Source organism: Kosakonia sp. CCTCC M2018092, from assembly GCF_003864115.1.
Classification (GTDB): domain Bacteria; phylum Pseudomonadota; class Gammaproteobacteria; order Enterobacterales; family Enterobacteriaceae; genus Kosakonia; species Kosakonia cowanii.
Map to the genome: position 1 here is coordinate 1721298 of NZ_CP034225.1, position 57671 is coordinate 1778968.

The following is a 57671-nucleotide window of genomic DNA, read 5'->3' on the forward strand; positions in this document are numbered from 1 at the left end:
TGCCGGAGTGCCGCGATGACACCCGCAACGCGGTGATCGAGCATCAGGCGGATATGGGCATCGCCTTTGATGGCGACTTCGACCGCTGCTTCCTGTTCGACGACAAGGGCCAGTTTATTGAGGGCTACTACATCGTTGGCCTGCTGGCAGAAGCGTTCCTCGAAAAACACCCGGGCGCGAAAATCATTCACGATCCGCGCCTCTCCTGGAACACCGTTGATGTGGTCGGTCGCGCAGGCGGCACGCCGGTGATGTCGAAAACCGGCCACGCTTTTATTAAAGAGCGTATGCGCGAAGAGGACGCCATTTACGGCGGCGAGATGAGCGCGCACCACTACTTCCGCGATTTCGCCTACTGCGACAGCGGCATGATCCCGTGGCTGCTGGTCACGGAATTGCTGTGTCTGAAAGGCAAAACGCTGGCCGAACTGGTGGGCGATCGCATGGTGGCCTTCCCGGCGAGCGGCGAGATCAACAGCAAGCTGGCCGATCCGGTTAGCGCCATCAAACGCGTTGAAGATCGCTACGCGCCGGACGCGCTGGAGGTGGATTACACCGACGGCATCAGCATCGCCTTTGCCGACTGGCGCTTTAACCTGCGCTCCTCCAACACCGAGCCGGTGGTGCGTCTGAATGTCGAATCCCGACACGACGTAGCGTTGATGGAGGCGCGAACGCAGGAAATTCTGGCGCTGTTGAATCAGTAACTCTTAGTCGTTCTCCTCCCCACGAGGGGAGGAGGGCAAACAGGCAGGTACAACGATGACAAATCTAAAAAAGCGCGACCGGGCCAAAACGAATGCATCGTTAATCTCTATCGTGCAGCGATTCTCAGACATCACCATTATGTTCGCTGGGTTGTGGTTGGTGTGCAAAGTCAATGCGTTGCCATTTTTCTACATGCATCTGCTGATGGCGCTGACCACGCTGGTTGTATTCCAGATGATCGGCGGCATGACCGATTTTTACCGCTCCTGGCGCGGCGTCAGAATGATGACCGAACTGACGCTGCTGTTGCAGAACTGGACGCTAAGTATCATCTTCAGCGCCGGTTTGATGTCGTTCAACACAGACTTTGATAACACCTTCTCGCTCTATTTCACCTGGTATCTGTTAACCAGCCTCGGCCTGATGTTTAGCCGGGCGGTTATCCGCTTCGGTGCCGGCTGGCTGCGTAATCTCGGGTATAACACCCGTCGCGTCGCCGTGGCGGGGGATATGCCGATGGGGCAGGCGCTGCTCGACGGTTTCCGCAATGAGCCGTGGCTCGGCTTCGATGTGGTCGGGGTCTATTACGATCCGAAACCGGGCGGTATTGATACCGGCTGGGCGGGCAACCTCGAACAACTGGTTGAAGATGCCCGCAGCGGCAAGATCCATAACGTCTATATCGCAATGTCGATGAATGACGCCGTCTGCATCAAAAAACTGGTGCGCGATCTCGCGGATACCACCTGTTCGGTGATCCTGATCCCGGATGTCTTCACCTTCAATATCCTGCATTCGCGCATTGAAGAGGTGAATGGCGTTCCGATTGTGCCGCTGTATGACACGCCGCTCTCAGGTGTAAACCGCATCCTGAAACGTCTGGAAGATATTGTGCTCTCGTCGCTGATTCTGCTGCTGATTTCGCCAGTGCTGCTGGCTATCTCCGTGGCGGTGAAGATGAGTTCGCCAGGGCCAATCATTTTCCGCCAGACGCGCTACGGCATGGATGGTAAGCCGATCAAAGTGTGGAAGTTCCGCTCAATGAAGGTGATGGAGAACGACAAAGTGGTGACCCAGGCGACGCAGAACGATCCGCGCGTCACCAAAGTGGGCAGCTTCCTGCGCCGCACTTCTCTTGATGAGCTGCCGCAGTTTATCAACGTGCTCACCGGCGGGATGTCAATTGTTGGCCCGCGTCCTCACGCCGTTGCGCATAACGAGCAGTATCGTGCGCTTATTGAGGGCTACATGCTGCGTCATAAAGTGAAACCGGGCATTACCGGCTGGGCGCAGATTAACGGCTGGCGCGGCGAGACCGACACGCTGGAAAAAATGGAAAAACGCATTGAGTTCGATCTGGAGTACATCCGCGAATGGAGCCTGTGGTTCGATATCAAGATCGTTTTTCTGACCATCTTTAAAGGCTTTGTCAACAAAGCGGCGTATTAAGGAAAGGTCATGAGCCTGAGAGAAAAAACCATCAGCGGAGCAAAGTGGTCAGCAATGGCCACTCTGACCATTATCGGTCTGGGGCTGGTGCAGATGACGGTGCTGGCGCGCATTATTGATAATCACCAGTTCGGTCTGCTGACCGTCTCGCTGGTGATTATCGCGCTGGCGGATACGTTGTCAGATTTTGGTATTGCTAACTCGATTATTCAGCGCAAAGAGATCAGCCACCTTGAGCTGACCACGCTTTACTGGCTTAACGTCGGGCTGGGGATTGTGGTCTGCATCGCGGTCTTCTCCTTGAGCAACATGATTGCTGACGTGCTGAACAACCCGGATCTGGCACCACTGATCAAGACTCTGTCGGTGGCGTTTGTGGTGATCCCGCACGGGCAGCAGTTCCGTGCGCTGATGCAAAAAGAGCTGGAGTTCAACAAGATTGGCGCGATTGAAACCCTGTCGGTGATGGCGGGCTTCAGCTTTACGGTGATCAGCGCCTTTTTCTGGCCGCTGGCGATGACCGCGATCCTCGGTTATCTGGTCAACAGCGCCGTGCGTACGCTGCTGTTCGGCTACTTTGGCCGCAAGATCTACCGCCCCGGTCTGCACTTCTCCCTTGCCTCCGTCAGCTCCAACCTGCGTTTTGGCGCATGGCTGACCGCAGACAGCATCATCAACTACGTGAACACCAACCTCTCCACGCTGGTGCTGGCGCGTATCCTCGGTGCGAGCGTCGCCGGGGGCTACAACCTCGCCTATAACGTGGCGGTAGTGCCGCCGATGAAGCTGAACCCGATCATTACCCGCGTGCTCTTCCCGGCGTTCGCCAAGATCCAGGATGACACCGAGAAGCTGCGCCTGAACTTCTACAAGCTGCTGTCGGTGGTGGGGATCATCAACTTCCCGATCCTGCTCGGGCTGATGGTGGTATCGAATAACTTTGTGCCGCTGGTATTTGGCGAGAAGTGGAACAGCATCATTCCGATCCTGCAACTGCTGTGCATCGTTGGCCTGCTGCGCGCGGTCGGTAACCCGATCGGCTCACTGCTGATGGCGAAAGCACGTGTCGATATCAGCTTTAAATTCAACGTCTTTAAAACGTTTCTCTTTATTCCGGCGATCATTATTGGCGGTCATATGGCCGGTGCGCTGGGCGTTACGCTTGGCTTCCTGCTGGTGCAGATTATCAACACCATTCTGAGCTACTTCGTGATGATCAAACCGGTGCTCGGTTCGAGCTACCGCCAGTACATCCTCAGCCTGTGGCTGCCGTTCTACCTGTCGCTGCCGACGCTGGTGGTCAGTTATGGCCTCGGCCTGGCGCTGAACGGCCATCTGCCGCTTGCCGCCATGCTGGCGATTCAGGTTGCTGCGGGTGCCATCGCCTTCGCCATTATGCTGATTTTGTCGCGTAACGCGCTGGTGGTGGAGATGAAGCGTCAGTTTTGCCGCAACGAGAAATTGAAAACACTGCTTCGCGCAGGATAAGAAACCTTATTGAACCCCTTTATGAGGTCGTTATGAAATTATTGATCCTTGGCAATCACACATGCGGCAACCGTGGTGACAGCGCAATTTTACGTGGATTGTTGGACGCTATTGCCCGCCTGAATCCTGAGGCGGAAGTGGATGTGATGAGCCGCTATCCGGTCAGCTCCTCCTGGTTACTCAATCGCCCGGTGATGGGCGACCCGCTCTACAGCCAGATGAAAGCGCACAACAACGCCGCTGGCCTGATGGGGCGCGTGAAGAAAGTGCTGCGCCGTCGCTACCAGCACCAGGTGCTGCTCTCCCGCGTGACCGATACCGGCAAGCTGCGCAATATCGCCATCGCTCAGGGGTTTACCGATTTTGTGCGCCGTCTGGCGGATTACGATGCGATTATCCAGGTCGGCGGCTCCTTCTTTGTCGATCTCTACGGTGTGCCGCAGTTTGAACATGCGCTCTGCACCTTTATGGCGAAAAAGCCGCTGTTTATGATTGGTCACAGCGTCGGGCCGTTCCAGAACGACGACTTCAACAAGCTGGCGAACTACGTGTTCGGCCATTGCGATGCGCTGATCCTGCGCGAGCATGTCAGCCTCAATCTGATGAAGCAGAGCGGCATCACCACCGATAAAGTGGAGCAGGGCGTCGATACCGCCTGGCTGGTGGACCACCATCAGGAGGATTTCACCGCCAGCTATGCCGTGCAGCACTGGCTGGACCTGGCGGCAAAAGAGAAGACTGTTGCCATTACCCTGCGTGAACTGGCACCGTTTGATAAACGTCTGGGCACCACCCAGCAGGCGTATGAAAAGGCCTTTGCTGATGTGGTCAACCGCGTGATTGACGCAGGCTATCAGGTGATTGCGCTCTCTACTTGCACCGGTATCGACAGCTATAACAAAGATGACCGCATGGTGGCGCTTAACCTGCGCCAGCATATTCAGGATCCCTCCCGCTACCACGTGGTGATGGATGAGCTGAACGATCTGGAGATGGGCAAAATTCTCGCCGCGTGCGATTTAACCATCGGTACGCGCCTGCACTCGGCAATCATCTCGATGAACTTCGGCACGCCTGCGATTGCCATTAACTACGAACACAAGTCGGCCGGTATTATGCAGCAGCTCGGCATGCCGGAGATGGCGGTGGATATTCGCCACCTGCTCGACGGTTCGCTGGCGTCAATGGCGGCAGATACGCTGGGCCAGCTGCCGGCGATCAACGCGCGGCTGGCAACGGCAGTCGCGGCCGAGCGCGAGCAGGGCATCAAGATGGTGCAATCGGTGCTCGAGCGCGTGCAGGGGGTGAAATGAAAGTCGGCTTCTTTTTGCTGAAATTTCCTCTCTCGTCCGAAACGTTTGTCCTCAACCAGATTGTTGCCTTTATCAATATGGGATTTGAGGTTGAGATCGTCGCCCTGCACAAGGGCGATATGAACAATACTCACGCCGCATACACTGAATATAAGCTGGCGGAGAAGACGCACTGGCTGCTGGCGGAGCCGGAAGGGAAACTGGCGAAGCTGGGCTATCGCGGGCAGGCCATCGCCCGCGGCATGTTTAAGCCGTCGACCTGGAAAGCGCTCAACCTCTCCCGTTACGGTGATGAAGCGCGCAACCTGATCCTGCCAGCGATTTGCGGCCTCGCGCCGCAAACTTTCACCGCCGATGTTTTTATCGCCCACTTTGGCCCGGCGGGGGTCACCGCGGCGAAACTGCGCGAACTTGGCGTGCTCAAGGGCAAGATCGCCACCGTTTTCCACGGAATCGATATCTCGCACCGCGATGTGCTTACGCACTACACCCCGGAGTATCAGCAACTCTTTCAGCGTGGCGATTTGATGTTGCCGATAAGCGATCTCTGGGCCGGGCGACTGCTCACCATGGGCTGTCCGCAGAATAAGATTGCCGTCTCGCGTATGGGCGTCGATATGACGCGCTTTAGCCTGCGTGAAGTGAAATCGCCTGGCCGTCCGCTGCAAATTATCTCTGTTGCGCGTTTAACGGAGAAAAAAGGGCTGCACGTTGCCATTGAAGCCTGCCGCTTATTGAAAGCGCGCGGTGTGGCGTTCAAATACCGCATCCTTGGCATCGGCCCCTGGGAGCGCCGTTTGCGCACCCTGATCGAGCAGTTCCAGCTTGAGGATGTGATTGAGATGCCCGGCTTTAAGCCGAGCCATGAAGTAAAAGCGCTGCTTGATGAGGCGGATGTCTTTCTACTCCCCTCGATTACCGGTACCGATGGCGATATGGAAGGTATCCCGGTCGCGCTGATGGAGGCGATGGCGGTTGGGATCCCCGTGGTCTCGACCGTTCACAGCGGTATTCCGGAACTGATCGACGCCGGACGATCCGGCTGGCTGGTGCCGGAAAACGACGCCGAAGCGCTGGCTGAACGTCTGGCCTCCTTTGGTCAGATGGCGAGCGAGGAGCTTACGCCGGTGGTGACCCGCGCCCGGGAGAAAGTTGAAACGGACTTTAATCAAACGATTATCAACCAGCAACTGGCCAGTCTGCTGCAAACGCTTTGATGAGAGGCTTTATGACTGCGAAACGACGCTCAACCGCGCTGACGCGCCGATCCTTCCTGACCGCCAGCTCCGCGCTGGCGGCGCTTCCCCTGCTGCATATGCCTGCCGCGCGCGCCCTTGGGCGCAGTGACACGGTAAAGTTAAGCGATTACAACCACAATGACTGGCCGGCTGCGCTCAATAAGGCCTTTGCCGACGCGCAGACGGTGGAGGTGCCTGCCGGGCTGGTGTGCGAAAACATCAATACCGGTATTTTCATTCCCGCCGGGAAAACGCTGCTGGTGCGTGGGGCGTTAAAAGGCAGCGGACGCGGGCGTCTTGTCCTACAGGATGGCAGTAAGGTTATCGGCGAGCAGGGCGGCAGCCTCTATAACGTTATGCTGGATGTACGCGGCTCAGACTGCACCATTAAAGGTGTCAGCATGAGCGGTTATGGCCCGGTAATGCAGATCTATATTGGCGGTAAAGAGAAGCGCGTGATGCGCAATCTGGTGATTGATAACATTAACATCAGCAAAGCCAACTACGGCATTTTACGCCAGGGCTTCCATAACCAGCTGGATGGCGCGCGCATTACCCATAGCCGCTTTAGCGATCTGCAGGGCGATGCCATCGAGTGGAACGTGGCAATCAATGACCGCAATATCCTGATCTCCGACCATGTGATCGACAATATTAACTGCACCAATGGCAAAATTAACTGGGGGATTGGCATCGGGTTAGCGGGCAGCACCTATGACAATAACTACCCGGAAGATCAGTCGGTGAAAAACTTTGTCGTGGCAAATATCACCGGCAGTAATTGCCGCCAGCTGGTGCATGTGGAAAACGGTAAACATTTTGTTATTCGCAATATCAAAGCGAAAAACATTACGCCGGACTTCAGTAAAAAAGCGGGGATTGATAACGCCACGGTGGCTATTTATGGCTGTGATAATTTCGTTATCGATAATGTCACCATGGAAAATAGTGCCGGCATGCTGATTGGTTACGGCGTGATCAAAGGCGATTATTTATCCATCCCGCAAAATTTCAAACTTAACGATATTCAGCAGGATAACAGCAGCAGTAAATATAAGCTGCGCGGTATCCAGGTCTCCTCCGGTAACGCGACCTCGTTTGTCGCCATTACCAACATCAAGATGCAGCAAGCTACTCTTGAGCTACACAATAAGCCGCAGCACCTCTTCCTGCGCAATATCCACATTACGCAGGATGCGTCCGTAGGCCCGGCGCTGAAGCTCAATTTCGACCTGCGCAAAGATGTGCGCGGCCGTTTTATGGCGAAAAATGAGACCCTGCTGTCGATGGCGAATATTCACGCAGTAAATGAGAACGGTCAAAGCTCCGTTGATATCGATCGTGTCGATCAGCACACCGTAAATGTCGAAAATTTAAACTTCCGCTTACCCGCTAAACGGTCATAAGCCTCTTTTGAGGCTTTTGCGAGGAATCCTGGAGATTAAACCGGGGCGTTAGGATTACATCTGTTGTCATGAGGGAGCATCACTCGTCGCCATTTTCATACCTGTTTGCCATGAACGCACTGGCGAAAACAGGTCAAGGGTTTATAATTCATCAATAATTTATAGGTGGAAGAAATAATGGTTAATTTAAAGGCAGTTATTCCGGTAGCCGGACTTGGGATGCATATGCTTCCCGCTACAAAAGCGATTCCAAAAGAGATGCTGCCGATTGTCGACAAGCCGATGATTCAATACATTGTCGACGAGATTGTCGCCGCGGGGATCAAAGAGATTGTTCTGGTCACCCACTCGTCAAAAAACGCGGTAGAAAACCACTTCGACACCTCCTACGAGCTTGAAGCGCTGCTTGAACAGCGCGTTAAGCGCCAGCTGCTGGCGGAAGTGCAGTCCATCTGCCCGCCGGGCGTTACTATCATGAACGTGCGTCAGGCGCAGCCGCTGGGCCTGGGTCACTCCATCCTTTGCGCGCGCCCGATTGTGGGTGACAATCCGTTTATCGTCGTCCTGCCAGATATCGTGCTGGACACGGCAACCGCCGATCCGCTGCGTTATAACCTCGCCGCGATGGTCGCACGCTTTGGCGAAACAGGCCGCAGCCAGGTGCTGGCAAAACGCATGAAGGGCGATCTCTCCGAGTACTCTGTTATTCAGACCAAAGAGCCGCTGGACAGCGAAGGCAAAGTGAGCCGCATCGTGCAGTTTATCGAGAAGCCGGATCAGCCGCAGACGCTGGACTCCGATCTGATGGCGGTAGGGCGCTATGTCCTTTCTGCTGATATCTGGGCAGAGCTGGAAAACACCGAGCCGGGTGCCTGGGGACGTATTCAGCTGACTGATGCTATCGCCCGTCTGGCGGAGAAACAGTCCGTTGATGCCATGCTGATGACCGGCGATAGCTACGATTGCGGTAAGAAGATGGGGTACATGCAGGCGTTTGTGAACTATGGCCTGCGCAACCTGAAAGAAGGTCAGAAATTCCGCGATAGTATTCAGAAATTGCTGGCACAATAATCAAATAAATTAATCCGGTGCTTTATACCTGATTGACGAGGCAGTTAAGGATGATACTGAGAGAGTTTACTCTCAGGTTATTCTTACTGCCTTTTTTGTTTTTATCTGAAAATAAACAATTAAAAAAGGTAGTTATGTGGATTTTTTAAGCTTTTAGTCTATAGATTTTCCCTTGTTTCTATGGCTGTTTCAGCGGAGAATAGCCGCTTAGCATTTTGTGCCCAGCGCAGCGGGAATGACGCGTGTGTAGGGCCTGGCAATAATTAATGTTGACTGTCCCACACAGCGTTCGGGTAGCTGAAAGCCTGGGGCGGTAGCGTGCCTTTTATTTGCTCACGCTTCTTCCATTACCCGCCGATCGCGTTCTAAACATTGCAAAGCAAGTACGGATAATTCTCGTGAAAATACTGGTCACCGGTGGTGCAGGCTTTATTGGCTCTGCAGTTGTGCGTCATATAGTTAATAACACTCAGGATAATGTGGTTAATGTTGATAAATTAACCTATGCCGGAAATCTGCAATCATTAGCAGAAGTTGATAAGAGCGCCCGTTATGCGTTTGAGCATGCAGACATCTGTGATGGCGCGGCGATGGCGCGTATTTTCGCTGAACATCAACCTGATGCAGTGATGCACCTGGCCGCAGAGAGCCATGTAGACCGTTCCATTACCGGCCCGGCAGCCTTTATCGAAACCAATATTATGGGTACTTACGTTCTGCTCGAAGCAGCTCGTCAATATTGGACGCAACTGGATGAGACGCGCAAAGCCGCTTTTCGTTTCCATCACATCTCGACTGATGAAGTGTATGGCGACCTGCCGCATCCGGATGAAGTTGCCGCTGGCGAAGCGCTGCCGCTTTTCACCGAAACCACCGCCTACGCACCGAGCAGCCCTTACTCTGCTTCCAAAGCCTCTAGCGACCATCTGGTGCGCGCATGGCGCAGGACCTATGGCTTCCCTACCATTGTGACGAACTGCTCTAACAATTACGGTCCATTCCACTTCCCTGAAAAACTGATTCCGCTGGTGATCCTCAACGCGCTTGAAGGTAAGCCGCTGCCAATTTATGGCAAAGGCGACCAGATCCGTGACTGGCTTTATGTGGAGGATCATGCCCGTGCGCTCTATACGGTAGTGACCGAGGGTCTTGCGGGTGAAACCTATAACATCGGTGGCCATAACGAAAAACAGAACCTTGATGTGGTACACACCATTTGCAATCTGCTTGATGAAATCGTGCCGAAAGCCAGCTCCTATCGCGATCAGATTACCTATGTGAATGACCGTCCGGGCCACGATCGCCGCTATGCGATTGACGCAGACAAAATTAGCCGCGAACTCGGCTGGAAACCACAAGAAACGTTTGAAAGCGGCATTCGCAAAACCGTTGAGTGGTATTTAGCCAATACCGCATGGGTTGAAAATGTGAAGAGCGGTGCTTACCAATCCTGGATCGAGCAAAACTACGGGGAACGCAGCCAATGAATATTCTGCTGTTTGGCAAAAACGGACAAGTTGGCTGGGAACTTCAACGCGCATTAGCGCCGTTGGGGAGTATTGTTGCCGTTGATTTCAACTCTACTGACTACTGTGGCGATTTCAGTAACCCAGAAGGCGTGGCAGAAACGGTTCGCCGCGTTCGCCCCGACGTCATTGTCAATGCGGCTGCGCATACTGCGGTTGATAAAGCGGAATCGGAGCGCGATTTTGCCGAGCTGCTGAATGCAACCAGCGTTGAAGCGATTGCGCGCGAAGCGGCTGCGATCGATGCCTGGCTGGTACATTATTCAACAGACTATGTTTTTCCGGGTAGCGGCGAAACGCCGTGGCGCGAAACCGATGAGCCTTCGCCGCTCAATGTCTATGGCGAAACCAAGCTGGCTGGTGAGAAAGCTGTTCAGCAACACTGCCCGAAGCATCTGATTTTCCGTACCAGCTGGGTCTTTGCGGCGAAGGGGAATAACTTCGCCAAAACGATGCTCAAACTGGCGAAAGAGCGCGAAACGCTCTCCATTATTGGCGACCAGTTTGGCGCGCCGACCGGGGCAGAGCTGCTGGCAGACTGTACGGCCCATGCAATTCGTACCGCGTTGGTTAAACCAGACGTCGCTGGGCTCTACCATCTTGTTGCCTCCGGCACGACCAGCTGGCATGCGTTTGCCCAACTGGTGTTTGCCGAGGCGCGCGCTGCTGGCATTTCGCTTGCGGTGAAAAATGTAAATGCAATCGGGACAGAAGCGTATCCGACTCCAGCAAAACGTCCTTATAATTCACGACTTAACACTGAAAAATTTACCCGTGAATTTGAACTGGTGCTTCCACACTGGGAGACAGGCGTAAAACGCATGCTGGCGGAGTTGTTTGCGGCGGGCCCGGTTTAACTAATTTGAAATGCCTCTGGGGAGGCGTTTTTAGCGTGAGAAAATGCAATGAAAACACGTAAAGGAATAATCCTTGCTGGCGGCTCTGGTACGCGTCTCTATCCGGTAACCATGGCCGTGAGTAAGCAGTTGCTGCCTATATTCGATAAGCCGATGATCTACTATCCGTTATCGACACTGATGCTGGCCGGTATTCGCGATATTTTGATCATCAGTACGCCGCAAGATACGCCGCGTTTTGAACAACTCCTTGGTGACGGCAGCCAGTGGGGGCTTAATCTGCACTATAAAGTACAGCCAAGCCCGGATGGACTTGCGCAGGCCTTCATCATTGGAGAGGAGTTTATCGGGGATGACGATTGTGCGCTGATCCTCGGCGATAATATTTTCTATGGCCACGATTTGCCTAAACTGATGGAAGACGCCGTCGAGCAGGAGGGTGGAGCTACCGTATTTGCCTACCATGTGACCGATGCTGAGCGCTATGGCGTAGTGGAATTTGATAAAACCGGCACGGCTATCAGTCTCGAAGAGAAGCCATTAAAACCGAAAAGCAATTATGCTGTCACAGGCCTCTACTTTTACGACAACAGCGTCGTAGAGATGGCAAAAAGCCTCAAACCTTCTGAGCGCGGTGAACTGGAAATTACGGATATCAACCGTCTTTATATGGATCAGGGTCGTCTGTCCGTTGCAATTATGGGGCGTGGCTACGCCTGGCTGGATACCGGTACTCACCAAAGCTTGATAGAGGCGAGTAACTTTATTGCGACGATTGAAGAGCGTCAGGGGCTTAAAGTTTCCTGTCCGGAAGAGATTGCTTACCGCAAAGGGTTTATCAGTAGAGAGCAATTACAGAAGCTATCCGAACCGCTCCTCAAAAATAACTACGGAAAGTATTTACAGAAAATTATAAACGAATAAGAACGTAGCGCGTTTATACGTCTTTGGGCTGTGAGTAATATCGCATTTGATATTTATAAAATAGGTCTTATGCACAGCTTATATTGAAATTCTGATTATAGTCAGCAATACGATTTGAAATAAGGTAAATCATGAATAAAGTCGCACTCATTACTGGTATTACTGGGCAAGATGGTTCCTATCTGGCCGAACTGTTGCTTGAGAAAGGGTATATTGTCCATGGTATCAAGCGTCGGTCATCATCTTTTAATACTGAACGCGTCGATCACATTTATCAAGAGCCTCACACCACTAACGCTAATTTTCATTTGCATTACGGCGATTTAACCGATACCTCAAACCTCACGCGTATTATTTCTGAAGTTCAACCCGATGAGATTTATAACTTAGGCGCAATGAGCCATGTTGCCGTCTCTTTCGAATCGCCGGAATATACTGCTGACGTAGATGCTATCGGTACACTGCGTATATTAGAAGCGATTCGTTTTTTAAAACTAGAGAAAAAAACACGATTCTACCAGGCTTCAACTTCAGAACTGTATGGTCTGGTTCAGGAGATTCCGCAAAAAGAAACAACGCCGTTTTATCCGCGCTCACCGTATGCGGTAGCGAAACTGTATGCTTACTGGATCACCGTAAACTATCGTGAGTCATACGGGATCTATGCGTGTAACGGCATTTTATTCAACCACGAATCCCCGCGCCGTGGTGAAACCTTCGTAACACGTAAAATTACCCGGGCGTTGGCAAATATCTCATTAGGGCTGGAAAAGTGCCTCTATCTGGGAAATATGGACTCTCTTCGTGACTGGGGCCATGCAAAAGATTACGTGAAAATGCAGTGGCTGATGCTGCAGCAGGAGCAACCTGACGACTACGTGATTGCTACCGGGATTCAATATTCCGTACGCGAGTTTGTACGCCTGGCTGCGCTCGAACTGGGCATCAAGCTTCGTTTCGAAGGAACCGGTGTTGACGAAATCGCTATCGTCGAAGAGATTACCGGGGATAAAGTTACCGGTGTGCAGGTGGGTGATGTGATTGTCTCTGTTGACCCGCGTTACTTCCGTCCTGCAGAAGTTGAAACACTGCTGGGCGATGCGACTAAAGCGTGTGAAAAATTGGGCTGGAAAGCCGAGACGTCGCTGCAAGAACTGGTTTCTGAGATGGTATTAAGCGATTACGACGCTGCGAAACGACACGCTCTGCTCAAGAGCAATGGCTACGCTGTTAGTCTTTCGCAGGAATGAATGCCATGAATAAAACTCGTGTTTTTGTCGCAGGGCATAAAGGAATGGTGGGCTCGGCCATCGTTCGACAACTGGCCCAAAGAAACGATGTGGAGTTGCTTTTAAGAGATAGAAGCCAACTGGACTTGCTCGATCCGCAGGCGGTCAATCAGTTTATTCAACAAGAGAAGCCCGATCAGATTTACCTCGCCGCCGCGAAAGTGGGTGGGATTATTGCGAATAACACCTATCCGGCCGAGTTTATCTATCAAAACCTGATGATCGAAGCGAATATCATCCATGCTGCCCACAGTCTTGGCGTTCAGAAACTGTTATTCCTCGGATCGTCATGCATCTACCCAAAAATGGCTTCTCAGCCCATTAAGGAAGATGAGTTATTGCGTGGAACATTAGAAGCCACGAATGAACCCTACGCAATTGCAAAAATTGCAGGCATTAAACTTTGCGAGTCGTATAACAGACAGTATGGTCGTGATTATCGCTCTGTAATGCCGACCAACCTGTACGGGCCGAATGATAACTTTCACTCTGAAAATTCACACGTCATCCCTGGTTTGATGAAGCGTTTTCATCAGGCAAAAATGGACAACGCACCTGAGGTCGTGGTGTGGGGAAGTGGCAAGGTGATGCGTGAATTTCTGCATGTTGATGATATGGCCGCTGCCAGTATTCACGTCATGGAGCTGGATCGCAGCGTATGGCAGGCGAATACGGAAGAGATGTTATCGCATATCAACGTCGGCACCGGCGTTGACTGCACCATCCGCGAGCTGGCAGAAACGATCGCAAAAACCACGGGGTACGAAGGTCGAATTGAGTTTGACGCATCGAAACCTGATGGCACGCCGAGAAAACTGTTGAGCGTGGAGCGTTTAGCAAAACTGGGCTGGAACTATCGTATTGATCTGCAGAGTGGCTTGCAGGACACCTACGCCTGGTTCCTGGATAATCAGAAAACGCTACGAGATTAACGATGTATTTGCCGGACGACGATTTTAAAAAAATTATACAAGCGAGCCCATTAATCTCTATCGATCTGCTGGTCAGAAATGAGCATGACGAATATCTTTTCGGTGAAAGGCTGAACGAGCCTGCGAAAAATTATTGGTTTGTTCCCGGTGGCCGCATTCTGAAAGATGAGACAATCGCGCAAGCTCTGAATCGCATCAGTGCCAATGAACTGAACGTTCATTTCCAACTGGAACAAGCTCAGTTTCATGGCGTGTGGCAGCATTTTTATCAAAACAATTTTTTTAATGATGAATTCTCAACTCATTATGTCGTCCTGGCATATATTTTTAATGTCGAAAAAAAATCAATTCATCCACCCCGGACGCAACATCAGCGTTTTAAGTGGTTACGAAAAGAAGAAATTTTAATGGATTCAACAATCCATAAATACTCGACATCATATTTTGCAGATAATGATGTCAAAAAATAAATTGGGTAATGCATATGTCAAACATACAAGAAGCATTCACGCTTTTCCCTGTGATTATGGCTGGCGGTACGGGTAGCCGGTTGTGGCCTTTATCAAGGGAGTTGTACCCAAAGCAATTTTTGTCGTTAACCGGTCAAGCATCTATGCTACAAACCACCTTAAAACGACTCGATGGCATGTATTGTCAAAACCCGGTTGTAATATGTAATGAGCTGCATCGTTTCGTTGTTGCAGAGCAACTGCGCAATATCGACATGCTGTCCAATAATATTATTCTCGAACCGGAAGGGAGAAATACCGCTCCCGCAATTGCACTGGCGGCGCTCACAACAATTAAAGAAAACCCTGATCAGGATCCTTTGCTTTTAATCCTCGCCGCGGATCACGTAATCGAAAACGAAGTTGAGTTCAGAAATAATGTTCTCTCCGCAATAGAGTTGGCAAAGCAGGGGGATTTAGTCACCTTTGGCATTGTCCCGACACATGCAGAGACAGGCTATGGCTATATTAAAAGAGGCCAGGCCTTAGGCCATAGTGCGCCCGATGACGTTGTAGCCGGTTATGCGGTTGAAGCTTTTGTTGAAAAACCCGACCTGGAAACGGCCGAAAAATTCCTCGCTTCGCAAGAGTATTACTGGAATAGCGGGATGTTCCTGTTTCGGGCGAAACGATATGTTGAAGAGTTGAAAAAATACCGTCCGGACATTCTTGAAGCGTGTGAGCGGGCACTAAACTCATCGACCCATGATTTAGATTTCGTCAGGATCAACTCAGATGAGTTCCTGAAATGCCCAGCCGAATCGATTGACTATGCGGTGATGGAAAAAACAGCTGAAGCTGTCGTCGTACCGCTGTCAGTGGGCTGGAGCGATGTCGGTTCGTGGTCGTCACTCTGGGATATTTCCTCTAAAACCAAAGACGGTAACGTATTGCAGGGCGATATTATCGTCAGCAACGCACAGAATAGTTATATCAATGCTGAATCTGCTTTGGTGGCAGCGGTAGGGATAGATAATCTGGTTGTTATACAGACGAAAGATGCCATTCTGATTGCGAATAAAGATGACGTCCAGGACGTTAAGAAAATCGTCACCAAATTAAAGCTCGAAGGCAGACGAGAGTACTATAGCCATCGTGAAGTTTTTCGTCCCTGGGGTAAATATGAAGAAATCGGTCAGGGTAACCGTTACAAAGTTAAACGTATTACGGTTAAACCAGACGAGGGGCTATCGTTAAGATTACATCATCACCGTTCAGAGCACTGGATAGTTGTCTCGGGTACAGCACGTATCACATTGTCAGGTAAAAGCAGATTACTCGTAACCAATGAATCTATTTATATTCCAGCTGGTGCAGATTATAGCCTCGAGAACCCCGGAATTATCCCATTGGAACTTATTGAAGTGAGCTCCGGTGACTATCTCGAAGAAGACGATATTGTTCGTTTGACTAGTCGCTATCAAAATCAATAATAAAATTATTTGATGATATTAAGAGCATGGAAGAATGACACAGTTATCTTGCTTTAAAACATATGACATACGCGGCCGCATTGATAGCGAAATTACGACAGTAATAGCCTGGAAAATCGGAAAAGCTTTTGGCTTGCATGCAAAAGCGCGGTCTGTTGTTGTTGGCGGCGACTGCCGTCTGACCAGTGAATCATTCAAAATGGCGTTAGCGAATGGGCTGCGGGACGCTGGCGTTGACGTTATTGATATCGGTATGGTAGGTACCGAAGAGATCTATTTCGCGACCTCATATCTGAAGCTCGATGGCGGCATTGAGGTCACCGCCAGCCATAATCCTATCGACTATAATGGGATGAAAATCGTCGGCCGGGATTCCAAACCAATCAGCTGCGAAAGCGGTCTTAATGAAATTAAGTTGCTTGCTGAAACGCTGGAAATTGACGAATCAAAAACTGAATTCCAGGGACAGTATAAAAAAATATCCCTGAAGCAGGAGTATATTGACCATATCCTCTCCTTTATAGACCTTAGTAATCTCAGACCTTTAAAACTAGTTATTAACTCTGGTAACGGATCGGCTGGGCCGGTCATAGATTGCCTGGAGAAACGATTCCAGGAAAAATCTATTCCGATAACCATTATCAAAGTTCATAACGACCCGGATGGCACTTTTCCACACGGCATCCCCAACCCGCTACTTCCTGAATGTCGGCAGGATACCCGTGATGCAGTAGTTGAGCATGGTGCCGATCTCGGTATTGCGTTTGACGGTGATTTTGACCGCTGCTTCTTCTTTGATAGCAATGGTCGTTTTATCGAAGGCTATTATATTGTCGGCCTTCTCGCAGCATCCTTCTTGCAGAAAGAGCCCGGCGCGAAAATTATTCACGATCCGCGTCTACTGTTTAACACGATAGATATTGTTAAAAAGGCGGGCGGTACACCTGTGCTATCCAAAACCGGGCATGCTTTCATTAAAGATCGTATGCGTGCCGAAAATGCAATTTATGGCGGCGAAATGAGTGCACACCACTATTTTCGCGATTTTTTCTACTGCGACAGCGGTATGATCCCATGGCTGCTGGTAATTGAAATGTTAAGCATTGAGAAGACTGGATTAAGCCAGTTAATCGATGCATCTATCGCAGCGTGGCCTGCTTCCGGTGAAATCAACCGCAATATCGAAGATGCACAACTCTGTATAAAAGATCTCTGTGATCACTATGCCGCTTCTGCGCAGCATGTGGATTACACGGATGGTGTCAGCATGGAGTTCGCGCAATGGCGGTTCAATGTTCGCATATCAAACACTGAAAGCCTTGTGCGTCTCAATGTTGAGTCGCGCGGTGATCAGACGTTAATGCAACAAAAGACAGCAGAGCTTCTGAATTTCCTCGAACGCTATGTAGCGTAAAAGCAACTACCCTTGCAGGCGGCACGTCACCATGAGATGACATGCCGCTTAGCGCATCAATCAATGAGATGTTTCAGCATTAATCTTTTAGACGATAAGTAAACAAATATGAATATCATCGATACAGCCATAAATGACGTTAAACTGATTGAACCGAATGTTTTTGGTGATTCTCGTGGTTTTTTCATGGAAACATGGAATGAGAAAAAGTTCGAGCAAGCAATAGGTAAAACGCAGTTCGTTCAGGATAATCACTCCAAATCATGTAAAGGTACGCTGCGAGGGTTGCATTATCAGCTTGCCAATACGCAGGGTAAACTTGTGCGTGTTGTTGCTGGTACTGTTTATGATGTCGTTGTTGATTTGCGAAAGCACTCAAGCACTTTTGGCAAGTGGGCTGGGTTCTACCTGTCCGATGAAAACAAAAGACAATTATGGGTTCCTGAAGGCCTGGCGCACGGTTTTTATGTAACCAGCGAGACGGCAGAGTTTGTTTATAAATGCACAGACTTCTACAATCCGACTGCAGAACAGACTTTGTTATGGAGTGATCCCCAGCTTGCAATTGAGTGGCCATTAGAAGGTGAGCCGCTTCTTTCTGATAAGGACAAGCAGGGATTATTATTTATCGATGCTCCTAAATTTGATTACTAAGTAAACCGAAATTGAATATCTTAAAGAATAGTTTCTGGAATGTTGGCGGCTTTATCATTCCATCGCTGATTGCTATACCGGCGATGGGAATGATGGCTCGTCTATTAGGCGTTGAGCTGTTTGGTCTTTTTACGATCTTCTTTACGATTTTCGGCTTCGCGAGCATTCTCGATGCCGGATTGAGCCGAACAGTTATTCGTGAGGTATCGTTATATCGGGAGGATAAACATCAGCTGGATGTCATTCTTTCAACATCGCTGGTTATTATACTTGCCATCAGCGCATTAGGCGCACTTCTGGTTACGTTAAATGCAACCAAAATAGCAGGGGTATTTAATGTTTCTGCACAACATTTTTCGGATGTCGTACTCTCGCTGAGAATTATTAGTATCTCATTCCCGTTTCTATTATTTTCGCAGATATACACCGGCTATCTGGAAGGTCTGGAAAACTTTAAATCTATCAACCTGCAGAAAACGATCACAGGCTCGATCCTTGCAATTTTCCCTGTGGCTCTTATTGCCTATGATGCTTCACTCACCTCAGGTGTACTTGGCCTGACGCTGGCTCGCATCATCTCTTTCGCGATAAACCATTACTGCGTTCGTCGTTACGTCAAAATAAACTTCTTCTTTTTTGATAAAGCGGTTTGCAAGCGTCTGTTATCACATGGTGGTTGGGTTTCCGTTAGTAATATTATTAGCCCGCTTATTCTCTATTGTGACCGATTTATACTCTCCAATATGTTGGGCGCTAAAAACGTGGCGTTTTATACCGCACCTTCGGAAATAGTAAATAGGATCTCAATATTCCCTAATGCCATATCACGAGTGCTCTTCCCGTTATTTAGCTACTCATTAAACAAGGGGGAGGGCAAAAAACAGCTTCGTCATGGCTATCTTCTAGTTGGCGGAAGCGCATTTTTAATTATTCTGCCATTTCTGATATTTCCTGGCTTCATCCTGGATACGTGGGTCGGTAAAGAGTATGGAGCGCATTCTGTTGCCATTTTGCTCGTCCTGTTGCTCGGCATGTTTGTGAACTCCGTTGCACAAGTGACGTTCGCTGAAATTCAGGCGAAAGGATACTTTAAAGCGACGGCCATCATTCATGTTATAGAGCTCGTACCCTATTTTTGCTTCCTCTATTTCGCCATCAAGCATTATGGGTTGATTGGAGTGGCGTGGGCTTCGACGTTCAGAGTTATCGTGGATTTCGCACTGTTACTTATTTTTAGGTGGTTTATACAGAATGGAAAAAAATAAAATGATTCCGCTTTTGATTACTTCTTGTGTCGTGTCAAATGCGCCACTTACGGTCTTAAGTGACAGTAATGAAAGACTGCAATCCACTATCAATGCGCTGTTAACGCTGTCTGAGCGTTGCCGGGAAGTCCCCATCGTGATTTGCGATGGTAGCGGTTATGATTTTGCGGGTGAAAGAGAATTACTTGAAAGCAAATTCCAGAACATAGAATTTCTCAATTTTCATAATGATAGTGAAGCGGTTAAACGTTTTGGCAAAGGTTATGGCGAAGGTCAAATCGTTAATTTTGCGCTTGCTAATAGTGAAATCTTAAAAAAGTATGATGCTTTTGCAAAATGCACGTCCAAGTTATGGCCATCCAATTATCTTGAGTGTATAAAGGCATTTTCAGGCCGCTCTGCCTTTCTCACCGCACCATTCTTTTCACCAGATAAAGTTGATACAAGATTTTATATCATCCGCAAAGATTTTTATCTGGAAAAATTTTCCAACATTCATACCAAAGTTGACGATCTCAATGGACGTCATTTAGAACATGTCTTTTTTGAGGTAATCGACAATATGCCTTACAGACAGGTTATTGGGCGTGAGGTGCCAGAGATGTACGGTCATTCTGGTTCTGTAGGTATCCACTTCAAACCGTCCAAAATTAAAAACTTCATTAAAAAAATGAAAGTCATGTTTGCTGTTATTTTAAACCTTAAAGTATAGCGCGCAGATGCGCCGTACTGCATTTTGATGCTTTTGCTATTGATGATTCCGTCAGCGCAGTTTCGCAAAAAAGCGCTGACGGAATCAGCCTTCTGGGATTTTTAAACCTATGCGCAACATTTTTTAATTGTTCTGGAGAGGGCTACTGGCGTCCTATATGTATATTATAATTTTAATTTACTTGTTTTTTTGTTCACTTGTAAATAATAAAAACCTCACGACGTTTAATGTCCTTGTGACATTCATTATTATGAGTGGATGGTATTTTCCAGCATATGACTGGATCAACTACCATGATTTCTATTCTCGTATAGATAACGTCGGTTTGTTTAATAATACCTTTGAGCCTGGTTTTACTGCGTTGATGAAAATCAGCGCGTGGATGGGCTTTGAATACCATTCTGTTTATATACTCAGTAACGTTATAATCTATTTCTTTGTTTATCACTATTGCATTAAGTTCCGATACTCTGGATTCGTCTTCTTCTTCATTTTTGCGTTGTTTGGCTTCGTGCTTTTTGCCGAGCAGATCAGACAAGGTATTGCTTTAGCCATTCTTTTATTCGCTTCCAGAAGAAGGAAATTTATCCTATATGCACTCATTGCTTGCCTGTTCCACTACTCTGCTGTTTTCGCAATTGGTTTAGACTTTATAATCAATAGCAAAGAGAAAAACCGTAAGAAAATGGTATTTGTATTCTCGGGAGGTGCGTTAGCAATCCTGGGGCTTCTGGTATTCGGCATGAACTCTGCTATGGTTGCTTTTATAAGCAATAAAATTTCCAATCATTTGAATGTTAATATCCTGGCATCGTCATTTATGCTCGGTCTCGTGCTTTACTTTATTTTCCCACTGTTCTGCTTATATAAGAAAAAAGAAAATATTGTTAATAAAAAATGGCAATACTTTTGTTTTGGTGTCATCTTGTTAGGTGTGCCTTTCCCGGTATTTAACCGTTTCACTTATTACTGTTATCCCTATCTCATTCCCGACATCGAAAACATGTTTTCGAAGTATATCTCTCGTGGGATTTTGATTTTGACGATCGTCTTTGTTATTGGACTCAGAATAGTCATCTCGCCGATCTACTTACCGCTTATGAGTGATTACCGCTTCTATTTACCTGGGGTAACTGAGTCGCCTGATTATAATTCGATCAGAAAAGGGCGTTGCGAGATTTTAAGAAGCAATGGAATAAACGATTTCTGCTAGCGCATTATTAGTAATTATACAAATTTGAAGAAGGAATAATGATGATCGTTAGATTATCAGGTGGTTTAGGAAATCAACTCTTCCAGTTCGCTGCAGCGAAAGCGCTTGAAATTAAATTTGGTGGGAATGTCATCATTGATGACAGCTATTATGATAATCAGCCTGGTAAAGATACCTTCAGGAAGCTGGAGATCTTTCAGTTTAACGTTCAGTACGCCAGGAAGAGCAACAGTAAAGAGAAAAAGAATACGCGTAACAAAGTGTTGGCGCTCAAGCTTTTCGCTCGCATCCCGGGAGTTAATAGCCCATCCGTTCTTCGTAAAATCAAACGTTTAATCCATGTCTATAATGAAGACTCCTTCATTTACCATGAGAAGGCACGCGAGAACGATTACGTCATTGGCTATTTCCAAAATTATAGTTTTCTGAAAGAGAGTATTGATTCCATTCAGCAGCAATTTACGCTTGCCCCGGAAGTGGATGCTGAAATGCGAAGTCTCAGCTCTTATCAGGTCATAAACCAGCATGTGAATACCATCGCCGTACATATTCGCCGTGGCGATTATGTGACAAATGCAAATGCCAGCGCATTTCATGGGTTATGTGATGTTGAGTACTATAAAAAATCAATTGAATTGATAACTGCCAGAACCACGGATCCGAAATTTGTCTTTTTTTCCGATGATATTAGCTGGGTTAAAGAGACCTTTTCATGGGTTCCAGATGCTTCTTTCGTTGAGAACGCTGGCTCTACATCCTCTGCGGTTGATATGTATCTGATGTCGCTCTGTAAGCATAATATCATTGCGAACAGCACTTACAGTTGGTGGGGAGCAGTGCTCAATACCAATCCTGAAAAGATCGTCATATGTCCTGAACGATGGACTTTGAACGATAGTATTGGCCAGCTGTACGTTGATGGCTGGATTAAGCTGTAATAACCGTATCCATATCTGAATATTGAAGTAATTGAAAATTATGAACGAGAAATTTGGAGTTAGTGGATTATTAGCTCTTAACAATGTTGATAATTATACCCGGGCAGCTATTGATAGTATTTTAAATCAGTCGCGTCCTGTGGATGAATTGGTCATCGTTGTTAATGGACGCCAGCGCGAATCCATCATAAAAACTTTATCAGAGTGGTATAGTAATTTAGCTAACGTTAAGTTGGTTAATTGCGGTTTAGAACAGCTTTCTTTTGCGTTGAATCTGGGACTAACACACTGTAATTATAAATATGTGGCGAGAATGGATGCGGACGACATTTCTCATCACAACAGAATTGAGGTTCAACTTAATTACATCGAATCCCACAATCTGGATATGGTTGGTTGCGCCATTAATAAAATAGATACTGCAGATAAAATTATCGCTACGGTGCACTATCCTGCTGGAAATAAAATCAAGAAAAAGCTTCCATTTACTAATCCATTTTGCCATCCCTCAGTGATGTACAAGAAAGAAACGATTATCAAAGCGCGCGGCTACAATGCAGGCTTCAAATCAGAAGATTATGATTTATGGTTAAGGCTATCACGGATGTCAGCCAGCTGGGACAACGTGAGCGATGTGTTATTTAGTTATCGTGTTCATGACAGCACGGCACAGCGAAAGTCGTTAGCCTATGCAGAGCTGGCAGGATTAATGTTTCGTGAGATGCTGATAAATAAAAGCTTCGTTTTTTTTATGGCTTCTTTGGTTGCCTTCATGAAGTTTTTTATTCGCGGTAAAAATTAGTCTATTGCTTACACTTTTTCTTTCTTTGTACAAAACGCATGTGAGATATTGTCATTTGCACATAGCTAATTGTCGGGAATAGTGAATTTTCAGGTTCGCAACTTACTTTTCAGTGGTCATAAATTAGTCTTAGGATTTGCACATGCGGATATTGTTTATAGGAAACCAGAGTGGAACTATCGTTCTTTTCCGGAAAAGATTGATAGAAAAATTTGTATCACAAAATTGTGTAGTTCATACCCTGACCATGGATAATGATGCGGAGAATTTCAAGCAGATTATCAACATGGGTGCACACCCAGCGAGGTATGAGTTCTCGCGCTCAGGTACAAATCCTTTATCTGACCTGTACAACACCGTTAAGCTTTCAAAAATAGTAAAAGAAATTAAGCCTGATGTTGTTTTCTGTTTTTTCCCAAAACCGGTGATCTTTGGTGCTCTGGCCGCACGTCTCGCTGGCATTACAAAAATAGATGTTCTGCTTGAAGGACTAGGGTACTGCTACACCGCGCATGCCACTCCGGAAAGTACTAAGAAGAAAATCCTGCGCGCTGTACAAACAACCCTGTACCGTCTGGTTCTTCCGCTGTGTAGAAAAGTGATGTTTTTAAACCCGGATGATCATCGCGATCTGTTGCTTGAGAATAATATTTCCGTGAAATCGACTGAGATTGTCGGTGGCATCGGGGTTGATCTTAATGAATACAGTTATTCACCTGCTCCTGTCGACCCGATACATTTCACGATGGTTTCCCGGCTTTTGGTCGAGAAGGGCGTCCGTGAATTTGTTCATGCTGCCGCGAAAGTTAAGCTGCGCTATCCGCAAGTGAAGTTTAGTATCGCCGGCACCTTTGATGACAACCCGGGTGGCATTACCAGTGCAGAATTTGAAGAGTGGGTAAAAAGCGGCAACGTCGAATTTTTGGGCCAAATTTCTGACATCAAATCCCATCTCATCAACAGTAGCGTATTTGTATTGCCGTCATACCGCGAAGGCGTGCCCAGAAGTACACAGGAGGCGATGGCCGTAGGCAGACCTGTCATTACTACGAATGTGCCGGGATGCCGCGAGACGGTGATTGATGGGCAGAATGGTTTCCTGATACCGCCCTGGAATGAAGAGGCACTTGCTGAGAAGATGATTGCTTTTATAGAGCAACCAGACCTTGTCTTGAGTATGGGCCGAGCCAGTCGTGATATTGCGCTGGAAAAATTTGACCAGGAACAGGCATGCGATCGGCTGGTGTCTATTCTTTTATCCTGAGATAAGCAAACTCAGCGTCACTGCATTTATAAGGAATAAGTATGTCAATATTAGTCACCGGCGGGGCGGGGTATATTGGTTCTCATACCGTATTGTCTCTTTTAGAGCAGAATTATGAAGTCGTGGTCCTCGACAATCATAGCAATTCTTCTTATGAATCACTTTGCCGCGTCAAGTCGTTAACGGGCCGCGATATCACTTATTATGAAGGCGATGTTGCAAATCGCACTTTGTTACAGAAAATTTTCACTGAAAATACGATAAAACAGATCATTCATTTTGCTGGCCTCAAATCAGTTTCTGAGTCCGTACAATTCCCGCTCAAATATTATGATAATAACGTTACGGCAAGCATTGTCTTACTTCAGGAGATGATGGCTCATAACGTTCATGAGCTGATATTTAGCTCTTCAGCAACTGTCTATGGTAATCCTGAAACTGTACCGCTTAAAGAGAGCTCAAAGATTGGCGGAACGACGAATCCTTACGGCACATCGAAATTGATGGTTGAGCAAATTCTCAACGATACAGCAAAATCATATCCGCAGTTAGATATTACTATCCTGCGGTACTTTAATCCGGCAGGTGCTCACCCGTCAGGCTTGATTGGGGAAGATCCTAATGGTATTCCCTGCAATCTCGTGCCTTATATTAGCCAGGTTGCGGTCGGCAAACTCCCTGTGCTGTCGATTTACGGGCATGATTATCCTACCCATGACGGTACCGGTGTCAGGGACTATATCCATGTGATGGATTTGGCGGAAGGTCATATCGCCGCTTTGCAGAATAAAGCGCCAGGCAGTAATTGCAGAACTTACAATTTAGGCACCGGCAAGGGCTATTCGGTACTCGATTTGATCGCAGCTTTCGAGCGGCAGAGCCATAAAACTATTCCGCATCGCTTCGTCGATCGCCGGCCTGGAGACGTGGCTGAATGCTGGGCAAATCCCTCCTTAGCTCAGCAAGAACTCAACTGGTCAGCGAGTCGCGACTTAGATGAAATGATGCGTGATTCCTGGAACTGGCAACAAAAAAATCCTTGTGGCTATGCGTCCTGAAACGAATCTGGAATAATTATCTTTTCATGCTTGAAGTCTTTTGAGCTGGCTGTTTTGTTTAACACATCCAGATATCCTGAGTTAACATTAAAGCTACATTGACTGCGTAACGTTCGCAGTATCCACACCTGACAGGAGTATGTAATGTCCAAGCAACAGATCGGCGTTGTTGGTATGGCCGTGATGGGGCGCAACCTGGCGCTGAACATTGAAAGCCGTGGCTATACCGTTTCTATCTTCAACCGCTCGCGCGAAAAAACCGAAGAAGTTGTTGCCGAGAACCCAGGCAAAAAGCTGGTTCCTTACTACACCGTACAAGAATTTGTCGAATCTCTGGAAACCCCGCGCCGCATTCTGCTGATGGTGAAAGCCGGCGCGGGTACTGATGCCGCGATTGATTCCCTGAAGCCTTACCTGGATAAAGGCGACATCATCATTGATGGTGGTAATACGTTCTTCCACGACACCATCCGCCGTAACCGTGAACTCTCTGCGGAAGGCTTCAACTTTATCGGCACCGGCGTTTCCGGCGGTGAAGAGGGCGCGCTGAAAGGACCTTCTATCATGCCTGGCGGCCAGAAAGAGGCTTACGAACTGGTTGCGCCGATCCTGACCAAGATTGCTGCGGTAGCTGAAGATGGCGAGCCGTGCGTCACCTATATCGGCCCTGATGGTGCCGGTCACTATGTCAAAATGGTGCACAACGGTATCGAATATGGCGATATGCAGCTTATCGCAGAGGCGTATGCCCTGCTGAAAGGCGGCCTGAACCTCTCCAACGACGAGCTGGCAAAAACCTTCAGCGAGTGGAATGCGGGCGAGCTGAGCAGCTATCTGATCGACATCACCAAAGATATCTTCACTAAGAAAGATGAAGAGGGCACTTACCTGGTTGATGTGATCCTGGATGAGGCGGCTAACAAAGGTACCGGTAAATGGACCAGCCAGAGCTCGCTGGATCTCGGCGAACCGCTGTCGCTGATCACCGAATCAGTATTCGCTCGTTACATCTCCTCTCTGAAAGAGCAGCGCGTTGCGGCTTCCAAAGTTCTTTCTGGCCCGCAGGCTAAACCGGCTGGTGATAAAGCGGAGTTCATTGAGAAAGTGCGTCGCGCCCTCTATCTGGGCAAAATCGTCTCCTACGCGCAGGGCTTCTCTCAGCTGCGTGCCGCCTCTGACGAGCACAACTGGGATCTGAACTACGGTGAAATCGCGAAGATCTTCCGCGCAGGCTGCATCATTCGCGCGCAGTTCCTGCAGAAAATCACCGATGCCTATGCAGAAAACCCGGCTATCGCTAACCTGCTGCTGGCCCCTTACTTCAAGCAGATCGCTGATGATTACCAGCAGGCGCTGCGTGATGTTGTCGCCTATGCGGTTCAGAACGGTATTCCGGTACCGACATTCTCCGCCGCTGTCGCTTATTACGACAGCTACCGCTCTGCGGTGCTGCCAGCGAACCTGATTCAGGCGCAGCGTGACTACTTCGGCGCGCATACTTACAAGCGCACTGATAAAGACGGCGTATTCCATACGGAATGGCTGGATTAATCTGATAATCATCCATTAGCTGAATACAAGCCCGGTCGTTAAAACCGGGCTTTTTTTTCATCGAAACCGCGATAATGACGGGGATCGGGCATTTATTTTTAGGAATAAAGCCAGGCAAACTCAGGCAGGGCGGGCTTTGTAGCCGCTGTTTGTCTTATTGACACTCTCTCAACGGAAGAGGTAAAAACCCCAACAGTTATTGATATAAAGCGGTGGCGATGGGATCGCCACCTCCGGTTTCATACACTGACAAAAGTTGCTTATCGAATGAAAATAACAATCTCCGGAACAGGTTACGTTGGGTTATCAAACGGGATCCTTATCGCGCAGAACCATGAAGTCGTCGCGCTCGATATTGTGCAGTCCAAAGTGGATATGCTTAATGAGAAAATTTCTCCGATCGTGGATAAAGAGATTGAGGAGTATTTGCAGACTAAGCCGCTCAATTTCCGCGCCACGACGGATAAGCATGACGCCTACCGCAACGCTGATTATGTCATTATCGCCACGCCGACCGATTACGATCCGAAATCTAACTACTTTAATACCAGCAGCGTAGAGTCGGTGATCCGCGATGTTCACGCCATTAATCCCCAGGCGGTGATGATTATCAAATCGACCATCCCGGTGGGCTTTACCCAGTCGATCAAAGAGAAGCTGGGCATTGATAATGTCATTTTCTCGCCAGAGTTCCTGCGCGAAGGCAGAGCGCTGTACGACAACCTGCACCCGTCACGTATCGTGATTGGTGAGCGCTCGGAACGCGCCGAACGCTTTGCGGCGCTGCTGCAAGAAGGCGCTATCAAAGAAGATATTCCGGTACTGTTTACGGACTCGACCGAAGCAGAAGCGATTAAGCTGTTTGCTAACACCTATCTGGCGATGCGCGTAGCGTACTTTAACGAGCTGGATAGCTATGCCGAGAGCCTGGGGCTGAACACGCGTCAAATCATTGAGGGCGTCTGCCTCGATCCGCGCATCGGCAATCACTACAACAACCCCTCATTTGGTTACGGCGGCTACTGCCTGCCGAAAGATACCAAGCAGTTGCTGGCGAACTATCAGTCGGTGCCGAATAACATTATTTCGGCCATTGTTGATGCCAACCGCACGCGTAAAGACTTTATTGCTGACTCTATCCTGGCGCGCAAACCGAAAGTTGTCGGTATCTATCGACTGGTGATGAAGAGCGGTTCAGACAATTTCCGCGCATCGTCAATTCAGGGCATCATGAAACGCATCAAAGCGAAAGGCGTGCAGGTCATCGTCTATGAGCCAGTGATGCAGGAAGATGAGTTCTTCCACTCGCGGGTGGTGCGCGATCTTGAGGCATTTAAAGCTGAGTCAGATGTCATTGTTTCGAATCGCATGGCCAGCGAGCTGGCAGACGTAGAAGATAAAGTCTATACCCGCGATCTCTTCAATTACGATTAATCCATGTCAAAAGACGGCCCGTATGGGCCGTCGAGAATATGCCCGCAAAGTTCACCATGGCAACATTTCCAGGAGTCACGGAAATAAAATCGCCTCAGTGCTTAAATATTGCGCGCTAACATTTATTTACACGGATTCCTATAGCAAAAAAAAGGCGAAACGCTAAACTCGCACTCTATAATTCTTTTTTATGCTTCTCATTTAGGGTGGCTATGACACACGACAAAAACAACCTCTCTTTCCGCCAGGACAGTGACTCTGAACAGATTGATTTAATAGATCTTTTAACGCAAATTTGGCGTGGAAAATGGATAATTATCCTTTTCGTCGTATTGAGTCTGATTATTGCTGGAATTTATCTCGCAACTGCGAAAGAGAAATGGACATCCGTAGCCGTTGTCAGTTCGCCGGATGCCAGTCAGATTGCCAGCTATACCAGCGCAATTAGCGTACTCAGCAACGATAATAAATTTGATACTACCGGTACGCAGCAGCGCGTTATCGGCCGCTTTAGCACTGCCTTTTCAGCGCTGGTTGAAACCCTCAGAAACCTGCAAATTCCTGAAAAACTCACCATCGATCCCGCCGTTCAGGGGCAGGAGCTGCCGCTAAAAGTGACTTATCAGGCCTCATCAGCCAGAGAAGCCCAGCAGAAACTGGCGGAGTACATCGAACAGATCGATCAACAGATCTCCAAAGAGCTGGTTGATGACCTGGATATCAATATCAAAGCCCGCGCCACTGACTTGCTTGAGTCGCTCGCCACCCAGGAAAAAGTGGCCCAGGAGCAGAAAGATCTGCGCATCAAGCAGATATCTCAGGCGCTTGCGGTTGCGAAAGAGGCAGAAGTGCATTCGCCACAGGTGCAGCAAACCGATAATGTTTCACAAGACACCATGTTCCTCCTCGGTAGTGCTGCACTGGAGTCGATGATTAAAAATGAGTCCTCACGTCCGCTCGTCTTCTCTGATGATTACTACCGCGACAGAAAGAATCTGTTGGACATTCAGGGGCTGAAGGTCTTGCCGCAGGAGATCCACGCCTATCGCTACGTGATGAAGCCTACCTTACCGATTCACCGCGATAGCCCACGAAAGATTCTGACCGTGGCATTAGCGCTTTTCCTCGGCGTATTACTTGGCTCGGGAGTGGTGCTGTTAAGAAACGCGGTGCGAAACTACCAGCCGAAAGCGTAAAAAAGAAAAACCGGGCACAGCCCGGTTTTTTTATGCCCGCCGTTTACTGATGCCGTGCGCGCAGGTTCTCAATCACGGTGGTTAAATCAAGTTGTTGATCCTGTAGCAGCACCAGCAGGTGATACATCAGATCCGATGCTTCATTGGTCAACTCTTCGCGGTCGTTCACCGTTGCCGCCAGCGCCGTCTCTACGCCTTCTTCGCCAACCTTCTGCGCAATACGCTTCGTGCCGCTGGCATAAAGTTTGGCGGTATAGGAACTTGCCGGATCGGCGCTCTTACGCTCAGCCAGCAGCGTTTCCAGCTGATAGAGGAACAGCCACTGGTGGCTGGTGTCGCCAAAGCAGCTTGAAGTGCCTTTATGGCAGGTGGGGCCAATCGGATTAACCAGCACCAGCAGCGTATCGTTGTCGCAATCAGGAGCAATCTTCACCACATTGAGGAAGTGTCCGGAGGTTTCGCCTTTGGTCCACAGGCGGCCTTTGGTGCGCGAAAAGAAGGTCACTTTGCCGCTCTCCTGCGTTTTTGCCAGCGCCTCTTTGTTCATATAGCCCAGCATCAGCACTTCGCCGGAGACCGCATGTTGCACCACGGCGGGCAGCAGTCCGTCGGTTTTTTCCCAGTCCAGTTGGGAGAGTTGTTGCTCTGTTAACATACCCTGATCTCCACGCCCTGGCCTGCCAGGTACGCTTTTAATTCACCAATATTGATAATCTGTTTGTGGAACACCGAGGCCGCCAGCGCGCCATCGACATCCGCGTCGCGGAAGGCTTCAAGGAAGTGTTCCATCGTGCCGGCTCCGCCGGAGGCGATCAGCGGCACATTACACACCTCGCGCACTTTTTTCAGTTGCTCCAGGTCGTAACCATTACGCACGCCATCCTGGTTCATCATATTCAGCACAATTTCACCGGCACCGCGCTTCTGCACCTCTTGCACCCAGTCGAGAGTCTCCCACTGCGTCACACGGGTGCGGCTCTCATCGCCGGTATATTGATTCACGTGATATTTGCCGGTTGCGGCATCAAACCAGGTATCAATCCCCACCACAATGCACTGCACGCCAAAGCGATCCGCCAGCCGGGTAATCAGCTCAGGATCCGCCAGCGCCGGTGAGTTAATCGAGATTTTGTCTGCGCCGAAGGAGAGGATCTGCGCCGCGTCCTCAATCGACTTGATGCCGCCCGCCACGCAGAAGGGGATATCAATCACCTCCGCCACGCGCGTCACCCAGCTCTTATCCACCACGCGGCCATCGCTGGAGGCGGTGATATCGTAAAACACCAGCTCATCTGCGCCTTCCTCGGCGTAGCGTTTTGCCAGCGGCACAATGTCGCCGATGATTTCGTGGTTGCGAAACTGCACGCCTTTCACCACCTGGCCATCACGCACATCGAGACAAGGAATTATCCGTTTTGCCAGCATTGAATGGCCTCCTTCACCGTAAATTTACCTTCCAGCAGCGCGCGGCCGACAATCACGCCGCCTACGCCTGTTCCGCGCAGCGCGGCGATATCATTAATGTCGCCAATGCCGCCGGAGGATTGAAACGCCACCTGCGGCCAGCGGGCGCAGATCTCTTCATACAGCGACACATTCGAGCCTGCCAGCGTGCCGTCGCGGGAGATATCCGTGCACAACACGTGGCGCAGGCCAACGGTGAGATAGGTCTCCACCAGCGCTTCGAGCGTCACGCCGGAGTTCTCCTGCCAGCCGCTGATCGCAACCTGTTTTGTGCCTTGCTCATCAATGCGCACATCCAGCGCCAGCACCAGCTTGTCGGCGCCGAAACGGGTAAACCAGCCTTTAACCGTCTCGGGCGATTTCACCGCCGTCGAGCCAATTACCACCCGCGCCACGCCCGCGTCGAGCAGGGCGGCAACATCCTCTTCGCTGCGCACGCCGCCGCCAACCTGCACCGGCACAGTAACGCCCGCCACCAGCGTTTTCAGTAACGGGATCTGGCGACGCGCCGGATCTTTCGCACCGGTCAAGTCGACGAGGTGTAACAGCTGTGCGCCCTGAGCGGCATACTCCTGCAAGCGCGGCAGCGGATCGCTGCCGTAGTCGCGCTGCTGGGCGTAATCGCCCTGATGCAGGCGCACCACGCTGCCATCAATCAAATCTAAAGCGGGAATGATCATCACATCTCCAGGAAGTTTTTCAGCAGCTGCGCGCCCGCGCGCCCGGAGCGCTCCGGGTGAAACTGCACGCCGTAGAAGTTGTCGCTCTGTACGGCGGCGGTAAACGGCTCGCCATAATCACAGCGGGCGATGGTGCTGGCATTCACCGGCATTGCGTAGCTGTGAACAAAGTAGAAGTACGCGCCATCCTCAATGCCCTGGAAGAGGCGATGGCCCGCTTTCGGGTAGACCTGGTTCCAGCCCATATGCGGCAGCGGCAGCCCGACATCATTCATTTTCGGCACCGCTTCATCAATAATGCCCAGCAGGTCGACGCCGCCATTCTCTTCGCTGAAACGCCCGAGCAGCTGCATACCGAGGCAGATGCCCAGCACCGGCTGCGTACAGGCTTTGACCAGCTCAATCAGCTCGCGCTCACGCAGCTGATCCATTGCCGCCTGCGCGGTGCCGACGCCCGGCAGAAAGAGTTTGTCGGCGCGTAGCACCACGTCGGGATCGCGGCTGACCAGCGGCTCATAGCCGTGGCGCATAATGGCGGACTGCACCGAGTGCAGGTTGGCGCAGCCGGTATCGAGGATCACCACATTCATCACAGCACTCCTTTTGAAGAGGGAAGAGTATCGCCCTCAACGCGGATCGCCTGGCGCAGCGTACGGCCAAAGGCTTTAAACAGGCTCTCGACGCGGTGGTGATCGTTTTTGCCCTTGGTCTTCAGGTGCAGGGTCAACGCCATGGTGTAGGAGAGCGAGCGGAAGAAGTGCTCCACCATTTCGGTGCTCAGATCGCCGACGCGCTGATAGGTGAACTCCGCTTTATATTCCAGATGCGGGCGACCAGAGATATCCATCGCGCAGCGAGCCAGGCACTCATCCATCGGCAGCACAAAGCCGAAACGGTTAATGCCACGCTTATCGCCGAGCGCCAGCTTCAGCGCTTCGCCCAGCGCCAGGCCAGTATCTTCAACGGTGTGGTGATCGTCGATATAGAGATCGCCTTTTACCGCGATCTCCATGCGAAAACCGCCGTGGGTTGCGATCTGATCGAGCATATGGTCAAAGAAGCCGACGCCGGTGTTGATTTTGCTCCCGCCTTCACGGTCGAGCCACACCTTAACCTCAATCTGCGTCTCTTTGGTGTTACGCACAACGTGGGCATAGCGGTCGCGGCGGGTCAGCTGTTCGCCAATCATCGCCCAGTTCAGGGTTTCACGGTTGTAGCGCAGGCCGCCAATCGCCATGTTGTCCGCCAGCTCAATGTCGGTGGCGCGATCGCCAATCACGTAGCTGTTGGCGCGATCCAGCGCGCCTTCTTCCAGCCAGCGCTCGACCAGTTTCACTTTCGGTTTGCGGCAGTCGCAGTTATCGCTCGGCAGGTGCGGGCAGATCAGCACCTCTTCGAACTCCACGCCCTGGGACTGGAAAATCTGCATCATCAGGTTGTGCGGGCCGTCAAAATCCGCCTGCGGCAAGCTGCTGGTGCCAAGACCATCCTGATTGGTGATCATCACCAGTTTATAGCCCGCCGCCTGCAGCTTGAGCAGCACCGGGATCGCCTGCGGCTCGAAGGCGAGCTTGTCAAATCGGTCCACCTGAAAATCGGTGGGCGGCTCGGAAATCAGTGTTCCGTCACGATCAATAAACAGGTACTTCTGGCTCATACTTGCTCCGCACGTAAAGCGTCAATGACGCGCTGGCTCTCTTCACGGGTACCAATAGTGATACGCAGACAGCCGCTTAAAGAGGGTTGCTTGTTCTGGTCTCTCAGGATAATGCCCTGATCCCACAGCGATTTAAACACCGCGCTTGAGGCGGTCATGCGCACAAGAATATAGTTGGTTTCGGAGTCGAACACCTGCTCAACGCAGGGAATATCACGCAATGCATTCACTAAGAACGCCCGCTCGGCGACGATCTGCGCCACGCGCTCACGCATTGCCGCAATGCCCTGCGGGCTGAGCGCCTGCGCAGCAATATCGGCCACCGGCGTGGAGAGCGGGTAGGGAGCAATCACTTTCATCAGCAGGGCGATCACCTCTTCATTGGCAAGGGTAAAGCCGCAGCGCAGCCCCGCCAGCGCAAAGGCTTTTGATAAAGTGCGCAGGATAACCAGGTGCGGATATTCACTCAGCCAGCCGGCGAGGGTCGCCTGCGGGCAGAACTCAATATAGGCTTCATCGGCGATAACCAGTGCTTTACCGCGGGTCATCTCCAGCAGGCTGCGCAGATCCTGCGGGTTGATTATCTGCCCGGTTGGGTTGTTGGGGCTGCACACATAGACCAGTTTCACGCCATCCAGTTTATCGGCGATGCCCTGCAAATCCAGCTGCCAGTTTTCACGGGCCAGCACGGTGCGATACTCGACGCCAAAGGTTTCAGCGCTGACGCTGTACATGCCGTAGGTCGGCGGGCAGAAGAGCACCGCATCCTGGCCCGGCTCGCAGAAGGCGCGGATCAGCAACTCAATCCCTTCATCAGCGCCGCGGCTCACCAGCACCTGCTCCGGTTTCACGCCTGCGTACTGGGCGTAGTTATCGATCACCGCTTTCGGCTGGCACTCCGGGTAGCGGTTGAGCGCGTTTTGCGACAAATCGAACGGGACTGCGGTCGGGAACTCATTGGCATTCAGCCAGACATCACCTTTGCCGCCAAGGCGGCGCGCCGACTGATACGGCGTCAGTTCGCGGACATTTTTACGCGCCAGCTCTTCAATGCTCATGCTTGCTCCTTAAGCGCCTTGACGCGCAGGGTAACGGCGTTTTTGTGCGCGGTCAGGCGTTCAGCCGCCGCCAGCGTTTCGATGGTGCTGGCAAGCTGCGCAAACCCTTCGCGCGAAAGCTCCTGCACCGTCATGCGTTTCTGGAAATCTGCCAGCCCGAGGCTGGAGCAGGTCGCTGTGTAGCCATAGGTCGGCAGCACGTGGTTAGTGCCGGAGGCGTAATCGCCCGCCGACTCCGGCGACCAGTCACCGAGGAACACCGAACCGGCGCTGGTAATGCTCTCCACCAGCGACCGCGCGTCGCGGGTCTGAATAATCAGGTGCTCCGGGCCGTACTGGTTTGAGATCTGCACGCACTGCGCCAGATCGCGCGCCACAATCAGCCTGCTGGCAGCAAGCGCCTGGCGCGCCGTCTCCGCGCGCGGCAGGTCGGCAAGCTGACGTTCAACGGCCTGCGCCACGCGTGATGCCATTTCGCTATCGGGGGTCAGCAGGATCACCTGCGAATCGGGGCCGTGCTCCGCCTGCGACAGCAGATCGGAGGCGACGAAATCCGGTGTCGCACCGCTGTCGGCAATCACCAGCACTTCGGAAGGACCGGCCGGCATATCGATTGCCGCGCCATCGAGACGCTGGCTCACCTGGCGTTTAGCTTCGGTGACGAAGGCGTTGCCTGGGCCAAAAATCTTATCCACTTTCGGCACTGATTCGGTGCCGAGGGCGAGAGCGGCAATCGCCTGCGCGCCGCCGACCTGATAGACCGCCTGCACGCCACACAGCTGCGCGGCGTAGAGGATTTCATCGGCGATAGGCGGCGGTGAGCAGAGCACCACTTTGCTGCAGCCTGCGATGCGCGCCGGGGTTGCCAGCATTAACACCGTTGAGAAGAGCGGTGCGGAGCCGCCGGGAATATAGAGCCCTACCGAGTCAATCGGGCGGGTTACCTGCTGGCAACGCACGCCTGGCAGCGTTTCCACATCCACGGTTGGCAGAATTTGCGCAGTGTGGAAGGTGTCGATGTTCTTCACCGCCACCGCCATTGCCTGTTTGATCTCGTCACCCAGGCGGGCGCTGGCTTCTTTAATCTGCTGTGCGGTCACTTTCAGCGCGTCGACCTGGGTTTTGTCGAACTTCGCGCTAAAATCACGCAGGGCGTTATCGCCGCGCGCGCGCACTTCTTCAATGATCTCTGCGACTGTACGGGTAATGCTTTCGGAGGCGGAGATCGCCGGGCGCAGCAGCAGGGCGCGCTGCTCCTCTTCACTACAGCTGTTCCAGTCGATGATGGTGTTAAAGCTCATACTCTTTTCCTTATCTGGCAAACGGGACCGCAGGCCGCACACAGCGAGGCCTTACTCCATCATCTTCTCAATCGGCAGCACCAGAATAGAGCTGGCGCCCAGTGCTTTCAGCTTCTCCATGGTCTCCCAGAAGAGCGTTTCACTGCTGACCATGTGCATTGCCACGCGCTGCTGATCGCCTGCCAGCGGCAGAATGGTCGGGCGCTCAGCGCCCGGCAGCAGGGCGATCACCTCGTCCAGACGCTCGCTCGGCGCGTGCATCATGATGTATTTCGACTCGCGCGCCTGAATCACGCCCTGAATACGGGTCAGCAGTTTGTCGATCAGCTGCTGTTTGGCTTCCGGCATTTCGCCATCACGCTGGATCAGGCAGGCTTTCGAGCGGTAGATCACTTCGACTTCGCGCAGGCCGTTCGCTTCCAGCGTTGCGCCGGTGGAGACGAGATCGCAAATCGCGTCTGCCAGCCCGGCGCGCGGGGCGACTTCGACGGAGCCATTCAGCAGACAGGATTTAAAGGAGACGCCTTTCTGATCGAGATAGCGTTTCAGCAGGTGAGGGTAGGAAGTGGCGATGCGTTTGCCGTTGAGCGACAGCGGGCCGTCCCAGGCTTCATCTACCGCCGTTGCCAGCGACAGGCGGCAGCCGCCAAAATCGAGGCGGCGCAGGGTGAAGTAGCGCGGATCTTCGCCCTGCGCGCGGCGGGTCAGCAGTTCCTCTTCTAATACGTTCTCGCCAATAATGCCGAGGTCGACCACGCCATCCATCACCAGGCCCGGAATATCGTCATCGCGTACACGCAGAATATCGATCGGCATATTTTCCGCGAGGGCGATTAAGCGCTGGGTGTGCAGGTTGATCTTGATCCCGCAGCGGGCCAGCAGTTCGCGTGAATCGTCACTAAGACGGCCGGATTTCTGAATAGCTATGCGTAAACGCGAGTTATCTAACATTCTGTTGTCCTCTGTAATCCTGCTAAAAATTGTCCAAAAAAAAAGCCCCCGGAAGATGATCTTCCGGGGGCTCTCTTTGCGTTCATGCACCACTGGAAGATCTGACTCTCTTCCAGCACACATCGCCTGAAAGACTAGTCAGGGTGATGGTGATGATGGTGGTGTTTAGATGGAACGCGGTTCATAAAATTCTCGATGAATGCTTATTCATATGTTGGCAATTACCGTAAACCAGTTTGGTCGTTGAAGGCAAGGGCTTTTTTTTATGTTTAAATCATTTCATATTCGTTCTATGAATTGTCACTGACAGAGCGCTGGCGTAGCCTAATGGTATTCGCAGGCTGTTCGCAGGGGAGAGGCATGAAAAAAGTCGCAATTGTCGGGTTAGGTTGGTTGGGGATGCCGCTGGCGCTCTCGTTAATGGCGCGAGGCTGGCACGTGACCGGCAGTAAGACCACGGAAGATGGCGTCGAGGCGGCGCGCATGTGCGGTATTGAAAGCTATCTGCTTAAGCTCGAACCTGAACTAGTCTGTGACCCGGACGATCTCGATGCGCTGATGAATGTCGACGCGCTGGTCATTACGCTACCAGCCCGGCGCAGCGGCCCCGGCGACGACTTCTATCTGCAAGCGATGCAGGAGATTGTCGATTGTGCGCTGGCCCACCGCATTCCCCGCATTATTTTTACCAGTTCCACTTCAGTGTATGGCGATTTTTCTGGCGTGGCGAAAGAGACAACGCCCAGGGAGCCCGTCACCGCCAGCGGTCGCGTGTTGAAGGAACTGGAGGATTGGTTGCACAATTTACCGGGCACCCAGGTCGACATTCTGCGCCTGGCAGGCTTAGTGGGGCCCGCGCGCCATCCGGGGCGTTTTTTGGCTGGCAAAATGGCGCCGAATGGAGAGCACGTAGTCAATCTGGTTCATCTTGAAGACGTTATCTCAGCAATAACGTTATTGCTGCTATCACCGAAAGGTGGACACATTTATAATCTCTGCTCTCCCGGGCACCCTACACGGGAAACTTTTTACCCCGCTATGGCCAAAAAACTAGGGCTGGAGCCGCCAAACTTTGTTAAATCCAGCAATGCGGGCAGAGGAAAAGAGGTCGATGGCAGTCGCATATGTAATGAACTGGGTTTTGATTATCTCTATACTGACCCGCTCATAATGCCGCTGGAAAATTTTTAAAATCATAAAATATATTTTCGATGCCACTCAGAAAGTTAAGAAAGGCTTACGCGTTTATACGTAAGCGAAAAGATAACAGTGGCATTGCATATTTTTACAGGTCGGATTAAGGGCAATTTTGTGAAAGTAATTATTCAGATCCCTTGTTATAACGAAGCTGAAACGTTGGCGATCGCCTTACAAGCACTTCCGAAGGAAATCAAAGGTGTTGATACTGTTGAATGGTTAGTCATTGACGACGGCAGCACGGACGAAACGGTTCAAGTAGCTCAGGATAATGGTGTCCATCATATTGTCAGGCATACCGGGAATAAAGGTCTGGCGCGAGCCTTTACCACGGGTCTTGATGCCTGTCTGGAGTTGGGCGCAGACATTATTGTCAACACCGATGCTGATAACCAATACTGCGCCGACGATATTCCTTTGCTTATCGAACCCATTCTTGAAAATCGTGCTGAAATGGTTATCGGTGCCCGTCCTATCGCCACGATTGATCACTTTTCGCCGGTGAAGAAAATTCTACAAAAAATAGGCAGTTGGGTTGTTCGAATGGCAAGCAAAACGAACATACCGGATGCACCAAGTGGTTTCAGGGCGTTGTCACGAGCAACAGCGCAAAAAATAATTGTATTTAATGACTATACCTACACCCTTGAAACTATCATTCAGGCAGGCCAGAAAAATATTAGCCTCACCTCGGTAGATGTTCGGGTGAATGAAGATCTACGCCCCTCAAAATTAGTGAAGAATATATTCTCTTATATCAAAAGAAGCATTGTGACCATCATCCGTATTTTTGTTATTTATCGCCCGTTTCGTTTTTTTGGCAGTTTAGGTGCGGTAATTTTTTCGCTGGGCGTACTGATCGGATTACGGTTCTTGTTTAAATTTCTCATGGGGGCAGGGGAAGGGCATATCCAGTCACTGATCCTCGCCTCAGTTCTGCTGATTGTTGGATTTCAGACAATACTCATCGCCTTTATTGCCGATCTGCTGGCTGCAAACCGAAAACTGATTGAAGATCTGCGTTTTACAACAAAGCAGATAAACGTCAAATTAAAAGGTAACGAAAATGAATAATAAAAACTTCAATGTTGCCGGCGGGCAAAAAGAGGACGGGATTGTTTTCGGCAATACCTTTGATAAGTATGGTTCAAAAAATCCGGTAGTGAAATGGATGATGAACGGTTTCGATCAGGCTCTCTCTTCATTTGTTGGCAAAGCCAGACCCACCAATATCCATGAAATTGGATGTGGGGAGGGTTTTTGGGTCAACAAATGGAATGCCAGCGGCCTTAATGCGCGCGGATGTGACTTTTCAACTGAAGTGATTAATATTGCGAAAGCAAATGCCAGCGCAAGCAATCTGGCACAAGAGAAGTTCAGTGTTAAAAGCATATATGATCTGGATAAGGATCATGACGCTGCTGATTTAATTGTGTGTTGTGAAGTTCTTGAACATTTAGAAGATCCGCAATCGGGCATCCGGAAACTGAGCGAAGTAGCTGAGAATTACGTTATTCTCAGCGTGCCCCGTGAGCCCATATGGTGTGCGCTGAATATGCTGCGCGGAAAGTATCTCTCCAGCTTTGGCAACACGCCTGGACATCTGCAGCACTGGTCTAAAAAAAGCTTCCTGAAATTTGTTGGTCAGCATTTTGATATTGTCAGCGTGGCTTCACCTTTTCCCTGGACAATGGTGTTGTGCCAGAAAAGGAAAGATCGTTGAAGCTCAATAAATTATTAGGGCTTTGCGGAAATGTGCTGGCAATCGCGGGGATAATCTTTCTTATCCTGCGATTTCGCACCTATGCCGGGCAATTATCAGAAATAGCGCTTTCTCCATCGTTTATTTTTGTCTCTTTTATATTAGCCTGGGTTTCCGGGCTATCGGTGGTGTTGCTTGTTATCGCATGGAAAAAAATACTTCGCGCTAACGGCCAGCAAGTTAACCTCAAAACGACACTGGTGATTTATGGATTATCGCAACTGGCTAAATATATTCCAGGGAATGTTTTCCAGTTTGCCGGCAGGCAGCTTGTCGCCATGCGTTACAACCTGCAGGCTCGGCCAGTCGCTAAGTCGATCGCGATGGAGTTGCTGCTATTAGTATTCTGTGGCTGCGCATTTACGACATTAATGTTGCCGCATTTTTTTTCATTTATCAGCTCTGCAATATCAATCGGTCTGTTTTTAGCTATGGTGGCGCTGGTCTTTTGCGCACTGTTTTATAATGCAAATATTTTTACGGCACTGATTTTTCAATGCTTGTATTTAGTCATTACCGGCATGCTTTTTTACACTATTTTGTACTGTCTGAACGCAGCTTCCGTAACGGGCTTCTCCGCTTTTATGACGGTCACTACCGCATTTATTGTTGCATGGTTATTCGGGTTGATTACGCCCGGCGCGCCGGCAGGAATTGGGGTCAGAGAGGCCGTGCTGGTGATGTTACTCATTCACTTGCCACAATCTGAAGTAATCGTCGCTGCACTATTGAGCCGGATTATTACTTTAGCAGGTGATGTCTTATTTTATTTGTTCTCTGTGGCTGCAAAAAGAGGTTTGCAATAATGAACCAGATAAGAAATAGCAGGGTGATTAATAAAGAAAGCGTAACTTTGGTTACGCTTCTTGCTTTATTTCTGTGTATATCCTCAGGTTATTTGTTGAGTTATCAGTTTCGCGATTTCCCCGACGGCATTGCCCACATGGGGTATGTTTACGATGTCATTAGAGAGGGGTTTCCCGATTATCGATCTGGGCTATACAGCACGGGCGAAAAATATAATCATCTGAATCATCCTGCGCTTTACTATTTACTGTCGGGTTATATTGTTCGCCTCTTTAGTCTGCAGCATCATGCGGTGCTGGTGGCCCAACTGGTAAATATGGTTATCGGGTCACTGATCATTCTGATTACCTTCCGTACCTTAAAGAGAGTGGGTTGCTCCTCAGGGGCAATATTCGCAGGCATGACGATTTTCATGTTGTTGCCTATGTTTCCTTTGCTCTGTGCCTCTGTCAGTAACGATCCCATCAGCTTTCTTGGTTGCTCTGTTTTTCTCTACGCGTTGATAAGCGTAAAGGAGGAACAGGCGAGCCGCCGCATTCTGGCCGGTCTGTTTATTGGCGGGGCAATAGCCGCATTATCGAAGGCCACCGCCGCGCTGGCTATCATTTGCATGTTTGCCGTCCATTTCCTTATTTACATGCGCGCCTGGACAACATTTATCAAGCTTTCCAGACGCAGCGATTATTTTATTCCGGCGTTATCGCTCATCGCCGTGCTTAGCTACTACATCGTTATTCACCACATCTATGGCGCGTTTTTCCCTTCGCCGCAGAAAGGGCCTGATGTGATGTTCCAGACTATGAATCCAGCGGCAGAACGCTTAGGCCTTGTTGATTACATCAAGCTCTTTTTTAATGCGAACCTCTTCTCATTAACACAGCCTTACGGACATGTTGAGTTTGAAGATTCGCTGCTGCGTGTGGATCTGCTTAAGTGGCTGCTGCTGGGGCTGTCCATAGGCGTTGTCATGCTGACCTCCCTGACCAAAGCGAAAACGGAAGCGCAGCGAGCGTCGCTGGCAATGATGATCGCGTTCATTCTCTTTGTTGTTTTCTATTTTATTGCCCTGCGTAAACTGCATTTGCAGACCGGTTATCAGGGAGCGCTTCAGGCAAGGTACTCCTTCGGGTTTCTGTCGGCTTTTGCGTTATGCATCGCAGTAGCGTTCGATCTCATTAAAAGCAACATCCTTCGTAGCGTATCCCTGCTGATGATTACCGCAATGACACTCGCAAATGTCTACCCTTCATGGATACGGGTGTACGCTTACCCCGGCGTGATGGACCGAATGTATATCGCGCAGAACTCGTTTTACATTAACTATGGTGGTTTGGCTAAGGGACGCATTTTTCAGCAATCATTTACCGCCCTCTCTGCGCATCTGCTTAAAGCCGGGATGATGATAGGCACTTACTCGCGCGTCGATCACTCCACCTTAAACGTCTCATTGCTCACGATGGAAGGCGATGTTTTGTACCAACACGCTATCGATGCGTCCACCATAGCCGACAACTCCTGGGTGGAGGTGAGCTTTCCTGCTATTGAACTGAAGCCCGGGGGACATTATCTCCTGCAACTCACCTCGCCGGATGCGAATGAAAACACCTTCGTCACCTGGTGGGCGGCGAAGCGCGATACGACGGAATATCCTGGCTATGCTGGTAGCAAGAATGGTCCGGTGGTCTATGATTTTTACAGTGGCGGTGATGCCATCGTAGATGGCCAGTTACAAAAAGATAGCGACTTCGCCTTCAAACTTTACTTTGGCGAAGCGGCAAAATAGCGGGCAAACCCTTTTTGTGCCGTAAAATGTTGCAAAAAGTGCTATTAGAAGGATTAATGATCAAGCTGTCGTTTAAAAATCAAACGGTTAGACATCATTAATTTCCGCGGCGGCCTGCATTGTATTGTCATTGTGCTTCAACCTGGTGCAGAATATGCCGCTGCAAAAAATGAGAAGATTAACCGACGTTCAACGCGTCGGTTATTTTTTTGCAAGCAAAACGTCATTCAATAAAAGAGGCCGGGCTTCGTACCGGATAGATACACATTTAAAAACCGACAGTCGTTGTCGCTGAGGAAAGAACACAAATGGGGCAATATTTTGCTTTTGCGACGGCCGCCGCCGTTATGGGGGTTAGCCATGTCGCATAACGTTACTCCAAAAACCTCTCGCGTGGAATTGCGTAAGACCCTTACGCTGATTCCGGTTGTAATGATGGGCCTTGCCTATATGCAGCCGATGACGCTGTTCGATACGTTTGGTATCGTCTCCGGCCTGACCGATGGTCATGTGGCAACCGCCTACGCGTTTGCCCTGGTCGCTATTCTCTTTACTGCCCTGAGCTACGGTAAACTGGTGCGCCGCTTCCCGTCGGCAGGCTCCGCTTATACCTACGCGCAGAAATCCATCTCCCCGGCCGTGGGCTTTATGGTGGGCTGGTCATCGCTGCTGGACTACCTGTTCATGCCGATGATCAACATTCTGCTGGCGAAAATTTACTTTGAAGCGCTGGTGCCTTCTGTTCCGTCGTGGCTGTTCGTGGTGGCGCTGGTGGCCTTTATGACCATCTCCAACCTGCGTAGCATCAAGACCGTGGCGAACTTCAACACCCTGATCGTAATCCTGCAGATGGGCATCGTTGCCGTCATCGTCGGGCTTATCATCTACGGTGTGTCGCACGGCGAAGGCGCAGGCACGCTGACCAGCACCCGTCCGTTCTGGTCCGAAGGCGCGCACGTGGTGCCGATGATCACCGGTGCGACGATCCTCTGCTTCTCGTTCCTCGGCTTTGACGGTATCTCTTCGCTTTCTGAAGAGACCAAAGACGCTGAGCGCGTAATTCCGCGCGCGATTTTCCTCACCGCACTGCTGGGCGGCGTGGTCTTTATCGTGGCCTCTTACTTCCTGCAGCTCTACTTCCCGGATATCTCGCGCTTTAAAGATCCGGACGCGTCGCAGCCGGAAATCATGCTCTACGTTGCGGGTAAAACCTTCCAGTGGGGCGTGCTGATTTTCTCAAGCGTTACCGTACTGGCATCCGGTATGGCGGCACACGCGGGCGTTTCCCGTCTGATGTACGTAATGGGCCGCGACGGCGTCTTCCCGACCCGTTTCTTCGGCTATGTGCATCCGAAATGGCGTACTCCGGCATGGAACGTGCTGCTGGTTGGCGCGATTGCGCTGCTGGCGATTAACTTCGATCTGGTCACCGCCACCGCGCTGATCAACTTCGGTGCGCTGGTGGCCTTCACCTTCGTTAACCTGTCGGTGATCTCCCAGTTCTGGATCCGCGAGAAGCGTAACAAAACGCTGAAAGACCACTTCAACTACCTGGTGCTGCCGGTCTGCGGCGCGCTGACGGTCGGTGCGCTGTGGGTTAACCTTGAAGAGAGCTCGATGGTACTGGGCCTCATCTGGGGCGCGATTGGTCTGGTTTACCTGGCCTGCGTGACCCGCAGCTTCCGTAACCCGGTGCCGCAGTACGAAGATATCACTCAGTAATATCTGCTCAGACAGATAATGAAACCGGAGGCCACGCCTCCGGTTTTTTTTCGCCTTCGCTTTTCCACCCGCCGCTAATAACAAAACACCCTATGCTAGACCATTTTGTTATTGGTTCCCGCCCGGCTGCTTGTGAATAATTTGCGATCTTGTTTTTCCGGACGCTATTACCGTTATGTTCTCAATGATTGTAAGTGGATTGATCTGCGGCGCGCTGCTCGGCTTTGTGATGCAGCGGGGCCGTTTCTGCCTCACCGGCGGCTTTCGCGATATGTACATCGCGAAAAATAACCGCATGTTTTATGCCCTGTTGATCGCGATTGCGATCCAGAGCGTGGGGGTTTTCGCCCTGATTCAGGCGGGCGTGGTGCAGTATGACGCCGGCGCTTTCCCGTGGCTTGGCACCGTGGTGGGCGGCTATATTTTTGGGCTTGGCATCGTCTACGCAGGCGGTTGTGCGACCGGGACCTGGTATCGCGCCGGGGAGGGGTTGATCGGCAGCTGGATTGCGCTCTTTACCTATATGGTGATGAGTGCGGTGATGCGCTCGCCGAACGCCGCTGGCCTCAACCAGCTGTTGAAAACCTACAGTACCGAACACAACTCAATTGCCGAGACCTTTGGCTTCTCCGTCTGGCCGCTGGTTGTGCTGTTGGTGGCGGTAACCCTGTGGCTGGTGGCGAAAGAGCTGCGCAAACCGAAGCTGAAAGTGGCCTCTTTGCCGCCGCGCAGAACCGGCCTTGCGCACATTCTGTTTGAGAAGCGCTGGCATCCGTTTGTCACCGCCGTGCTGATCGGCCTGATTGCGCTGCTGGCATGGCCGTTGAGCGAAGCTACCGGGCGTATGTTTGGTCTTGGCATCACCTCGCCGACTGCCAACATTCTGCAATTTTTGGTGGCAGGCCAGAGCAAGGTGCTGAACTGGGGCGTCTTCCTGGTGCTGGGTATCTTTCTGGGATCGCTGATTGCCGCGAAAGCCAGCCGCGAGTTCCGCGTGCGCGCCGCCGATGCGCAAACCACGCTGCGCAGCGGCTTTGGTGGGCTGCTGATGGGCGTCGGTGCCAGCATGGCGGGCGGCTGCTCTATCGGTAACGGTCTGGTGATGACGGCGATGATGACCTGGCAGGGCTGGATCGGGCTGGTATTTATGATCCTTGGCGTATGGACCGCGTCATGGTTTTTATACGTTCGTCCGCAGCGCAAAGCGAAGCTTGCCGCGGCTGTGGCCTAAATAAACAGGAGCTGTTATGGCAGTTAAAAAACTCGATGTGGTAACGCAGGTATGCCCGTTCCCACTGATTGAAGCAAAAGCGGCGCTGGCGGAGATGCACAGCGGCGATGAACTGGTGATTGAGTTCGACTGCACCCAGGCGACGGAAGCGATTCCTCAGTGGGCGGCAGAAGAGGGGCACACCATTACCGATTACCAGCAGGTGGGTGATGCTGCCTGGAGCATCACCGTCCAGAAGGCGTAAGCCGCAGGCCCTCCCGCGACGGGAGGGCGACTTTCAGACAATCTCTTCGGCGTACTGCCACAGCGCTTTCAACAGCGCCTGTTTCTCACTGTCCCCATCATACTGCTGGAACAGCGCCTGCAACTCTTCGGCGTAGCGTTGTAAAAACTCCGGCGTAAAGATCTCGCGGCGATGCGCCAGCCAGCGCTGCTGCTCCTCTTCATCGAGGGTGCCGGGGAAGTTACGCGCCCGGTAGTTAAACAGCAGCTTCTCAATGCGCCCGTCGGCAAAGGTGATATCCAGCGCCGGTAAGTTGCGCGGCTCGGTCTCGAGCAGGATTTTCATTGCCGCACGGTCGGCATCGCTGAAAAAGCCGTTGTAGATCTGCGCGTCGACATTCTCCGACGGCACAAACGGCTCCGCTTCGGCGAAGATCGCCAGCACTTTCTCGCGTACCTGCGGATGGTCGCGCAGGATCTGTAAATTATCGAGACAGCGCTGGCGATCGATACCGAGCCGTTCAGCATCCTCTGGTCGCAGCGTGTTGGCCTGCGCCAGCACCGGGCACTTGTTGAGATGCACCAGCTTGACCGGCACCGCCGCGGCATCGCCCAGCTCGCTCTTCGGCGTATAGAGACGCTCACGCAAAGCATCGGCGTCCAGCTCCACCAGCGGCGACATATCGCCCGCCAGATCGACCATAATCACCGCGTTGCGGTTTTCCGGATGCCACGCCAGCGGCGCAACCCAGCTGGTGTTGCCGCGCGCCGCGCCAAACATGCCAGAGACATGCACCAGCGGTTTCATCTGCGGCACATCAATCAAGGTTGCCAGCTTCTGCTTGCTGCGATGGCTATAAAGATAGGCAAACAGCTTCGGCTGCTTCGCTTTTACCAGTTGCGCCATGGCGATGGTGGCATAGACATCCGCCATCGCATCATGAGCATTGCTGTGCTCAATGCCGTTCGCTTTAGTCAGGTGCTCAAGGCGGAAACTCGGCAGCCCCTCCTCATTTTCCGGCCAGTTGATCCCTTCCGGGCGCAGGGCGTAGCAGGCGCGCATCACATCCAGCAGATCCCAGCGGGAGTTGTGGTTTTGCCAGCTCCAGGCGTAGGGATCGTAGAAGTTGCGGTAAAAAATATTGCGCGTCACTTCATCATCAAAACGGACGTTGTTGTAACCCACCACGCAGGTATTTGGCACGGTGAAGAGGTCATGAATGCGTTTAGCAAATGCCGCTTCGTTGTCACCTTTGGCGCGCGCCACCTGCGGGGTAATGCCGGTGATCAGCACCGCTTCAGGCTGGGGGAGATAGTCATCGGCGGGTTTGCAGTAGAAGACTTCCGGCTCGCCGATGGTGGTGAAATCGGCATCGGTGCGCAGCGCGGCGAACTGCGCCGGGCGATCCAGCGCGGGGCTGGTTCCAAAGGTCTCGTAATCATGAAAAAGAAATGTCGGGGTTGCCGGGGAATCAGACACCAGAAGCTCATCCTGTCAGAAAGTATGCCGACTATGGTAAACCATCGTCGCCCGTGTGCCGAAGAAAAACCGCGTCAGCTTACGGCGCAACTCGCAAAAACAGGGGCTTAAAAATGATTTATGTCACATTTCTTTGCAATTTTGCCAAGTAACGACACACGAAGTTCCGTACAAAGGACGCCCCTTTCCGATGTATTGAGGATATTTCATTGAAACGCCGTTTGTTTGCTGCTTCATTGTTGGCGGTGAGCGTCCATTGCGCTCAGGCCGACGACCTCCCATTTGCCCCTCAGCCCCCGGCAGTACAGGCCGGATCATGGGTATTGATGGACTACACCACCGGGCAAATCTTAACTGCGGGGCATGAGCATCAGCAGCGTAATCCGGCGAGTCTCACCAAATTGATGACCGGCTATGTCGTCGATCGTGCCATTGATAGCCATCGCATCAGTGCGGACGACGTGGTTACAGTCGGCAAAGATGCCTGGGCGCAGGGCAACCCGGTGTTTGCCGGCTCGTCACTGATGTTCCTTAAGCCGGGCGATCGCCTGACGGTGCGCGACCTGAGCCGTGGGCTGATTGTCGATTCCGGGAATGACGCCTGCGTGGCACTGGCGGATCACGTCGCCGGCGGGCAGCCGCAGTTCGTGGCGATGATGAACGACTATGTGCAGAAACTGAATCTGCGTGATACCCACTTCGAAACGGTACACGGCCTGGATGCGCCGGGGCAGCACAGTTCGGCCTACGATCTTGCGGTGTTATCGCGCGCCATTATTCACGGCGAGCCGGACTTCTATCACATGTACAGCGAAAAGAGCCTGACGTGGAACGGCATCACCCAGCAGAACCGCAACGGGCTGCTGTGGGATAAAAGCCTGAATGTCGATGGGCTGAAGACAGGCCACACCTCCGGCGCGGGCTTTAACCTGATTGCCTCAAGCGTTGATGGTCAACGCCGTTTGATCGCCGTGATCATGGGCGCAGACAGCCCGAAAGGGCGCGAAGAGCAGGCGCGCAAGCTGCTGCACTGGGGTCAGCAGAACTTCGATACGGTTGAGATCCTGCGTAACGGCAAAAAAGTGGGCAGCGAGCGTGTCTGGTATGGCGATAAAGAGCAGATTGCTGTCGGCACCAATGAGGACCGCTGGCTGGTGCTGCCGAAAGCGGAGCTGCAAAACATCAAAGCCAAATATGTGCTGGACAGTAAAGAGCTGGAAGCGCCGCTTGCCGCCCATCAGCGCGTGGGTGAAATCCAGCTTTATGACCGCGATAAGGTGATTGCCAAAATGCCGCTGGTGACGCTGGAGAGCGTCGGCAAAGGCGGGCTCTTCTCCCGACTGAGTGACTATCTGCACCATAAAGGGTGACCATCGTGCGGGCAGAGTGGCAGGCTTGCGAGTCTGCTCGCATAATTGACGCGTGCGGCAAGCCTGATGGTCGCCGGGTAGATATACTGTACAGACAAACAGTAACGCGCAGGAGGTCACGATGGGCTACAACATTACGCAATCAGAGCAGCGCCGTATCGCCGGGTTTCATCTGGTGGGGCCGTGGGAAGAGACAGTGAAGCAGGGCTTCCAGCAGTTATTGCTGTGGGTCGAGCATAATCAGATCCAGCCGCTGGAATGGGTCAGCGTCTATTACGATAACCCGGATGAAGTGCCCCCGGAAAAGCTGCGCTGCGATGTCGCCATCACCGTTGAGCGTGACTTCCAGGTGCCTGTTAACAGCGCGGGCGTGATTACCACTGACATTCCCGGCGGCCACTACGCGGTGATGAGCGCGCGGGTCTACAACGAAGATTTTGAAGGCAGCTGGAATCTCTTTTTTGACGAGCTGTTGGGTGACACCTCGGTGCAGATTGGTGCCGGTCCCTGTTTTGAGATCTACCAGAACGATGGCAAGGGCGACGGTTTCTGGGATATCGAAATGTATATCCCCGTCGAGCCGAACGCCCACTAAAGCAGGGCAGGGCAAAAAAGGCCGTGAGAGTGATGCTGGCGGCCTCTTTTTTTGTCCTGACAGGGCATCGGTGCGAAAAAATACCGCTACAATTGCGCCTCTCTTTTTAACCCGGAGCCTGGCTGTGCGTCGCGATAAATCCCTCAGCCCGTTTGAAATTCGACTCTATCGCCACTACCGCGTGGTGCACGGCGTGCGCATCGCGCTGGCGTTTATCCTTACCTTTTTGCTTATCCGCCTGCTCAATGTGCCGGAGGGTACCTGGCCGTTGATTACGCTGGTGGTGCTGATGGGGCCAATCTCCTTCTGGGGTAACGTGGTGCCGCGCGCCTTTGAGCGCATCGGCGGCACCATTTTCGGTGCGGTGCTGGGGCTGGTGGCGTTAAAACTGGAGCTTTACTCTCTGCCGCTGATGCTGTTGTGGTGCGCCGCCGCCATGTTTCTCTGCGGCTGGCTGGCGCTCGGCAAAAAACCTTACCAGGCGCTGCTGATTGGTATCACCCTTGCGGTCGTCGTGGGTGGGCCAAGCGGCGATATGCATACGGCACTGTGGCGCGGTGGCGATGTAATTATCGGTTCGCTCCTCGCCATGCTCTTTACCGGCATCTGGCCGCAGCGCGCCTTTTTGCACTGGCGCATTCAGATGGCGAACTACGTCACGGCCTTTAACCGCGTCTATCAGGGCGGCTTCTCCCGCAACCTGGTGGAGCGGCCACGGCTGGAAAAACATCTGCAAAAAATCCTCAACGACGTGGTGAAGATGCGCGGGCTGATTACGCCCGCCTGCAAAGAGACCCATATTCAGAAAGCGATCTTCGAGGCTATCCAGACCGTCAGCCGCAATATGGTCTGCATGCTGGAGCTGCAAATCAACGCCCACTGGAGTTCGCGTGCCAGCCACTTTGTGATGATTAACGCTAGCACGCTGCAAGAGACGCAGCAGATGACGCAGCAGACGCTGCTCACCATCGCCCACGCACTCTATGAGGGCAACCCGCAGCCGATCCTGGCGAATACGGAAAAACTTAACGATATCGTCGCTGAACTGCGGCAGTTGATTGGCGAACATCAGGGTGATGCGGTGACGGAAACCTCCATTCACGGCTATGTCTGGCTCAGCATGGAGCTGGCGCGCCAGCTGGAGTTGTTATCACATTTGATCTGCCGGGCGCTGCGCAAATAAACGGCTAATAACCGCCTCGGGGTGTCAGGTTGTTTCGATTCAGCTATATTTGCGGTTATGATAGCCAGCAGGAAAACTTATTGTCATATGCCACTGCTTTGGGTAGGTTTGCCTCTCAGGTGATGGCCTTAACGAATCCGAATCTCAATTAATCAGGGGTGTCAAAATGGAAACAACCAAGCCTTCATTCCAGGACGTTCTGGAATTTGTGCGTCTGTTCCGTCGCAAAAACAAACTGCAGCGCGAAATTCAGGACGTTGAGAAAAAGATCCGTGATAACCAGAAACGCGTTCTGCTGCTGGACAACCTTAGCGACTACATCAAGCCGGGCATGAGCGTTGAAGCCATTCAGGGCATTATCGCCAGCATGCGTACCGACTACGAAGATCGCGTTGATGACTACATCATCAAAAACGCCGAGCTGTCGAAAGAGCGCCGCGAAATCTCTAAAAAACTGAAAACCATGGGCGAACTGAAGTCGGTCGAACACAAAGCCGAGTAAGCGCCTGCGCGGTGAGAGCATCGCCTCTCACCGTCCTCTTTTTTCTCCACCCCTTCTACTTTTCTTCCTCCTTTTTTCTTTATCACCCATAAAAACCAGGCCTTTCTCTGTTTGCAGAGTGATAAAATGCGCCGCGCAGATCGCACATCAGGACATTCAAAATATCATCAGGAGTCCGCATGTTAACGCTTGTCACCGGCGGCGCGCGCAGCGGCAAAAGCCGCCACGCCGAATCGTTAGTCAGCCCCGCGCCGCGGGTGTTGTATATCGCTACCGCGCAAATTTTTGATGAAGAGATGGCCGCGCGCATTGCCCATCATCGCCAGAGCCGCCCGGCGCACTGGCGCACGGAGGAGCGCTGGCAGCAGTTAAGCAATATCATTACCGCGCACAACGATCCGGATGAGGCGATCGTGCTGGAGTGCATCACGACGCTGGTGACTAATCTGCTCTTCGCCTTTGGCGGCAGCGACGATGCCGATTGCTGGGATTACGCCGCGCTGGAGGCGCAGGTGCAGCAGGAGATCGACGCCCTGATCGCTGCCTGCCACGGCTGCCCCTCCCCGGTGGTGATGGTAACGAATGAAGTAGGGATGGGGATCGTGCCGGAAAACCGTCTGGCGCGGCACTTTCGTGATATTGCCGGGCGCGTTAATCAGCGGCTGGCGCAGGCCGCCGATGAGGTCTGGCTGGTGGTTTCGGGAATTGGAGTGAAAATAAAATGATTAAGTTGTTCTTCGCCACATTGTCGTTTATCAGCCGCATTCCGGTACCGGGCCGTTGGGTACAGGGGCTGGATGGGGCGGATTATGTGCGTGGGATCACCACTTTTCCGCTGGTCGGCCTGCTGCTCGGCGGCCTGAGCGGTCTTCTTTTCATGGTCTTGCACGCCTGGTGCGGTGCGCCGCTGGCGGCACTGTTGAGCGTGCTGGCGCTGGCGCTGCTGACCGGCGGTTTCCATCTCGATGGACTGGCAGACACCTGCGATGGCGTTTTCTCGGCCCGCCGACGCGAGCGGATGCTGGAAATCATGCGCGACAGCCGTCTTGGCACCCACGGCGGGCTGGCACTGGTGTTTGTGCTGGTGGCAAAAATCCTTGTGCTCAGCGAGCTACAATTGCGCGATACGCCGATGATCGCGGCGCTGGCGGCGGCCTGCGCTGCCGGGCGCGGCTGCTCAGTGTTATTGATGTTCGGACACCGCTACGCCCGCGACGAAGGGCTGGGCAATCTGTTTATTGGCAAAGTGTCCGGCAAAGATACCCTTATCACCTTAATCATCACCACGCTGTTAGCCGCAGCGTTGCTCGGCGCGCAGGGCGTGCTGGCGCTGCTGGTCACCATGGTGGCGATTTACCTGCTCGGCTGGTTGCTCAAGCGCACCCTTGGCGGTCAGACCGGTGACACCCTCGGCGCGGCGATTGAGCTTGGCGAGGTTATCTTCCTGTTAGCGCTGCTCTGATCCCTTAACGAGAGACGTAATGCAGACATTAGCGACGATATTAGATCTCATTCCGGCCCCTGACGAGGCGGCGATGGTGCGCGCCCGGCAGCACCTCGATGGTTTACTTAAGCCGGTTGGCAGCCTCGGGCGGCTCGAGTCACTGGCGGCTCAATTAGCGGGAATGCCCGGCCTTCAGGGTAAACTGCGGGTCGATGAAAAAGCGCTGATTGTGCTGTGCGCCGATCATGGCGTCTGGCACGAAGGGGTAACGGTCTCGCCGAAGGCCGTGACCGCCATTCAGGCGGCGAATATGGTGCAGGCCAACACTGGCGTGTGCGTGCTGGCGGCACAGGCCGGGGCGAAGGTGCATGTGCTGGATGTCGGGATTGACGCGGAGCCGATTGCGGAGCTTATCACTATGAAGGTCGCGCGCGGCAGCGGGAATATCGCCAGCGGCCCGGCAATGACCACTGAACAGGCGGAAGCGGTGTTGCTCTCAGTAGTGCGTTATACCCGCCAGCTTGCTGCGCAAGGGGTGAAGCTGTTTGGCGTTGGCGAGCTGGGAATGGCCAACACCACGCCAGCCGCAGCGGTTGTCAGCGTGCTAACCGGGAGTGCGCCAGAGGCAGTAGTCGGTCTCGGTGCCAATCTGCCGGAATCATTATGGAATCACAAAGTGCAGGTGGTGAGCAGGGCGCTTGCCGTTAATCAGCCGGATGCGACAGACGGGCTGGATGTGCTGGCAAAAGTGGGTGGCTACGATCTGCTCGGGATGACCGGCGTGATGCTCGGTGCGGCCTCCTGCGGGCTGCCGGTGGTGCTGGATGGTTTTCTCTCTTACGCCTCTGCGCTGGCGGCGTGCCGGATAGCGCCGCAGGTGAAAACTTATCTGATTCCCTCGCATCTCTCCGCCGAAAAAGGGGCGCGTATTGCTCTTGCAGCGCTCGGTCTTGAGCCTTATCTCTCGATGGAGATGCGTTTAGGCGAGGGCAGCGGTGCGGCGCTGGCAATGCCGCTGGTGGACGCCGCTTGTGCGATTTACAACCAGATGGGGACGCTGGCGGGAAGCAATATTGTGTTGCCGGCGCAGTGAAGGTTGCCGGATGGCGGCTAACGCCTTATCCGGCCTACGCAAACCGAATGCATGCTGCTTTGTAGGCCGGATAAGCGCAGCGCCATCCGGCAAAACGCCACTACTCGGCCTGCTGCATCACCTGCAACAGCGTATCCAGCAAGCCGGGAAAACAGATATCCAGATCTTCACGGCGCAGTGAAATCATATTCTCCCGCCCCTGCGGGCGCTGCCACACCACGCCGCTGTCGCGCAGCACGCGCCAGTGATGGGTCATAGTCGATTTCGCCACCTCCTGCGGACGCAGCGTGTTGCAGCTCATTTCACTGCCGTCGGCCAGGCGCCTGATGATGGCCAGCCGCAGCGGGTTGCCGAGCGCAAAAAGCACATTTTCCAGGCGAAACTGCTCACGTTCTGGGTGGTTAGCGATCATACTTTTCCTGTATTAACGATGGGGCTGCGGCTGACTCAGCGGCGCTACTATACGCAAACTGCCTGTTTAACACCACGACCGCTACCCCGGATTCACCAATCGAAAGAATAGTGAAAATAGTTCGAATATACTCGTACAGTTGTACTATGCTAAACGCCGTTAAACCTCTGCGGCTTATTCGGGCCGCCAACTAACAGTCAACAGACTAAGGACGCATCATGCCCCGACCCATTCCTCTCGAACGTTATCGCAACATCGGTATCTCCGCGCATATCGATGCCGGTAAAACCACCACCACCGAGCGCATTCTGTTTTACACCGGGATGAGCCATAAGCTGGGGGAAGTACACGATGGCGCGGCAACCACCGACTGGATGGCGCAGGAGCAGGAGCGCGGCATTACCATTACCTCCGCAGCGGTAAGCTGCTTCTGGCCCGGTATGGATCGCAATTTTGAACCGCACCGCATCAATATTATCGACACCCCCGGGCACGTCGATTTCACCATCGAAGTAGAGCGCTCGATGCGCGTGCTGGACGGCGCGGTGATGGTCTACGACTCGGTGGGCGGCGTGCAGCCGCAGTCGGAAACCGTCTGGCGCCAGGCCAATAAATATCACGTTCCGCGCCTCGCCTTCGTGAACAAAATGGACCGCCCCGGCGCAGACTTCTTCCGCGTGGTGCAGATGATGATTGACCGCCTGAAAGCCAACCCGGTGCCGATTGTCATCCCGATTGGTGCCGAAGAGCACTTCAAGGGGGTTATCGATCTGATCAAAATGCGCGAAATCATCTGGGATGATGCCACGCAGGGCATGTCCTTTAGCTATGCCCCGGTGCCGGAGGCGTTGCTGGCAACCGCGCAAGAGTGGCGCGAAAAAATGGTCTCTGCGGCAGCGGAAGCGAATGAGGCGTTGATGGATAAATACCTCGAAACCGGTGAGCTGGATGAAGCTGAAATCATTGCCGGTCTGCGTCAGCGCACCATCGCCGGTGAAATCCAGCCGATGCTGTGCGGTAGTGCATTCAAAAACAAAGGTGTGCAGCGCATGCTCGACGCGGTGGTTGAGCTGATGCCCTCGCCGCTCGATATTCCGGCGATTCAGGGCGTGGATGAAAAAGGCCAGCCGGCGGAACGTCATGCGAATGATGACGAGCCCTTCTCGGCGCTCGCCTTCAAACTGATGACCGACCCCTACGTTGGTCAGCTGACCTTTATTCGCGTCTACTCGGGCGTGCTGAAAAAAGGCGATGCGGTCTATAACCCGGTGAAAGGCAAAAAAGAGCGCATCGGGCGTATTGTGCAGATGCATGCCAATGACCGGCATGAAGTGGATGAGCTGCGCGCGGGGGATATCGCCGCCTGTGTCGGGTTAAAAGATGTCACCACCGGTGACACGCTCAGCGATCCGGACAAGGTGATTACGCTTGAGCGCATGGAGTTCCCGGAGCCGGTGATCTCGCTCGCCATTGAGCCGAAGACCAAAGCGGATCAGGAGAAAATGGGCATCGCGCTGCAGCGGCTGGCGGCGGAAGATCCGTCATTCCGCCTGCATACGGATGAAGAGTCCGGGCAAACCATCATCTCCGGGATGGGGGAGCTGCATCTGGAGATCATTGTTGACCGCATGAAACGCGAATTCGGCGTGGAAGCGAATATCGGTCGCCCGCAGGTAACTTATCGCGAAACGCTGCGCAAAACTGTTAAAGAGATTGAAGGCAAGTTTGTGCGCCAGTCCGGCGGTAAAGGGCAGTATGGCCATGTGGTGCTGACGCTGGAGCCGCTGGCGGCGGGAAGCGGCTTTGTGTTTGAGGATGCGACCAAAGGCGGTGTGGTGCCGCGCGAGTATATCCCCTCCGTTGAAAAAGGGGTGCGCGAAGCAATGAACAGCGGCGTGCTGGCGGGCTACCCGGTGGTGGATGTGAAAGCGACGCTGACTTTCGGCTCCTATCACGATGTCGACTCTTCGGAGATGGCCTTCCGCATGGCGGCGATCTTTGGCTTTAAAGAGGGCGCGCGCCGCGCAGATCCGGCGATCCTTGAACCGGTGATGCACGTTGAAGTGGAGACGCCGGAGGAGTACGCCGGGAATATTATGGGCGATCTCTCCTCGCGGCGCGGCATGGTGCAGGGTATGGAGGAGCGTTTTGGTAGCCAGATCATCCGCGCCGACGTACCGCTAGCGGAGATGTTTGGCTATGCCACTACGCTGCGATCGATGTCGCAGGGGCGTGCAACCTACAGCATGGAGTTCCATCACTACGCGGAAGCGCCGCGCAATGTGGCAGAGGAGATTATCGCCAGCCGCAGTAAAGGATAAGTTTTAACTCGTCACTTCAAACCCCGCTTCGGCGGGGTTTTTTTATGCTCAATTGTTGTGCAGTGGAGTTGTTCTTTGCGCGGCTTCGCAACCTTTTTTTCCCGCTGCTGTTTTTCACCGAAAGTCTGGAAGCGCGCTTCCAGACTGCTTTTTTGGGCAGGAGAAAGCAATTTCATCAAGGCAAGATGTCGATATAGTTTTGAATCTATATAGCAACTGATCTATATTGGCGGGGTGAAGTGTGTGGCAGGTTGAAATGACAGAAACGTTTGATGAGTGGTTTTTTACACTGGGTGAGCGCGAACGCGCCAGCGTGCTGGCGGGCCTGATGGTGCTCAAGGTAAAAGGCCCGCTGTTGCCGAGGCCCTACGCCGATACGGTAAAAGGTTCTCGCTATCCCAATATGAAAGAGCTGCGTGTGCAGAGCAATGGCCAGCCGTTACGCATATTTTTCGCCTTCGATCCCTCCCGCAAAGGGATTCTGCTCTGTGCAGGAAACAAGGCGGGTTATGACAAGCGTTTTTACGAGGTGATGATCCCTGTCGCTGATCGTGAGTTTACGCTGCATCTGCAGAAGAACGACAAAAGGAGTGAATGCAATGAGTAAAACACTCGAGCAATTAATTGCCGAACAGACACCTGAGGTTGTCGCGAAGGCGCAAACCCTGGCGCAGGAGATGCTGCTTAATATTCACCTTGCTGAGCTGCGCGAGCGCGTGCAAAAAACGCAGAACGAAATGGCGCAGGAGCTGGGGCTTAAGCAGCCCACCGTGGCTGTGATGGAGAAGCAGGGGAGAGATATTAAGTTATCGACGCTGAAACGCTACGTCGAGGCGACGGGGAGCAAGCTGCGCATCGATATCGAGTTGCCCGACGGCTCCCATTATGGTTTCGCGCTCTGACAGCAGATCCCAGGAAGCCGACTATCATTAGCAGACATCCGCTGCGCCTGAGGAAAGGTTATGTTGCGTCCTGTCACACTGCTTTGCGCTTCTCTGCTGTTATTGTCAGCCCGGCCTGCGCTGGCGGTCACTTATCCGTTGCCGCCGGAAGGTAGCCAGCTGGTGGGTAGCCCGCAAACCATCACCGTGCCGCAGGGCAACACCTTTCCGCTGGAAGCCTTTGCTGCGAAATATAGCCAGGGGCTAAGCAATATGCTGGAAGCCAACCCCGACGCTGACCCCTATCTGCCAAAAGCCGGTTCACAGCTGGTGATCCCGCAGCAGATCATCCTGCCAGCCACCGTGCGGGAAGGCATTGTCGTTAACGTCGCGGAAATGCGGCTCTATTACTATCCAAAAGAGAGCAGTACCGTTGTGATCCTGCCGATTGGTATCGGCCAGGCCGGACGCGAAACGCCGCGTAACTGGGTGACTGCCGTTGAGCGTAAACAGGCGGGTCCTACCTGGACACCGACGGCCAACACCCGCAAAGCGTACGCCGATGAGGGCAAAACCCTGCCGGCCTTTGTGCCAGCCGGGCCAGATAACCCGATGGGGCTATACGCCATCTATATCGGTAAGCTGTATGCCATTCATGGTACCAATGCAGATTTCGGCATCGGCCTGCGCGTCAGCCAGGGCTGTATCCGCCTGCGCAATCAGGACATTAAATATCTGTTTGATAACGTGCCGGTCGGCACCCGTGTGCAGATTATCGATGAGCCGGTGAAAGTGAGCCGCGAGCCGGACGGCAGCAACTGGGTCGAAGTGCACGAGCCGCTGTCGCGCAACCGCGCAGAGTTTGAATCGACGGCAAAAGTGCCGCTGCCCGCTACGCCAGTACTCAGCAG

The 57671-nt window shown here is 52.0% G+C and carries 56 protein-coding genes and 1 other annotated feature (2 of these 57 cut by a window edge); of the genes, 45 read left to right on the plus strand and 11 right to left on the minus strand.

All coding sequences use genetic code 11. The features are described from left to right. The 26 genes from cpsG to wzzB form a co-directional block, all read left to right on the plus strand. Positions 1 to 707 carry the 3' portion of a colanic acid biosynthesis phosphomannomutase CpsG gene (gene cpsG / locus EH164_RS08055; RefSeq protein ID WP_023479224.1) on the plus strand. It extends 664 nt beyond the left edge of the window, so the window shows 707 of its 1371 coding nt (coding positions 665–1371); the start codon falls outside the window, past its left edge; its stop codon occupies positions 705 to 707. Positions 708 to 762: 55 nt separating this feature from the next. After that, positions 763 to 2157 (plus strand): undecaprenyl-phosphate glucose phosphotransferase, encoded by a 1395-nt coding sequence (gene wcaJ / locus EH164_RS08060; RefSeq protein WP_023479218.1) that lies wholly within the window; start codon positions 763 to 765, stop codon positions 2155 to 2157. 9 nt (positions 2158 to 2166) lie between these two features. Then, complete coding sequence (gene wzxC / locus EH164_RS08065) at positions 2167 to 3645, plus strand: colanic acid undecaprenyl disphosphate flippase WzxC (protein ID WP_124967870.1); 1479 nt, start codon at positions 2167 to 2169, stop codon at positions 3643 to 3645. 32 nt (positions 3646 to 3677) lie between these two features. After that, positions 3678 to 4958 (plus strand): colanic acid biosynthesis pyruvyl transferase WcaK, encoded by a 1281-nt coding sequence (gene wcaK, locus EH164_RS08070; RefSeq protein WP_094420946.1) that lies wholly within the window; start codon positions 3678 to 3680, stop codon positions 4956 to 4958. Further along, positions 4955 to 6175 carry a colanic acid biosynthesis glycosyltransferase WcaL gene (wcaL, locus tag EH164_RS08075; protein ID WP_124967871.1) on the plus strand — a complete coding sequence of 407 codons (1221 nt, stop codon included), beginning with the start codon at positions 4955 to 4957 and terminating at the stop codon, positions 6173 to 6175. The genes wcaK and wcaL overlap by 4 nt, the downstream gene beginning before the upstream one ends. Positions 6176 to 6186: 11 nt before the next feature. Further along, positions 6187 to 7602 (plus strand): colanic acid biosynthesis protein WcaM, encoded by a 1416-nt coding sequence (gene wcaM / locus EH164_RS08080; RefSeq protein ID WP_124967872.1) that lies wholly within the window; start codon positions 6187 to 6189, stop codon positions 7600 to 7602. 177 nt (positions 7603 to 7779) lie between these two features. Further along, positions 7780 to 8673 (plus strand): GalU regulator GalF, encoded by an 894-nt coding sequence (gene galF, locus EH164_RS08085; protein ID WP_094420942.1) that lies wholly within the window; start codon positions 7780 to 7782, stop codon positions 8671 to 8673. Positions 8674 to 9071: 398 nt separating this feature from the next. Continuing rightward, positions 9072 to 10160 carry a dTDP-glucose 4,6-dehydratase gene (gene rfbB, locus EH164_RS08090; RefSeq protein ID WP_124967873.1) on the plus strand — a complete coding sequence of 363 codons (1089 nt, stop codon included), beginning with the start codon at positions 9072 to 9074 and terminating at the stop codon, positions 10158 to 10160. Next, positions 10157 to 11056, plus strand: a complete 900-nt coding sequence (rfbD, locus tag EH164_RS08095) for a dTDP-4-dehydrorhamnose reductase (RefSeq protein WP_094420938.1) — start codon at positions 10157 to 10159, stop codon at positions 11054 to 11056. Before rfbB ends, rfbD begins: the two co-directional genes overlap by 4 nt. A gap of 48 nt (positions 11057 to 11104) precedes the next feature. Continuing rightward, entirely contained in the window at positions 11105 to 11980 is an 876-nt protein-coding gene (gene rfbA, locus EH164_RS08100) for a glucose-1-phosphate thymidylyltransferase RfbA (RefSeq protein ID WP_094420936.1), read from the plus strand. A gap of 131 nt (positions 11981 to 12111) precedes the next feature. Beyond that, positions 12112 to 13230 (plus strand): GDP-mannose 4,6-dehydratase, encoded by a 1119-nt coding sequence (gmd, locus tag EH164_RS08105; RefSeq protein ID WP_124967874.1) that lies wholly within the window; start codon positions 12112 to 12114, stop codon positions 13228 to 13230. A gap of 5 nt (positions 13231 to 13235) precedes the next feature. After that, positions 13236 to 14201, plus strand: coding sequence for a GDP-L-fucose synthase (locus EH164_RS08110; RefSeq protein WP_124967875.1), 966 nt, complete (start codon positions 13236 to 13238; stop codon positions 14199 to 14201). A gap of 2 nt (positions 14202 to 14203) precedes the next feature. Then, a complete protein-coding gene (locus tag EH164_RS08115; RefSeq protein WP_124967876.1) occupies positions 14204 to 14671 on the plus strand; it encodes a GDP-mannose mannosyl hydrolase in 468 nt (155 codons plus the stop codon). A gap of 14 nt (positions 14672 to 14685) precedes the next feature. Continuing rightward, positions 14686 to 16143, plus strand: a complete 1458-nt coding sequence (locus tag EH164_RS08120; RefSeq protein WP_124967877.1) for a mannose-1-phosphate guanylyltransferase/mannose-6-phosphate isomerase — start codon at positions 14686 to 14688, stop codon at positions 16141 to 16143. Positions 16144 to 16177: 34 nt separating this feature from the next. Next, the gene (locus tag EH164_RS08125; protein ID WP_124967878.1) at positions 16178 to 17557 is read left to right on the plus strand and encodes a phosphomannomutase CpsG; all 1380 of its coding nucleotides are present in this window, start codon (positions 16178 to 16180) and stop codon (positions 17555 to 17557) included. Between the two features lie 108 nt (positions 17558 to 17665). Then, positions 17666 to 18211 carry a dTDP-4-dehydrorhamnose 3,5-epimerase gene (gene rfbC / locus EH164_RS08130; RefSeq protein WP_042717499.1) on the plus strand — a complete coding sequence of 182 codons (546 nt, stop codon included), beginning with the start codon at positions 17666 to 17668 and terminating at the stop codon, positions 18209 to 18211. A gap of 11 nt (positions 18212 to 18222) precedes the next feature. Continuing rightward, positions 18223 to 19476: a flippase gene (locus EH164_RS08135; RefSeq protein WP_042717498.1), complete on the plus strand. Its 1254-nt coding sequence runs from the start codon at positions 18223 to 18225 to the stop codon at positions 19474 to 19476. After that, a complete protein-coding gene (locus EH164_RS08140) occupies positions 19463 to 20188 on the plus strand; it encodes a hypothetical protein (protein ID WP_124967879.1) in 726 nt (241 codons plus the stop codon). The genes EH164_RS08135 and EH164_RS08140 overlap by 14 nt, the downstream gene beginning before the upstream one ends. A 250-nt stretch (positions 20189 to 20438) precedes the next feature. Beyond that, the gene (locus EH164_RS08145) at positions 20439 to 21401 is read left to right on the plus strand and encodes an EpsG family protein (RefSeq protein ID WP_164483606.1); all 963 of its coding nucleotides are present in this window, start codon (positions 20439 to 20441) and stop codon (positions 21399 to 21401) included. Positions 21402 to 21439: 38 nt separating this feature from the next. Next, complete coding sequence (locus EH164_RS08150) at positions 21440 to 22339, plus strand: alpha-1,2-fucosyltransferase (RefSeq protein ID WP_124967881.1); 900 nt, start codon at positions 21440 to 21442, stop codon at positions 22337 to 22339. A 40-nt stretch (positions 22340 to 22379) separates the two neighbouring features. Next, positions 22380 to 23141, plus strand: a complete 762-nt coding sequence (locus tag EH164_RS08155) for a glycosyltransferase (RefSeq protein WP_042717486.1) — start codon at positions 22380 to 22382, stop codon at positions 23139 to 23141. Between the two features lie 199 nt (positions 23142 to 23340). Beyond that, entirely contained in the window at positions 23341 to 24405 is a 1065-nt protein-coding gene (locus tag EH164_RS08160) for a glycosyltransferase family 4 protein (RefSeq protein WP_370277119.1), read from the plus strand. 41 nt (positions 24406 to 24446) lie between these two features. Next, positions 24447 to 25463 (plus strand): UDP-glucose 4-epimerase GalE, encoded by a 1017-nt coding sequence (gene galE, locus EH164_RS08165; protein ID WP_124967883.1) that lies wholly within the window; start codon positions 24447 to 24449, stop codon positions 25461 to 25463. A gap of 144 nt (positions 25464 to 25607) precedes the next feature. Then, positions 25608 to 27014, plus strand: a complete 1407-nt coding sequence (gene gndA, locus EH164_RS08170) for an NADP-dependent phosphogluconate dehydrogenase (RefSeq protein WP_023479125.1) — start codon at positions 25608 to 25610, stop codon at positions 27012 to 27014. Between the two features lie 267 nt (positions 27015 to 27281). Continuing rightward, positions 27282 to 28448 (plus strand): UDP-glucose 6-dehydrogenase, encoded by a 1167-nt coding sequence (gene ugd, locus EH164_RS08175; RefSeq protein WP_124967884.1) that lies wholly within the window; start codon positions 27282 to 27284, stop codon positions 28446 to 28448. Positions 28449 to 28660: 212 nt separating this feature from the next. Further along, positions 28661 to 29644 carry an LPS O-antigen chain length determinant protein WzzB gene (wzzB, locus tag EH164_RS08180; protein ID WP_124967885.1) on the plus strand — a complete coding sequence of 328 codons (984 nt, stop codon included), beginning with the start codon at positions 28661 to 28663 and terminating at the stop codon, positions 29642 to 29644. 43 nt (positions 29645 to 29687) lie between these two features. Here wzzB and hisIE read toward each other — a convergent pair whose 3' ends face one another. From hisIE to hisL, 9 genes are all read right to left on the minus strand, one after another. Beyond that, positions 29688 to 30299, minus strand: coding sequence for a bifunctional phosphoribosyl-AMP cyclohydrolase/phosphoribosyl-ATP diphosphatase HisIE (hisIE, locus tag EH164_RS08185; RefSeq protein WP_124967886.1), 612 nt, complete (start codon positions 30297 to 30299; stop codon positions 29688 to 29690). Continuing rightward, positions 30293 to 31069: an imidazole glycerol phosphate synthase subunit HisF gene (gene hisF / locus EH164_RS08190; protein WP_076770116.1), complete on the minus strand. Its 777-nt coding sequence runs from the start codon at positions 31067 to 31069 to the stop codon at positions 30293 to 30295. Before hisF ends, hisIE begins: the two co-directional genes overlap by 7 nt. Further along, entirely contained in the window at positions 31051 to 31788 is a 738-nt protein-coding gene (gene hisA / locus EH164_RS08195) for a 1-(5-phosphoribosyl)-5-[(5-phosphoribosylamino)methylideneamino]imidazole-4-carboxamide isomerase (protein ID WP_124967887.1), read from the minus strand. The genes hisF and hisA overlap by 19 nt, the downstream gene beginning before the upstream one ends. Beyond that, positions 31788 to 32378, minus strand: coding sequence for an imidazole glycerol phosphate synthase subunit HisH (gene hisH / locus EH164_RS08200; RefSeq protein ID WP_023479202.1), 591 nt, complete (start codon positions 32376 to 32378; stop codon positions 31788 to 31790). The genes hisA and hisH overlap by 1 nt, the downstream gene beginning before the upstream one ends. Further along, a complete protein-coding gene (hisB, locus tag EH164_RS08205; protein WP_094420912.1) occupies positions 32378 to 33445 on the minus strand; it encodes a bifunctional histidinol-phosphatase/imidazoleglycerol-phosphate dehydratase HisB in 1068 nt (355 codons plus the stop codon). The genes hisH and hisB overlap by 1 nt, the downstream gene beginning before the upstream one ends. Then, positions 33442 to 34503: a histidinol-phosphate transaminase gene (hisC, locus tag EH164_RS08210; RefSeq protein WP_124967888.1), complete on the minus strand. Its 1062-nt coding sequence runs from the start codon at positions 34501 to 34503 to the stop codon at positions 33442 to 33444. The genes hisB and hisC overlap by 4 nt, the downstream gene beginning before the upstream one ends. After that, on the minus strand, positions 34500 to 35804 hold the full coding sequence (hisD, locus tag EH164_RS08215; protein ID WP_124967889.1) for a histidinol dehydrogenase: 1305 nt from the start codon (positions 35802 to 35804) through the stop codon (positions 34500 to 34502). The genes hisC and hisD overlap by 4 nt, the downstream gene beginning before the upstream one ends. A 51-nt stretch (positions 35805 to 35855) precedes the next feature. Then, on the minus strand, positions 35856 to 36755 hold the full coding sequence (hisG, locus tag EH164_RS08220; RefSeq protein ID WP_023479108.1) for an ATP phosphoribosyltransferase: 900 nt from the start codon (positions 36753 to 36755) through the stop codon (positions 35856 to 35858). Between the two features lie 36 nt (positions 36756 to 36791). Beyond that, positions 36792 to 36914: a sequence feature (His leader region), on the minus strand. Continuing rightward, positions 36890 to 36940, minus strand: coding sequence for a his operon leader peptide (gene hisL / locus EH164_RS08225; RefSeq protein WP_124971351.1), 51 nt, complete (start codon positions 36938 to 36940; stop codon positions 36890 to 36892). Its footprint overlaps the feature before it by 25 nt. 175 nt (positions 36941 to 37115) lie before the next feature. Here hisL and EH164_RS08230 point away from each other — a divergent pair, with 175 nt between their 5' ends. The 8 genes from EH164_RS08230 (at position 37116) to tsuB (ending at position 45501) form a co-directional block, all read left to right on the plus strand. Next, positions 37116 to 37946, plus strand: coding sequence for an SDR family oxidoreductase (locus tag EH164_RS08230; protein WP_124967890.1), 831 nt, complete (start codon positions 37116 to 37118; stop codon positions 37944 to 37946). Positions 37947 to 38066: 120 nt separating this feature from the next. After that, positions 38067 to 39026: a glycosyltransferase family 2 protein gene (locus EH164_RS08235; RefSeq protein WP_042718440.1), complete on the plus strand. Its 960-nt coding sequence runs from the start codon at positions 38067 to 38069 to the stop codon at positions 39024 to 39026. After that, positions 39019 to 39675: a bifunctional 2-polyprenyl-6-hydroxyphenol methylase/3-demethylubiquinol 3-O-methyltransferase UbiG gene (locus EH164_RS08240; protein WP_042718436.1), complete on the plus strand. Its 657-nt coding sequence runs from the start codon at positions 39019 to 39021 to the stop codon at positions 39673 to 39675. Before EH164_RS08235 ends, EH164_RS08240 begins: the two co-directional genes overlap by 8 nt. Continuing rightward, positions 39672 to 40520 carry a hypothetical protein gene (locus EH164_RS08245; protein ID WP_124967891.1) on the plus strand — a complete coding sequence of 283 codons (849 nt, stop codon included), beginning with the start codon at positions 39672 to 39674 and terminating at the stop codon, positions 40518 to 40520. Before EH164_RS08240 ends, EH164_RS08245 begins: the two co-directional genes overlap by 4 nt. Beyond that, positions 40520 to 42304 carry a glycosyltransferase family 39 protein gene (locus EH164_RS08250; RefSeq protein WP_124967892.1) on the plus strand — a complete coding sequence of 595 codons (1785 nt, stop codon included), beginning with the start codon at positions 40520 to 40522 and terminating at the stop codon, positions 42302 to 42304. The genes EH164_RS08245 and EH164_RS08250 overlap by 1 nt, the downstream gene beginning before the upstream one ends. A 360-nt stretch (positions 42305 to 42664) precedes the next feature. After that, positions 42665 to 44026 (plus strand): APC family permease, encoded by a 1362-nt coding sequence (locus EH164_RS08255; protein WP_124967893.1) that lies wholly within the window; start codon positions 42665 to 42667, stop codon positions 44024 to 44026. A gap of 175 nt (positions 44027 to 44201) precedes the next feature. Next, positions 44202 to 45257 (plus strand): thiosulfate utilization transporter TsuA/YeeE, encoded by a 1056-nt coding sequence (gene tsuA, locus EH164_RS08260; RefSeq protein ID WP_124967894.1) that lies wholly within the window; start codon positions 44202 to 44204, stop codon positions 45255 to 45257. Positions 45258 to 45273: 16 nt separating this feature from the next. Further along, positions 45274 to 45501, plus strand: coding sequence for a thiosulfate utilization sulfurtransferase TsuB/YeeD (tsuB, locus tag EH164_RS08265; RefSeq protein ID WP_023479141.1), 228 nt, complete (start codon positions 45274 to 45276; stop codon positions 45499 to 45501). Between the two features lie 33 nt (positions 45502 to 45534). On the opposite strand, the gene sbcB is transcribed toward tsuB, so the two are convergent. Next, positions 45535 to 46959, minus strand: coding sequence for an exodeoxyribonuclease I (gene sbcB, locus EH164_RS08270; protein ID WP_124967895.1), 1425 nt, complete (start codon positions 46957 to 46959; stop codon positions 45535 to 45537). Positions 46960 to 47168: 209 nt separating this feature from the next. On the opposite strand from sbcB, the gene dacD reads away from it, so the two are divergent. The 7 genes from dacD (at position 47169) to cobT (ending at position 53146) form a co-directional block, all read left to right on the plus strand. Beyond that, positions 47169 to 48329 carry a serine-type D-Ala-D-Ala carboxypeptidase DacD gene (dacD, locus tag EH164_RS08275; protein WP_124967896.1) on the plus strand — a complete coding sequence of 387 codons (1161 nt, stop codon included), beginning with the start codon at positions 47169 to 47171 and terminating at the stop codon, positions 48327 to 48329. Positions 48330 to 48450: 121 nt separating this feature from the next. Further along, on the plus strand, positions 48451 to 48924 hold the full coding sequence (gene sbmC / locus EH164_RS08280; protein ID WP_124967897.1) for a DNA gyrase inhibitor SbmC: 474 nt from the start codon (positions 48451 to 48453) through the stop codon (positions 48922 to 48924). 124 nt (positions 48925 to 49048) lie between these two features. Further along, complete coding sequence (locus EH164_RS08285; RefSeq protein WP_023479166.1) at positions 49049 to 50107, plus strand: FUSC family protein; 1059 nt, start codon at positions 49049 to 49051, stop codon at positions 50105 to 50107. A gap of 166 nt (positions 50108 to 50273) precedes the next feature. Next, a complete protein-coding gene (locus tag EH164_RS08290; protein WP_023479096.1) occupies positions 50274 to 50609 on the plus strand; it encodes a DUF496 family protein in 336 nt (111 codons plus the stop codon). 179 nt (positions 50610 to 50788) lie between these two features. Beyond that, positions 50789 to 51334 carry a bifunctional adenosylcobinamide kinase/adenosylcobinamide-phosphate guanylyltransferase gene (gene cobU / locus EH164_RS08295; RefSeq protein WP_023479092.1) on the plus strand — a complete coding sequence of 182 codons (546 nt, stop codon included), beginning with the start codon at positions 50789 to 50791 and terminating at the stop codon, positions 51332 to 51334. Beyond that, entirely contained in the window at positions 51331 to 52071 is a 741-nt protein-coding gene (gene cobS / locus EH164_RS08300) for an adenosylcobinamide-GDP ribazoletransferase (protein ID WP_124967898.1), read from the plus strand. The genes cobU and cobS overlap by 4 nt, the downstream gene beginning before the upstream one ends. Before the next feature lie 19 nt (positions 52072 to 52090). Beyond that, positions 52091 to 53146 (plus strand): nicotinate-nucleotide--dimethylbenzimidazole phosphoribosyltransferase, encoded by a 1056-nt coding sequence (gene cobT / locus EH164_RS08305; protein WP_124967899.1) that lies wholly within the window; start codon positions 52091 to 52093, stop codon positions 53144 to 53146. Between the two features lie 100 nt (positions 53147 to 53246). On the opposite strand, the gene EH164_RS08310 is transcribed toward cobT, so the two are convergent. Next, positions 53247 to 53558, minus strand: coding sequence for a helix-turn-helix transcriptional regulator (locus EH164_RS08310; RefSeq protein WP_023479098.1), 312 nt, complete (start codon positions 53556 to 53558; stop codon positions 53247 to 53249). A gap of 218 nt (positions 53559 to 53776) precedes the next feature. Between EH164_RS08310 and fusA the strand changes: the two genes are divergently transcribed. From fusA to ldtA, 4 genes are all read left to right on the plus strand, one after another. Continuing rightward, the gene (gene fusA, locus EH164_RS08315; protein ID WP_124967900.1) at positions 53777 to 55879 is read left to right on the plus strand and encodes an elongation factor G; all 2103 of its coding nucleotides are present in this window, start codon (positions 53777 to 53779) and stop codon (positions 55877 to 55879) included. A gap of 241 nt (positions 55880 to 56120) precedes the next feature. Beyond that, positions 56121 to 56486 (plus strand): type II toxin-antitoxin system RelE/ParE family toxin, encoded by a 366-nt coding sequence (locus EH164_RS08320; RefSeq protein WP_124967901.1) that lies wholly within the window; start codon positions 56121 to 56123, stop codon positions 56484 to 56486. Then, positions 56479 to 56781, plus strand: a complete 303-nt coding sequence (locus EH164_RS08325; RefSeq protein ID WP_042717293.1) for a helix-turn-helix domain-containing protein — start codon at positions 56479 to 56481, stop codon at positions 56779 to 56781. The genes EH164_RS08320 and EH164_RS08325 overlap by 8 nt, the downstream gene beginning before the upstream one ends. A gap of 63 nt (positions 56782 to 56844) precedes the next feature. Beyond that, positions 56845 to 57671, plus strand: the 5' portion of a protein-coding gene (ldtA, locus tag EH164_RS08330; protein ID WP_124971353.1) for a L,D-transpeptidase. 130 nt of this gene lie beyond the right edge of the window; only the first 827 of its 957 coding nucleotides appear in the window; its start codon is at positions 56845 to 56847; its stop codon lies beyond the right edge, outside the window.

Coding starts and splice junctions, on each gene's coding strand:
- wcaJ (WP_023479218.1), top strand. CDS start 763: ATGACAAATCTAAAAAAGCGCGACCGGGCCAAAACGAATGCATCGTTA.
- wzxC (WP_124967870.1), top strand. CDS start 2,167: ATGAGCCTGAGAGAAAAAACCATCAGCGGAGCAAAGTGGTCAGCAATG.
- wcaK (WP_094420946.1), top strand. CDS start 3,678: ATGAAATTATTGATCCTTGGCAATCACACATGCGGCAACCGTGGTGAC.
- wcaL (WP_124967871.1), top strand. CDS start 4,955: ATGAAAGTCGGCTTCTTTTTGCTGAAATTTCCTCTCTCGTCCGAAACG.
- wcaM (WP_124967872.1), top strand. CDS start 6,187: ATGACTGCGAAACGACGCTCAACCGCGCTGACGCGCCGATCCTTCCTG.
- galF (WP_094420942.1), top strand. CDS start 7,780: ATGGTTAATTTAAAGGCAGTTATTCCGGTAGCCGGACTTGGGATGCAT.
- rfbD (WP_094420938.1), top strand. CDS start 10,157: ATGAATATTCTGCTGTTTGGCAAAAACGGACAAGTTGGCTGGGAACTT.
- rfbA (WP_094420936.1), top strand. CDS start 11,105: ATGAAAACACGTAAAGGAATAATCCTTGCTGGCGGCTCTGGTACGCGT.
- gmd (WP_124967874.1), top strand. CDS start 12,112: ATGAATAAAGTCGCACTCATTACTGGTATTACTGGGCAAGATGGTTCC.
- EH164_RS08110 (WP_124967875.1), top strand. CDS start 13,236: ATGAATAAAACTCGTGTTTTTGTCGCAGGGCATAAAGGAATGGTGGGC.
- EH164_RS08115 (WP_124967876.1), top strand. CDS start 14,204: ATGTATTTGCCGGACGACGATTTTAAAAAAATTATACAAGCGAGCCCA.
- EH164_RS08120 (WP_124967877.1), top strand. CDS start 14,686: ATGTCAAACATACAAGAAGCATTCACGCTTTTCCCTGTGATTATGGCT.
- EH164_RS08125 (WP_124967878.1), top strand. CDS start 16,178: ATGACACAGTTATCTTGCTTTAAAACATATGACATACGCGGCCGCATT.
- rfbC (WP_042717499.1), top strand. CDS start 17,666: ATGAATATCATCGATACAGCCATAAATGACGTTAAACTGATTGAACCG.
- EH164_RS08140 (WP_124967879.1), top strand. CDS start 19,463: ATGGAAAAAAATAAAATGATTCCGCTTTTGATTACTTCTTGTGTCGTG.
- EH164_RS08145 (WP_164483606.1), top strand. CDS start 20,439: ATGAGTGGATGGTATTTTCCAGCATATGACTGGATCAACTACCATGAT.
- EH164_RS08150 (WP_124967881.1), top strand. CDS start 21,440: ATGATGATCGTTAGATTATCAGGTGGTTTAGGAAATCAACTCTTCCAG.
- EH164_RS08155 (WP_042717486.1), top strand. CDS start 22,380: ATGAACGAGAAATTTGGAGTTAGTGGATTATTAGCTCTTAACAATGTT.
- galE (WP_124967883.1), top strand. CDS start 24,447: ATGTCAATATTAGTCACCGGCGGGGCGGGGTATATTGGTTCTCATACC.
- gndA (WP_023479125.1), top strand. CDS start 25,608: ATGTCCAAGCAACAGATCGGCGTTGTTGGTATGGCCGTGATGGGGCGC.
- ugd (WP_124967884.1), top strand. CDS start 27,282: ATGAAAATAACAATCTCCGGAACAGGTTACGTTGGGTTATCAAACGGG.
- wzzB (WP_124967885.1), top strand. CDS start 28,661: ATGACACACGACAAAAACAACCTCTCTTTCCGCCAGGACAGTGACTCT.
- hisIE (WP_124967886.1), bottom strand. CDS start 30,299: ATGTTAACAGAGCAACAACTCTCCCAACTGGACTGGGAAAAAACCGAC.
- hisF (WP_076770116.1), bottom strand. CDS start 31,069: ATGCTGGCAAAACGGATAATTCCTTGTCTCGATGTGCGTGATGGCCAG.
- hisA (WP_124967887.1), bottom strand. CDS start 31,788: ATGATCATTCCCGCTTTAGATTTGATTGATGGCAGCGTGGTGCGCCTG.
- hisH (WP_023479202.1), bottom strand. CDS start 32,378: ATGAATGTGGTGATCCTCGATACCGGCTGCGCCAACCTGCACTCGGTG.
- hisB (WP_094420912.1), bottom strand. CDS start 33,445: ATGAGCCAGAAGTACCTGTTTATTGATCGTGACGGAACACTGATTTCC.
- hisC (WP_124967888.1), bottom strand. CDS start 34,503: ATGAGCATTGAAGAGCTGGCGCGTAAAAATGTCCGCGAACTGACGCCG.
- hisD (WP_124967889.1), bottom strand. CDS start 35,804: ATGAGCTTTAACACCATCATCGACTGGAACAGCTGTAGTGAAGAGGAG.
- hisG (WP_023479108.1), bottom strand. CDS start 36,755: ATGTTAGATAACTCGCGTTTACGCATAGCTATTCAGAAATCCGGCCGT.
- EH164_RS08230 (WP_124967890.1), top strand. CDS start 37,116: ATGAAAAAAGTCGCAATTGTCGGGTTAGGTTGGTTGGGGATGCCGCTG.
- EH164_RS08240 (WP_042718436.1), top strand. CDS start 39,019: ATGAATAATAAAAACTTCAATGTTGCCGGCGGGCAAAAAGAGGACGGG.
- EH164_RS08250 (WP_124967892.1), top strand. CDS start 40,520: ATGAACCAGATAAGAAATAGCAGGGTGATTAATAAAGAAAGCGTAACT.
- EH164_RS08255 (WP_124967893.1), top strand. CDS start 42,665: ATGTCGCATAACGTTACTCCAAAAACCTCTCGCGTGGAATTGCGTAAG.
- tsuA (WP_124967894.1), top strand. CDS start 44,202: ATGTTCTCAATGATTGTAAGTGGATTGATCTGCGGCGCGCTGCTCGGC.
- tsuB (WP_023479141.1), top strand. CDS start 45,274: ATGGCAGTTAAAAAACTCGATGTGGTAACGCAGGTATGCCCGTTCCCA.
- sbmC (WP_124967897.1), top strand. CDS start 48,451: ATGGGCTACAACATTACGCAATCAGAGCAGCGCCGTATCGCCGGGTTT.
- EH164_RS08290 (WP_023479096.1), top strand. CDS start 50,274: ATGGAAACAACCAAGCCTTCATTCCAGGACGTTCTGGAATTTGTGCGT.
- cobU (WP_023479092.1), top strand. CDS start 50,789: ATGTTAACGCTTGTCACCGGCGGCGCGCGCAGCGGCAAAAGCCGCCAC.
- cobS (WP_124967898.1), top strand. CDS start 51,331: ATGATTAAGTTGTTCTTCGCCACATTGTCGTTTATCAGCCGCATTCCG.
- cobT (WP_124967899.1), top strand. CDS start 52,091: ATGCAGACATTAGCGACGATATTAGATCTCATTCCGGCCCCTGACGAG.
- EH164_RS08310 (WP_023479098.1), bottom strand. CDS start 53,558: ATGATCGCTAACCACCCAGAACGTGAGCAGTTTCGCCTGGAAAATGTG.
- fusA (WP_124967900.1), top strand. CDS start 53,777: ATGCCCCGACCCATTCCTCTCGAACGTTATCGCAACATCGGTATCTCC.
- EH164_RS08325 (WP_042717293.1), top strand. CDS start 56,479: ATGAGTAAAACACTCGAGCAATTAATTGCCGAACAGACACCTGAGGTT.